This is a genomic window from Limnoglobus sp. (assembly GCF_059499385.1).
Genome location: NZ_JCABYM010000009.1, coordinates 1 through 56,766, shown reverse-complemented (window position 1 = coordinate 56,766; position 56,766 = coordinate 1). Strand labels below are relative to the sequence as shown.

The following is a 56,766-nucleotide window of genomic DNA, read 5'->3' as shown; positions in this document are numbered from 1 at the left end:
TGCTCCGCTTGTACGTCACGCCCGCGGCCCAGATTTCCTGGCGGTCGATCGGGGCGAGGTACGTCAGCCCGGCGGCCGGCTCGGGGGGGATGGCCGGATCGACGAGGCCGCGGGCGGCGTCGCACGGGTTCGGCAGCGCGAGTAGGTCGGCTAGCGAGCGGACGGTCGGATGCCGGGATACGCTGAGGGGGTAGGCCGTGTCGTTCTCGATCATGACGACCGTGACCGCGCCGCTGGGCCGTCGCACTTTGCCGAACCGCATCACGCACCTCGGGAGAAGTTAGGGTTGCACGAAGTTTACGAGCCGCGGCAGGTCGCGTTCAGGGTCGGCGGCGGCCGCGACGACGAGGTCCGCCAGCTCCGGCGTGTAGGGCACGGCCTCGCCGGGCGACGGCGCGACCGGCACGAGCCGCCGGACGATCTCGGCGATCAACTGCGGCACGCCGTCGCCGGTGGCCGCGGAGACGCGCGATACATCGGCGGCGTCGAACGCGAGCGGACGGTCGGCCTTGTTCACGACGACGAGCGCGTTCTGGGTTTCCGTCGGCCAGACCGGGTTCGGGTCGGTCGCGTCGAGCAACCAGACGACGAGGTCGGCGTTCTGAAGGAACCGCCGGGCCAACACGATGCCTTCCGATTCGAGCGATTCGGTTGCGCGGCGGAGGCCGGCGGTGTCCGCGAGTTCGACCGGCCAGCCGTCGAGGGCGACGAACGTGGTGACGACATCCCGCGTCGTCCCGGCGGTCGGCGACACGACGCTCCGCTGGTAGCCGGCGACGGCGTTGACGAGCGAACTTTTGCCGACGTTCGGCGGCCCGGCGATGACGACCTTCCACGGCTCGACGAGATGGCGGCCGACCGAGGCGAGGGCCGCGAGGCGGGGCAGGGTGGCCGGGGCGGAGCGGACGGCGTTCGCGAACGCGCCGTTGAGTTGATCGAGCAGGATCGCGGCGGTGCGGGTGGTTCTTGCCTGTTGCAGGATTCCCCACGGACGTTCGTCCGTGGGCTTTCGCCCACACCCTTGTTGCTGAAACTGGTTGAGAAGCCAGTTCACAACCTGGGGGCCGCCGTGGGAGTGAATCTCGATGACCAGTTCGGGATCGACCAGGTGGACCGCAATGACGACCTCGTCGCCGATGGTTCCGAACCACGTCCGATGAAGTTCCGGCAATTCCGGCAGTTTTCCGCCCGCCGGTCGGAAGAGCGACCGCACGACTTCCCACGCCCGCGGGCCGGCGACTTCGAGCGTCGCGATGGCCCCGGTTCCGGGCGGCGTCAGGACGGCGACGGTGGTACTCACGGGAGGGCCTGGGCTGTCCGGCGGATGCCGTCGAGCGTGAGGTGCGGGTCGGTAAGCACGTTCCCCACGTCGGCGAACTCGTAGTTCGCCAGCGCGCCGAGTGCGCCGCCGGTCATCATTATCCACGGCGGGTTGTCGGTCTCGGCCGTGTACTCGCGGACCAGGAAGTCGGCCGCCCCCATCACCGCGGCCATGACGCCGACAAGCATCGCGTCGCGGGTGTTCTTCCCCGGTGGATCGACGTTCGGAACGGCCGTCACGTCGATCATCGGCAATTTCGCCGTGTGCCGGTGGAGGGCGTCGAACATCAGCCGCGGGCCGGGCAGGATCGCGCCGCCGACGAACCGGTGGCCCTCGAGCAGGAGGTCAATGGTTACGGCCGTGCCCACGTCGATGAGGACGCCTGGGGTGTTCGAGTCGCCGCCGAGGTACGGCCAGAACCCGACCGCGTTCAGCAACCGGTCGATGCCGACGCCGGCCGGCTCGTCCACCTCGACGGTCAGCGGAATCTGCGAGTAACTGTCGATGACGAGGACCGTGCCGCGGGTCTTCGCCCACTCGACGAACCGGTCGCGGCGGGCGGGGTGGACGCCGGCCACGGCCCAGCGGGCGTCGGCGATCCCGATGAAGTCGAGCGCCTTCGCCCACGCGGCCGGGTCGTCCGGCGGGAGCGATTGAATGCGGTTGTGGTGGCCCCATTTGATCCGCGTGTTGCCGATGTCCACGACGATGTCCGGCGTCATGACAACGTCTCGCCGGTGCGGATCGCCTTCTCCGTCGAGAACTCGATCGGCTTGCGGCGGGCCGCTTCCTCCGCCTCGGCCCGCTTCAACTCGGTGATCGTCTGCGCGACGCGGCCGACGAGGTGCGCCAACCCCTGGCCCGTGACGGACGAGATCAGCAACACCTCATGGTTCAATTCGGCCGCCAGTTTCTCGCGCACCTTGTCCGCGTCGGTCAACTCGGCCTTACTCACGCACACGACCTCCGGCTTCTCCGCGAGTGGGATGCTGTACAGGCTCAGCTCCTTGCGGATGGTACGGTAGTTTTGCACCGGGTCGCTGCCGTCGGTCGGGAACGGCTCGACGAGGTGGACCAGCACCCGCGTCCGCTCGACGTGTCGCAGGAACTCGTGGCCCAACCCGACGCCCTGCGCCGCTCCTTCGATCAGCCCCGGCAGGTCGGCGAGGACGAACCCGTGGTCGCCGCTGACGTTCACGATGCCGAGGTTGGGCGTCTTCGTCGTGAACGGGTAGTCGGCGATCTCCGGCGTCGCCCGGCTCAGCCGCGAGAGGAGAGTGGACTTGCCCGCGTTCGGGAACCCGATCAGCCCGGCGTCGGCGATGACCTTGAGTTCGAGCGAAATCCAGCGTTCCTCGCCGTCGTCGCCGGGGCCGAACTGCCGCGGCGTCCGGTTGGTCGCGGTGGCGTAATACTTATTCCCACGGCCGCCCTTGCCGCCTTGCCCGACCGTTACCTCGTCGCCTACGTTCACGAGGTCTTTCAGAATGTTGCCGCGGTCGCGGTCGCGGACGAGCGTGCCGGGCGGCACGGGGATGACGAGGTCGGCCGCGTCCTTGCCGGCGCACAGGGACGTGCCGCCGGGTTCGCCGGGCTTGGCCTTCCAGTGCTTCTTGGTGGTGAGCGGGGCGAGGTTGTCGGCGTTCGCGACGGCCCGGACGATGACCGACCCGCCGTCCCCGCCGTCCCCGCCGTCCGGCCCGCCGCGGGGCACGTACTTCTCCCGCCGGAACGAGACCATGCCCCGCCCGCCGTCCCCGCCCCGTACATACAACTCGACGCGATCGACGAACATGGTTCCCTCTACATCCGCTCCACGGTGCGGATGCCCAACAGGTTCAGCACGAGCTTGATCGTGCGGGCCACGAGATCGACCAGCACCAGCCGGCTATCCCGCAGCTCCGGCGTCTCGGCCTTTAGCACCGGGCACGCCTCGAAGAACGTGCTGTAGCTCTTGGCCAAGTCCCACAGGTACGCGGTCAGGTAGTGCGGCAGGTACTCCGTCGCCGCGGCGTCGATGGCCTCCGGCAATTTGAGCAACTGCACGACGAGGGCGCGTTCCTGCGGCGTCGTGATGACCACGGCCGGGAGCTTCGCCCGGAACGCGACCTCATCGACCTCGCCCTTGCGGAAAATGCTCCGGCATCGGGCGTACGCGTACTGCATGTACGTGGCCGTGTTGCCCGACATGGCCAGCATCTTGTCGAAATCGAACTTGTAGTCGCTGGTTCGGCTCTGGCTCAAGTCCGCGTACTTGACGGCCCCGATGCCCACGGCCTGCGCGATACTCTGTTTTTCTTCATCCGAGTACGATTCCCAATCGGGGACGTCGTGACCCTGGGCCGCGCGACGCCAGTGCGTCAATTCAAACAGGTGTCCGCCGAGTTCCGTCGCCCGGTCGAGGAGGCCGCTCAGTTCCGGAACCCCGCCGTCCCGCGTCTTCAGCGGCTTCCCGTCCTTGCCTAGGACGGAGCCGAAACTGACGTGGTTGAACGCAACCTCGTCGTAGCCCCATCGCGTTGCGGCAGTGAACAAGTTTTTGAAGTGTTGCCCTTGGCGGAAGTCCACGACGTAGAGAATCGTGTCGGGCTTCCACGTCTCGACCCGGTGCTTGATCGTTGCGAGGTCCGTCGTCGTGTACGTGAACGCCCCGTCTCGCTTCCGGATCAACGCGACGTTGTTTTCGCCGAATCGGATAATGATCGAGCCGCCTTCACCGGTTTCACTGACGCCCTTCGCTTGTAACGCTTCGACGATGCCGGCCAACTGCGGCTGGTAGAAACTCTCCCCGAGCTCGTGGTCGATCGGCAGGATGTCGAGTTGTTCGTAGACCTTGTGAATCTCTTCCATGCAGGCGGGCATGAACTCCTTCCAGAGCTTGAGATTCTCCGGGTCGCCGGCGTGCAACTTCGCCGTCTCCGCGCGATAGGCTTCGGCGACGGGGTTCGGGAACGGCGGTCCCTGACGTTCTTCGTCGTCTTCGTCACCGGACTTGGCCCGCTTCACGCCATTCACGTAGAGGCGGCTCAATTCGGCTACCGGGTTCGCGTCGAACGCGGTTTGATCCCGGAAATTAGTGAACGCATTTGAAATGATGTCTACCGTCCCCGCCACGTTGCGGACGAGGACGTACAGCCGCGCCAGCTCCCGAACCTTGTTCGTGTTGCTTCCCGCGTAGGCGTTCTTGTCGAGAAACGTCCGGTAGCCATAAATCAGCATCCCGAACTGCGTGCCCCAGTCGCCGAGGTGGTTGTCGCTGACGACGGTGTGCCCGCAGAACCGCAGGACGCGGACCAGCGCGTCGCCGATGATCGTGCTCCGCAGGTGGCCGACGTGCAGCGGCTTCGCCACGTTCGGGCCGCTCAGGTCGATCACGAACGTCTTCGGCTTCACCACCGCTTCTACGCCGAGACGGTCATCCTTCGCCATCGCCGCGACGCGGGCCGTCAGGAACGACGGCTTCAGCTTGACGTTGATGAACCCCGGCCCGGCGACGGTCGCGGACTCGATCAGATCGTTCGCAGCAAGTTTCGCGACGATCGCCTTTGCCAGTTCCGGCGGCTTTTGGCCGAGCGCCTTCGCCAGCGCCATCGCGAAGTTCGCCTGGTAGTCGCCGTGGTCCGGGTTCGCTGCCGGCTTCACCATCGCCAGGTAGTCGGCCACCTTCGCGCGGTCCGGGGACAGGTCCGCGAGGAACGGCTCGAACAGGTCGCGGATCGCGGTCAGCAAACTCATCAGTGTCCCCGAAAAACGACTGTCGGCCGGCCGACCTCTCCCGCGAGAAATCGACAGGCCGACAGAGAAAGATTCTACGAACCCGAACGAGGTTCGGGTCATTCACCCGGCGGCTTACGCCGCTCGGCTCGCCAATCAATCGCCTTCGCGCTGCCAGTCCACTTGCTTGGCGTCGGCCCAGACCTCTTCCAGCCGGTAGTAGTCGCGGGTGTCCGCGTCGAACACATGAACCATCACGTCGCCGTAGTCCTGGACGACCCACTTGCTGGCCTCGTACCCGTTGATGCCGGCCCGCGTGTCCCCGACCGACCGCATCGCGGCGTCCACTTCCTCGACGATCGTGTGGACCTGCCTACGGCTGTTGCCGGTGGCGAGGACGAAGTAGTCGAACTCCGTGGTCACCTCGCGGAGGTCGTACACGGCGACCTTGTCGCCCTTGTTCTCACTGGCAATCTTGGCGGCAAGACAGGCCCGCTGGAGGCCGGTCGGAAGGGTAGGGGAGGTGGCCGGCACGACGGTCGTGCCGAACGAGGTGGGCACCGAGAAAGCGACGCTGTTCAAGTGGCCTCCTGGGGTGGTAAGAACCTTCCCAAGGGCCGTCGGTGCTCTGGCAAATCAAAGGTGTGATTCGCCGTGTGCGTGGGACTGACCCTCGGGGAAACAGTTAGGATACGAGCCAGGCGGTGCGGGGCAACAACTCCCTCCCGCCTACCCGAATCATCGAGTCCGCTACTGCAAAAATCAACAGTCATTTCCAATTTTCCCAGAGTTCCGGCGTTTTCCCGACCGGCGGTAACGGAGGGACACCACCCGGCCGCACGGGTTCGCGGTTGGTATCCTGATCGGAACGAATCCCTTCCCCCGGTGGACGGCCCATGAACCGCGTCCTGATCGGCCCCGCGCCGCTCCGCGAAATCCCGCACGCCTACGTGCCGATCCTGGAGGCGGCCGGGTTGCAACCGGTCTTCGGCCCGCCGACGCCGAAGTTCACGGAGGCCCAGGTCGCGGATCTGCTGCCAGGGTGCGTGGCGTCACTGGCTGGGTCGGAGCCGTACACGCCGGCGGTGATCGCGGCGGCGGCGAAGCAGGGGCTGAAAGTCATCGCCCGCGCCGGCGTGGGATACGACGAGGTGAACGTCCCCGCGGCCACCGAGAACGGCGTCGCCGTGACCATTGCGGCCGGGTCGAACCAACTCGCGGTGGCCGAACACACGTTCATGCTCATCCTGGCGCTCGCCCGCCGGCTGTTGCCGCAGCACGCGGACACGAAGGCCGGGAAGTGGCCGCGGAAGGCGAACGAGCCGATCCGCGGGCGGACGCTCGGCGTCGTCGGCGTCGGGCGGATCGGCCGCGAGGTCGTGCGGCTCGGCCACGCCTTCGGGATGAACGTGATCGCCAGCGAGATCGTGCCGGACCACGCGTACCTGGCAAAGTACGGGGCGAAGCTCGTGAGCACGGACGAGGTGTTCGCGCAAGCGGACTACGTGACGCTGCACACGCCGTTCACGCCGCTGACGGCCCATCTCGTGAACGCGCGGACGCTGGGGCTGATGAAGCCGACAGCCTATTTGGTTAACACGTCCCGCGGTCCCGTGGTGGACGAGATGGCGCTTCTCGCGGCGCTGACGGCGAAGCGGATCGCGGGGGCCTCGCTCGACGTGTTCGAGCACGAGCCTGCGAAGGTGAACCCGCTGTTCGGGCTGGACAACGTCGTGCTGACGGCCCACACGGCCGGCGTGGACACGCGGAGCATTCAGGACATGGCGACGTATGCGGCTCAGGCCATCGTGAAGCTGCTTGCGAAGGAGTGGCCGGAGGACTGGGTGATGAACCCGGAGGTGAAGAAGCGGTTCGTGTAGGCGGGTATGTCTTTAATATAGCCGCCGGCTTGCCGGCGGGGCTTTGGGGGTCGCAAAACCCCGCCGGCAAGCCGGCGGCTATATGAAAACAGGTCAAATCAGCCCGTGGTGGCCCAGATAGCGCTCCGCGTCGAGTGCGGCCATGCACCCGGTTCCGGCGGCGGAGATCGCCTGCCGGTAGTAGTCGTCGGCCACGTCGCCGGCCGCGAACACGCCCTCGACGCTCGTGTACGTCCGGGCCACCGTCGTCCACTTCAAGTATCCGGACTCCGTCAGCTCGACCTGCCCGTCCAGGAACGACACGTTCGGCGTGTGGCCGATGGCACAGAACATCCCGGACACGTCGAGCTGCTCCTTCGCGCCGGTCTTGTTGTTCTTGATCTTCAACCCCGTCACGCCGGCCTTGTCCTCGCCGAGGACTTCCTCGACGACCGTGTTCCAGCGGATGTCGATCTTCGGGTGCGCGACCGTCCGCTCGGCCATGATCTTGCTCGCCCGGAACACGTCCCGGCGGACGAGCATGTGGACCTTGCTGCCGAACTTCGTCAGGTACATCGCCTCCTCGCACGCGGAGTCGCCGGCCCCGATCACGGCGATCGGCTTGTTCCGGAACCGCGGCAGGAACCCGTCGCACACGGCACACGCCGACACGCCCCGATTCTTGAACCGGTCCTCGCTCGGCAGGCCGAGGTAGTTCGCCCGCGCCCCGGTCGCCACGATCAGCGTGTGCGCCTCGACCGTCTCGCCGTCGTGCGTCGTGATCGCGAACGGCTTCTTCTTCAGGTCCACCTTCACCACGTCCTTCGACTCGATCCGCGTGCCGAAATTGACCGCCTGCTGCCGCATGAGGGCCATCAACTCCGGGCCGTTGATGCCGTGCGTCGGCTGCGGCTTGTTGTCCGCCACCCACATCGGGAAGTCCACGTCGTCCGGCTTGAGGGCCGTGCGGAGGTACTCGCGGGTGTCGCCGGCCGGCCAGCTCGGGAAGTTCTCGACTTCCGTGGTCAGCGCCAACTGCCCGAGCGGGAGCGTGCCGTTCTGCCGGTTCTTGTCGTCGTAGGGGTTGCCCTGGAACACGAGCGGCTTGATCTGGGCGCGGGCGGCGTAGATGGCGGCGGTCCAGGCGGCCGGGCCGGAGCCGACGATGACGACGTTCTCGGGCATTAGCTTCGCTCCTGACTCGGTTTCGGTTCGACGGGCTACCACGGCGGGTGCGGCTCGTTATATTCTAGTCATCCGTTTACGAGTACCGGGGACCGCGCGTCCATGTTTCGGCTGACCAACCTCCGCGAAATCCTCCGGTACGTGCCCCGGTTCCGCGACCGCGCGTTCGTCATCGCCATCGACGGCGCGGTCGTCGAGGACGACAACTTTCCGAACCTGCTACTCGACATCGCCCTGTTGCGGAGCCTGTCGATCCGCGTCGCGCTCGTCCACGGGGCGGCCCACCAGGTCAAGCGGTTCGCCGCGCAGGTGAGCGTCAGCCCGTCCGACATCGACGGGACCGGCGTGACGGACGCCGAGACACTGAACGTCGCCATCAGCGCCGCCAACCGGGTGACGCACGAGATTCTCGAAGGGCTGTCCGCCAACGACCTCCGCGGGGCGTGCCCGAACGCCATCGTCGCGCACCCGGCCGGCATCCTCGGCGGCGTGGACCGGAAGTTCACCGGCCGCGTCGAGCGGGTGGACGTGGACCTGCTCGCCACGCTCATGGAGAAGGACGTTATCCCCGTCATCCCCCCCATCGGGTGCGACGGCGTCGGGCACTCGTACCGGCTGAACTCGGACGCCGTCGCCGTCGAGATCGCCAAGAGCCTGCGGGCGGTGAAGCTCATCTACCTCACGACCGAGGGCGGCATCAAGGGGGCGGGCGGGCACGTCATCCGGCAGATGACCATCGAGGAGGCGGACGGGTTCCTGAAGAAGAACAAGGGCGACCTGCCCGGCGAGGCCGTGACGAAGCTGACGCACGCGATCCGGGCCGGGAAGGAGGGCATCGAGCGCATCCACATCATCGACGGCCGCGAGGAGGAGGGGCTACTCAGCGAGGTGTTCTCGAACGAGGGGATCGGCACGCTGGTCTACACGAACGAGTACCAGTCGATCCGCCCGGCCCAGAAGAAGGACATCCGGGCCGTGTTCAACCTGATCCGCCAGGGCATCCAGGCGGAGGAACTGATGAAGCGGACGCGGGCGGAGATCGAGCGGACCATCGGCGATTACTCCGTCTTCGAGGTGGACAAGAACCTCGTCGGGTGTGCCGCCCTGCACACGTACCCGGAGCACAACAAGGCGGAGCTGGCGTCCGTGTACGTGGACAACCGGTACGAGAACAAGGGGATCGGCGGGAAGTTGATCGCCTACGTCGAGAACACCGCCCGCGGCCGCGGGTTCGAGCACCTTTTCTGCCTTTCGACTCAAGCCATCAACTACTTCATCCAGAAGGGCGGGTTCTCCCTCGGCACCCCGGACGACCTACCGCCGTCGCGGCGGGAGTCCTACGACCGGAGCAACCGCCGGTCACAAGTCCTCATCAAGAAACTTCAACCGGCCGGGTGACATTCCGGCCGCCGCCGACCGGTCGTGCCGACGGCGCGCGACGCGCCGCAAACGGCGGGCAGTTCTCCCTCATTTCTCGACCGTCCGGCGGCGTTCGGGGCCGCCTTCCGTGCCGATAGCTCCTCCACCCCCGCGTCGATGGACGGAGGATCGCCATGGCCACCTTTCTCGTACTGCCGCCCCGCGAGTTGCTCGAACACGCCGTCACGGAGTTCGCCGACCGCCTCCTGCCGGGTCTCCCGAAGCCGCTCGGCCTCGCCGACGTGCTGCTGGCCCACGTCGTCGCCGGGCTGCCGCGGAACGAGCAGGCGTTCGTGATCTACCGCGAGGAACTCCCGGACGACGGCGACACCGTCCGCCTCCTCCAGGACGCCTTCGGCGCGGAACCCGGCGACCGGGTGCTGGAAATCGGCCCGCCACGGAACCTTGCCCAGGCGGCGGTGCGGGAAGCGTTCGTGGGCGAATCGGTGTCCGCATTCCCGGCGGCGCGATAAAATGCCCGAATTGCATTACCCGCCGTCCCAAGCTCGCACGACATGAACACCACCGACTCGACCCCGGACGACTCCCACTGGTCCTCCCTGGCCCACGAACTCGGCCTCGACGAGACGCCGACCCCGCCGCGGCACGACCCGGCCGCGGACGACGCCTCGCCCCCGGACATCCAGCTGACCGGCCTCCCGGACGCCCACGACGACGAGGACACGCTGGTCGAACCCGCGTTGAGCGCGGAACCGTTCGTCGAAAGTGAAGAAGCCGCTTCGGACGAGCAGACCGAGGACGGCGGGAAGCGTCGCCGCCGCCGCCGCCGCCGCCGGCGGAAGGGCGGGGCGGGGGAGCCGGCCGCCGCAGACGGCACGGCCGCCGAGGGCGAGGAACCGGGCGAGGAAGGGTTTGCCGAGGAGGAGGAACCGGCGGCGGAGGCCCCGGCCAACGCCGTGATGCGGGACGTGGTGGCGAACTGGAACGTGCCGAGCTGGGACGACCTCATCGCCGGCCTGTACCGCCCCGGCGGCTGACCCGCGGTGACGGGTCTTCTCTGCTCGTTCCGAGGCCGCCATGACCGACGCCACCATCGAACCCGCCGGGCCGGACGATTTGCCGAAGATCGTCGCCATGTTCAACCAGATTTTCCGCCCGTCGCGGACCGTCGATTCCTTCGAGCGGCGGTTCCTCGGCCGCCAGAACGTGCTGCAACTGATCGCCCGGCAGGGCGACGAGTTGGTCGGTTTCTTCCTCGGCTACGAATTGAAGCCGGACACGTACTTCGCCTGGTTCTACGGCGTGCTGCCGAGCGTGCGGCGGATGGGTGTCGGGGCGCAGTTGATCGAAGCGGCCCAGAGGTACGCGGCCGAGAAGGGGTACGAGTCGATCCGGCTGGAGTGTTACAACCAGCAGCGGCCGATGCTGCACCTCGCCATCGAGCTGGGGTACGACATCGTCGGCATCCGGTGGGACGCGGACCGGAGTGGGAACCTCGTCATCTTCGAGAAACTGTTAAAGGCCGCGTAGGGTGGGTCATGGTTTGGCGAACGGCACGGCGTCAGCGTGCCGGTGTAGCTCGCCGCGGCTCCCACCGGCACGCTGACGCCGTGCCGTTCGCCTCCCTTGCTCCCGCAGAGCCGGGAAAGGGGACAAAACCGGTGGGCCTCGAAGACTCGACCCACCCTACAAATCACTTCCGTACTACAAATCACTTCCGGACCGCCGCCAAGTCCAGGAAGTTCTTCAGCAGCTTCGGCCCCTCCACCGTGAGGAAACTCTCCGGGTGGAACTGGACGCCGTGCAGCGGCCAGTGCTTGTGCCGGACGCCCATGATCTCCCCTTCGGCCGTCCACGCGGACACCTCGAAGTCCGGGTTCGTCCACGTCTCCCGCCTGATGACCAGCGAGTGATACCGGGTCGCGTCGAACGGGTTTGACAGCCCGGCGAACACGCCGCGGCCGTCGTGGTGGATCGGGGACACCTTGCCGTGCATGATCCGGCTGTTGCGGATCACCTCGCCCCCGAAGTTGTGGCCGATGCACTGGTGGCCGAGGCAGACGCCGAGCAGCGGCACGCGGGGGGCGAACGCCGTCATGATCGCGTTCGACACGCCCGCCTCCTTAGGCGTACACGGGCCGGGGGAGATGATGACGTGCGTGGGGGCCAGCGCCTCCGCCTCGGCGAGCGTGATCCGGTCGTTGCGGACGACCGTCATCGGCAGCGTTGGGTCGATTTCCCCGAACCGCTGGACGAGGTTGTACGTGAACGAGTCGTAGTTGTCGATGAGCAGGATCATGGGTCGAACGGGTCTCGCGGGGGTGGGGTCGTTATACGGCTACCGCCGCTGGAACGGGTGGAGGACGTTCGCCATCTCCTCGACGGCCTCGACGATCCGCGGGCCGGCGCGGGAAATCTTGTCCGCGTTCACGCCGTGGACCCGCTTCGCCTTCACCGCCTCCAGGCCCGGCGGGAGCGCCGGTGGCGTCGTCTTCCCGTCGTGCCCGAGGCTCGGGTAGAAGACCACGTCCGGGTTCCGCTTCAGCAGTTCCTCGATGCTGACCTGCGGGTAGTGCGCGTCCAGGTCCGCGAACACGTTCTTCCCGCCCGCGGCCTCGATCGCCCCGGAGATGAACGACTTCGACCCGACCGTGATGAGCGGGCTGTCCGAGACGATGTAGAAGACCGTCGGCCGGCCGCGGGTCCGGAACCGGTCCGCGACCCGCGCCAGCCGTTGCTTCATCGTGTCCGTGACCTGCCGCGCCCGCGGCCGGCGGTCCGTGATCTCGCCGAGCTGTTCGATGTGCTTGTAGATGTCCTCCAACTTCTCGGCGTCGAACGCGGCCGTCTTGATGCCGAGTTGCTCCAGCCCCTCGATGACCGGCCGGTGGACGGGGCCGGACGTGACGACGAGGTCCGGCTTCAACGACGCGATGGTTTCCAGGCTGAACGAGTCGGCGGTGTACTGCCCGACCTTCGTTTTCGTCGCGGCCTCCGGCGGGTGGGTGCAGAACTCCGTCACCCCGACGACGTTGTCCCCGACGCGGAGGTCGTAGAGGATTTCCGTCCGCTCCGGGCTGAGGGACACGATCCGCTCCGGCGGCCGCGGGAGCGAGACGGTCCGTCCCAGGAAGTCCGTGAACTCGACGGCCTTGCCCGACACGGGGGCCGGCCCGCCGCCGCACCCCCCGCACCCAGGCAGGGACAACAGAAATGTGAGACAGATACCGGTTCTCACACGGCCCCCTTCGCTGGAACGATCAGTAACTGGTCCCCGTCCGGGACGACCCGCACCGGGAAATCGTACACCCGCGACAACAGGTCCGGCGTGAACACGTCCCGCGGCCGGCCGTCCCCGACGACCCGACCGCTAGACAGTACGACCGCACGGTCGCACCAGTTCGCCGCCTGGCCGAGGTCGTGCAGCACGACCCCGACGGCCAACCCCAACTCGCGGGCGAGCCGCCGGCAGAGGTCCAGCGTCGCGACCTGGTGCTTCAGGTCCAGGTGCGAGGTCGGCTCGTCGAGGAGGAGTACCTTCGGCTCCTGGGCCAGCGCCCGCGCGATCAGCACCCGCTGCGACTCGCCGGCCGACAGCTCCGTCACCACCCGCGCGGCGAGGGCCGTCAGGTCGGCGTCCGCCAGACACCGGGCGACGACTTCGCGGTCTTCTGCCGTGTACGGCCGCAGCCAGCCCCGCCGCGCGGCCCGGCCGAGGGTGACGGCCTCTTCCACCGTCGCCGGCCACGCCGACACTTCGACCTGCGGCGACCGAGCGATCCGGGCCGCGACCCAGCCGGCGGAGCGGGTCGCGAGGTCCGCCCCCTCGAACCGGACGCGGCCCGCCGACGGCGGGAGTTGCCCGGCGAGAACCTTCAAGAGCGTACTCTTCCCGGACCCATTTGGGCCGACGACGGCACACGCCTCGCCCGGTCGGACGGCGAGCGTGATGTCGTGCAGCACCGGCCGGCCGGGGAACCCGGCCGAGACGGCCTCGGCGGTCAGCAGCGGCGTCACGGCTTCGGGGTCTTCACCATGATGAGGAGGAAGAACGGCCCGCCGACGAGGGCCGTCAGGATGCCGACCGGCATCTCGGTCGGGGCGCGGAGGGTGCGGGCGGCCACGTCCGCGGTTAGCAGCAGCAGACCGCCGACCAGGGCGGACGCCGGGACGAGGGCGGCGTGCCGCGGGCCGACGAGCCGGCGGGCGACGTGCGGGGCGATCAGCCCGACGAACCCGATGATCCCGCCCGCCGCGACCGCCCCGGCCGTCGCCAGGCTCGCGGCCGCCACGACCGCGCCGGTCGCCGTCCGGACCGGCAGGCCGAGGCCGCGGGCGGTTTCTTCCCCGAGCGTCAGGGCGTCAAGCGGCCGCGACAGCACGACCAACAACGCGACGCCGAGGGCGCAGTACGGCAGGGCGCTCGTCACCCCGCCCCAGCCCCGGCCGGCGATGCTGCCCATCAGCCACGCCAGCACCTGCATCGTGCTCTGGTCGTTGAACGAGAGCAGCATCCACACGACGGCGGACAGGAAGCTGCTCACCGCCGCCCCGGCGAGCAGCAACTGCACGACCGACCCGCGGCCGCCGACCGTCGCGAACAGGTAGACGCATCCGGTCGCCAGCAGCGCGCCGACGAACGCCCCGGCCGGCACGCCGGACTGGCCGAGGAACGTCTGCGCCGGGCTGAAGATGATGACGACCGTGGCCCCGACGGCCGCGCCGGACGCGGACCCGATGACGAACGGGTCGGCTAGCGGGTTGCGGAAAAGCCCCTGGTATGCCGCGCCGCTGGCCGCCAGCCCGGCCCCCACGACGACCGCGAGCACGGCCCGCGGCAGCCGCAGGTCGCGGACGATGAGCGCGGTCGTCGGATCGACCTCGCCGGGCGACACGAGGCTTCGCCACACGTCGCCGAGTGGAATGCGGACGGCCCCGACGGCGACCGACGCGATGGCCGCGACCGCGACGACGGCGGCGAGCAGCACCAGCCGCGCGGGTCGGGTGGGCATGACAGAAAAAAGCCCACGGACGGCAACCGTCCGTGGGCTTTCGGCGTCGGGGGACAAGTTACTTGCTTTCCTCGGTCGGCGGCTTCGGGTCGGGGACCGTCCCCGGCGGGGTGAACGCGACCGTCGCCGGGGGCGGCGGCGGGACCATCGGCAACGAGGTCGCGCCGTTCGCCGGGGCGGCCGCCGGCGGCGGGACCGTGACCGGCGGGCCGAGCGGCGCGTCCGACTCTTCGTCTTCCAAGTAGACCTCGTCCAGTTCCACCTCATCGACGTGGCGGCGCATCAGCAGGTAGATCATCGTCATCGCGCACCAGAAGAAGCTGTAGCTGAACCCGAGCATCAGCATGAAGAGCAGGATGAGCCAGAACGTCGTCACCCCGGCCGCGGCGTAGTTGTACCACGCGTAGGAACTCATGTACCGGTCGGCCTCGGCCGGGTACTTGTTGACGAGGACGTACCCCTTCCGGTTGCCGGGCAGCGCGGCCTCCCGCTGTTCCTTCTCGATCGGGCTGCCGCGGAGGAGCAGCTCCTTCCACTGGAACGATTCCGGGGCGTAGGTGAACAGGTATTCCGGCCGCTGGTTGGCGTACTCGTTGAACGGCGTCTGCGAGAGCGACCACTTGCCGAGGTACACGCTCAGGGAGCCGATGAACAACACGACGAGGGTGACGGCCGCCCCGTAGGTGATGGCCACCAGGCAGTACCAGAGGTACTGCCACGGGGCCTGCATGACGTAGTTGTACGCCCGGCTCAGGGCGTCGAACGTGTCGCTGCCTTCCACGCTGAGCGTCGTGTACATGAGCGGATAGCCGATCAGCCCGACGAGCAGCACGGCCATGACGAACCCGCCGAGCAGGCCGAGCGGGATCAGGATGACGTACAACACGTCGCCCACGAACGGCAGCAGCGTCGGCAACCCGAGCAGCGCCAGCACGATCACGGCGAACGCGATCAGCCCGAGCGGGACGACCGGGGAGAGCAGGTAGGACAGGTAGCGGGTCGAGACGAACTGCACGGCCTGGCCGAGGCTGATGCGGTCCTTCCCGCTCAGTTGCACGGCCGCGATGCGGGTGATGACGCCGGCAAAGAACGCCCAGCAGAGCAGGCTCCAGAGGATGCACAGGAGCAGGTAGATTCGGGTGAGCGGGCTGACGTTCGCGTCGAACACCTTCACGATCGGGATGAGCAGCTTGATGAGCGGTTCGAACAGCGTCGGGACGGACGACGAGACGAATTGCGAGAGCACGTCCTGCCGCTCGACGGCCGTGCCGCCGGTGAGGGTGGACACGAGGGTGAACGGGTTCGGGCCGCGGTACTCGTACCACGGCATGGTGCGGAGGCGGCCGCCCTCGCCGGCGAGGGCGTTCAGTTGCTCCCACTGGGCCAGGTCGCGGGCGAACTTCTTCTCGCCTTCCCGCTTGAAGTCGTCCGGCCCGTACTCCTTGTCGCCGACCTTGTACCCCTTGAACTCCTTCTGGAGGTAGTCCTGGCTGGTGTACTCGGCGGCGTTCGGGTCCGGGGCGTTGCGGTTGAACGCCAGCGACAGGACGTACCACCCGAGGGACACCGCGAGGATGCCGGCGGCGGCCACGAGCAGTTTGCGGGGGTCGAGTGCGACCTGGAAGCAGCGGAAGATTTCCGTCCACTGGTACCGGTGACGTGTCGTTGGCGATGTGGACTCGTCGCGCCCGTCGGCCATGCTCGCTCCCCTCGCGTCTGATGAGACGATACCCGGCCGCCCGCGGCTGCCGTAACCCTGTGGGTGGTATCGTAGTCAGAGCTTGGGACGCGGCAATCACGTTCCGCCACAACCGGAACCGGATCGCCCCGCCGGCGGCCGGGTGGCCCTCCAGCGAGGTCGATCCGTGGGGAACGCTTGCGTCCGTCCTTCGTCGGTTAGAAGAAGAACCCGACGCCGAAGTTGAACACGGACACGAACCGGTACGCCTTGATGTTGTACGCCGGGTCGAGCGCCCCGACGTTGAACGCGATCGGCTCCTTCATGTACCGGGTGCCGAAGTACGACTGGTACGACCACCCGGCCTGGAGCTGGACGCCCTCGATCGGGTACCACATGAGGTTGAGGTCGGCGTTCACGTTCGGGACGAGTTCGTACTCGACCCGCTTCCGCTTCGCCTGCGTGCTCTCGTCGCCGAGCTTGTACTTCACCCGCTCTTTGGCGAGGTTCATGAGGCCGGCGGCGGACACGTCGAGGCCGACGGCGAACCGCTTGCCGATGTACACCTCGTGCCCGCACCCGAGGGCCGGGCCGTACATCCGCTGCGACAGCGTGTTCGTGTAGATGGCCACGTCCGTCGGGAACGAGTTGCCGTCGATGTCGGCCGACACGGTCCGCCAGTAGAACCGCTCGAAGAACCAGGCGTACCGTAGCCCGCCGAACCCGTACACGCGGCTGTACTCGGTCTCGAACAGCGGGACGCGGGCGGCGAGGTCGCCGTACGTGAACTGCTGCTCGAACTGGATGTCCATGACGGCGGCGGCGTTCCAGATGCCGAAGAAGTTGCCGGTCGGGTTGTTCAGGTCGAGGTCGAACGGCGTCTTGATGTCCGGCCCGGCGAAGTCCGGCGAGAAGTTGAACACCGGGGCCGTCAGGAACGAGTCGGCCAGGTCGGCCCGGTTCTGGAAGAACGGGGTGGCCGGGCCGGACGCGCCGGCCGAGTACTTGTGCCGGGCCAGTTGGCCGAACCGCCCGTACACGGACAGGCCGGTGTCGAACTTGTACCCGAGGCTGAACTGGTAGCCCGGCATCCAGCTCCGGCGGCCGAACTGGTCGGTCGTCAGGGCCGGCGTGCCGCTGCCGATCAGCGTGCCGGGCACGCCGGTCAGCAGGCCGCTGGAGTCGATCAGGCCGCGGACGGCCACGGTCTGGTCGCCGATGCCCATCGAGGTCGTGCCGACCAGGAACTGTAACGCCCCGAAGAACCCGTTCTCGTCCGGCTTCCCCGTCGGGATCGGCGCGATGACTTCGGGCCGACCCGGAATCGAGTACGACTCGGCGTACTGGGCCTGCGATACTTTCGGTGCGGCGAGCAGAGCGGCCGCCACCAAGAGACCCCCACGCAAGCTGTGGCGCATATGACCCATCCCCCTATCGACCCGTCGGCGACCTGTCCGAGGCAAGGCTCCCCAACCCTGCCCCTCAAACCGTCCCGAACCGGGCGCGGATGCCGTTCCCCAACGGCGTTCAGTGTGTAGCCAGTCGCAGGTCGGGCGGACAATAACGGGTCGAAAGGCTCGGTCAAGAGCAGAACCGGGCGGGAACCGGGGCCGGGCGGGAATTTTTCCGAGAATATTGTCGCTCACGGCCGACGCGGTGCGGCGTTAGGTAGAAAAGGGGAGTTGGGTTATGCCGGTCTTGCCACGCCGTGCGGGGGCGGGCCGGCGGGCGGGCGATCCGAATCGGAATTTGGATTGACCGAACTCCGGCTAGGCGGGAACATAGACACTGTGTCAGAGCAGGGATCGCGCTCGCCAGCCACGTTCAACGGGACCACCACGCGTAACTGAGGTTACCCATGTTTCGACTCGCGATTCGCGGCCTCTTCGTGACGACGGGCCTGATGGTCGTGACCTCGGCCGTGTTGCCGGTCTTCACCGGCGGGCTGTCGGCCCAGGTGCCGAACAGCAGCCAGTTCCCCGGCCAGCTCCGCAACCGGACGGACATCTTCCGGCCAGTGTTCCCGCGCGGGCAACTGGACCCGAACACCCCGCCGGGGTTCCGCTCCTTGGTCCGGCCGCCGCTCCGGCCGAACGGCAACCAAAACGTACCGTTCTCCGGGACGGGGCAACAGAACCAAGGCAACCAGGGCGGCGGGCAGCAGGGCCTCGGCGGCGGCGGGCTGGGTGGCGGCGGCCTCGGCGGCGGCGGGTTGGGTGGCGGAGGCCTGGGCGGTGGCGGGCTGGGCGGCGGTGGGTTCCAAGGCGGCGGCGGGTTCGGCGGCGGTGGCGGCATCGGCACCCAAAGCTTCTCCGGCGGCGGGGCGACGTTGCAACAGGGCCAGCGGTTCAGCTTCGGCGGCCTCGGCGTGTACCAACAACAAACCTTCACGACCGGCCCGTCGGTGTTCAGCGGCGGTGGGTTCGGCGGCGGCGGCGGCGGCGGCTTCCAGGGCTTCGGCGGCGGCGGGTTCGGCGGCCAGGGCGGGTTCGGCGGCGGCGGGTTCGGCGGCCAAGGCGGGTTCGGCGGCGGCGGGTTCGGCGGCCAGGGCGGGTTCGGCGGCGGCGGGTTCGGCGGCCAGGGCGGGTTCGGCGGCGGGTTCGGTGGCGGTGGCTTCGGCGGCGGTCAGTTCGGCGGTCAATTCGGCGGCGGGTTCGGCGGCGGGAAGATCGGTTTCGGCGCGACGAACGGCCTCTAATCGAGCCTGGACAACGATCCATTCCAGCCCGTACCGAGTGGTACGGGCTGTTTCTTTTCTGGAACCCTCTCGATGCGGCTACTCGGCCTCTGCCTCGGGCTTGCGTTCGTGGGACAGCTTCGGGCCGCGGAGTTGGACCAACGAACGCTCGACGCGACGGTCACGTCCGCCCTCGCCAAGTGGAACGTGCCTGGGGCGGTGGTCGCCGTCGTCCACGGCGATCGCGCGTTCTGCGGCGGGTACGGGGTGAAGAAGGTCGGCTCGCCGGGGCCGCCGACCGCCGACACGCTCGTCCCGCTGGCGTCCTGCACGAAAGCCGTCACTACCACGCTGTTGGCGATGCTGGCCGACGAGGCGAAGCTGGCCTGGGACGACCCGGTCCGCAAGCACCTGCCGACGTTCCACGTCGCGGACCCGCGGGTCGATGCGCTGATCTCGCTCCGCGACCTGCTCTCGCACCGGTCCGGCGTCCGTGGGCACGACCTCATCTGGTATCACGCCACGTGGGATCAGAAGGAAATCCTCGGGCGCATCGACAAGCTGCCGGTGGACCGGCCGTTCCGCGGTAGCTACGAATACTCGACCCTCATGTTCATGGCCGCCGGCCGGGCCGCCGAGGTCCGCGGGGGGAGGCCGTGGGCCGAGCAGGTGCGGGATCGGATCACCGGCCCGCTCGGGATGAAGGGCGTGCTGTTCACGACGGCCGACCCGGCGTTTGCGGGCGCGGACAAGATGACCGGCTACCGGCCGGGCAAGGGGGGGAAGTTGATCGCGATGCCGGTGTACGAGACGAGGGAACCGAACCCGGCCGGGTCGATTCACCTCACGGCCCGCGACTTGATCCCGTGGCTGCGGTTCCACCTGGCGCACGGCGTCCACTCCGGGAAGCGGCTCGTATCCGCCGAGGCCCTCGCGGAGACGAGGCGGCCGCTGAACCCGTTGCCGATGGACGCGAACCTCCGGCGGCTGAACCCGGACACGGTGCAAATGAGCTACGCGATGGGGTGGGTCGTGTACGACTACCGCGGGCAGCTCGTCGTCGCGCACGGCGGGATGATCGACGGGTTCCGCGTGCAGGTGGCGCTCGTCCCGACGGCGAAGCTCGGCGTCGCGATCGTGAACAACCTTCACGACACGAAGATGAACCAGGCCGTGACGAACGACCTCGCGGACATCGCCCTCGACCTGCCGCGTAAGGACTGGAACGCGATCCTGTTGGACGCCGTTAGGAAGGATTCGGACGAGAAGGCGGCGCAAGCCGCCGCGGTCCGCGCGGCCCGGCGGGCGAACGTGCCGCCGTCCGTGCCGCTGAAGGAGTTCGCCGGCAACTACGCCGAGCCGGCTTACGGCGAGGCCGAGGTGAGGTTGGAGGACGGCAAACTCGTCTGGCGGTGGAGTTCGTTCGCGGTGCAACTCGACCACTGGGAGGCGGACACGTTCCGATTCACGAGCGGGCTGCTCGAAGACCGGTTGCTCCCGTTCCGCGTCGGGAAGGCCGGCCCGGACGCATTTCAATTCGAGGGGCAAGTCTTCGAGAGGAAGTAACTCACTCGGTCACGAGGCTGAAGAAGATTTCTTCCAGGTCGTCCTGTCCGTACTTTGCCCGCAGCTCGTCGAGCGTGCCGCAGGCGGCGATCTTCCCCTTCGCCATGATCGCGACGCGGTCGCACAGCTTCGTCACCTCGGTCATGATGTGCGTCGAGAACAGGATCGTCTTCCCCTGCCCGCGGAGGGCGGCGATGCTCTGGATCACGTTCCGCTGCACCAGCACGTCCAGGCCGTTCGTCGGCTCGTCGAAGATCAGCACCGGCGGGTCGTGGATCAGCGCCCGCGCGATCGACACCTTCTGCTTCATCCCCGTGCTCATCTTGCCGCCGAGGACGTTCGCGAAGTCGTGCATCTGGAGGGTGGAGAAGACGAAATCCAATCGGGAGGCCAATTTTTCCCCGGCGAGGCCGTAGAGGCGGCCGTAGTACTCGACCATCTCGCGGGCGGTCATCCGGTCGTACACGCCGGTGTTCGCGGACAGGAACCCCACGTGCTCGCGGACGCGGTGGCCCTCCCGCTCCACGTCGAACCCGGCGACGGTCGCGAACCCGGCCGTCGGCTTGAGGACGGTGCAGAGCATCCGCAGCGTGGTCGTCTTGCCGGCCCCGTTCGGGCCGAGCAGGCCGAACACCTCGCCGGGTTGGACCTTGAACCACAGGTCGTCCACGGCGACGGTCGCGCCGCCGCGGCCGGGGAACTGCTTCGTCAGCCCTTCGACTTCGATCATGAAGTGACGTTCCGGTTAGCGGCCGGGGAGGACGGTGACGGGCGGCGGCGGGTCGCCGCCGGCGGTCTTCCACTTCGCGTAGTTGGCCCACGTCGCCGGGTCGAGCGGGAAGGGGGGGTACTCCTCGCGGAGGATTGTCAGCACGCCATTCGGGTCGCCGCCGCCGCGGACCTCGCGGGCGATCTCCATCTCGTCACGGGCGCAGAGGAACAACTCGCCGGACTCCAGGTCAAGGAAGAACGCCACGTCGCCGAGCAGCTTCCCCTTCAGCCGCGGTTTCGTCGGCAGGTCCACAGCCGACGGGTCGCTCTCAGGGACGCCCTCGGCCACGTCCGCCCGTAGGTCGTCCACGTAGGCGATGTGGTCCCCCGTCGGCCGCTCGACGAACAGCCGGCGGAGTTGGAAGTAATACTGGAACGTGTTGTAGGCGTCGTAAGCGACCCACAGGCCGATGACGACTGAGAGCGTACTCGGTTGCCGCTTGAACCCTTGCTGGATGAAGAGGTACTCGCGGATCACGATGGACAACACGAACGCGGTTTGCAGGAGCGCGTCCAGCAGCACGCACTCCGGCGACGGCCGGACCCGCTTCCATAGCCCGACGAGGATTTCCCCCGTCCCGATGAGGATCGGGCCGAGGAGCATCGGGTGGAACTTACCGATCAAGTTGTAGTTCAGGTACGCGATGCCGAGGAAGAAGACGCCGTTGAAAAGGGTGTGCCCGGCGCTGGCCCGGACCTGGTCGCACACCCGGCGGTAGATGGAAACCCGCGCCAGCGTGCGGCGCATCTCGTCGATGTCGAGCGGCTCGGCCATGTCTGCCCCCGGAGAACGATTGCGGTCATTCTCCGGGTCAGGCCACGATCGGCAATGACCGCGAGGGCGGCTCGGCCTTCGGCGGTTCGGTTTTCGGCTCGATCAGTTGGTAGAAGACGTTCCGCTGCCGCGGCTCCCACCCGGCCTCGCGGATCGACCGCTTGATCTCCTCCAGCGTCAGGTAGTGGACCGTCCCGGCGCTCGCGACGACGTTCTCCTCGATCATCAGCGACCCCATGTCGTTCGCCCCGTAGAAGAGCGCGACCTGGCCGATCTTGCCGCCCTGCGTCACCCACGACGACTGGATGTTCGGGATGTTGTCGAGGTAGAGCCGGCTGATCGCCTGCACGCGAAGGTACTCGAACGACCCGACCGGCGGGAAGTCGGCCATCTTGTGGCCGGGCTGCATCGTCCAGCAGATGAACGCGGTGAACCCGCCGGTCTCGTCCTGCTGCCGGCGGAGGCGGTCCAGGTGTTCGACCCGTTCTTCCATCGTCTCGATGTGGCCGAACATCATGGTACAGGTCGATTTCCCGCCGAGTTTGTGCCACTCGGCGTTGACCGCGAGCCACTCGTCGGCGAGGGCCTTCCCCTTCGTCAGTTCCTTCCGCACGCGGTCCACGAGGATTTCGCCGCCGCCGCCGGGGATGCTGCCGAGGCCGGCGGCCTTCAGCCGTTCGAGCACGGTGCGGAGCGGGAGCTTGTTGATCTTGTGGAAGTGCCAGATTTCCGGCGGGCTGAACGCGTGCAGGTTCACCGTCGGGAAGTTCGCCCGCAGGTCGCGGAGCATTTCCTCGTACCACTCGAGCTTCAGCGACGGGTGCATCCCGCCTTGAAGTAAAATCTGATCGCCGCCGAGGGCGACCGTCTCGCGGACCTTCGCGTGCAGCTCCTCGCGGGGCATGACGTAGGCGTCGGCGTCGTGTGACTTCCGGTAGAACGCGCAGAAGTCGCACACGGCGGCGCAGACGTTCGTGTAGTTGATGTTCCGGTCGATGTTGAACGTGCGGTACGGCTCCGGGTGTAGCCGCGTCGTGACGGCGTGCGCGGCCCGGCCGAGCTTCGCCAGGTCGCGGCAGTCCCGCATGAGCGTGACGCCCTCGTCGAACGAGATGCGGCGGCCGTCAGCGGCTTTCGACAAGATCGCGTCGATGGTCGTGGACACGGTCCTTCCCCCGTGGGGCCGCCCCGAGGTCGGCGGCGAGGTCGTGGTAGCGGGTCATCCCGGCCAGCTCCCGCGGGCCGAGGTCGTACCGGATGATGTTCGTCAGGTAGCGGCGGCAGAACCCGGCGTCGAGGCCGAGGGCCGGCGCTTCGCGGGCGGCGATTTCCCCGGCCCGCTTCTGGCCCAGCTGCTTCGCCTTATGAAACGCCCGTTCCGCGTCGCCGAGGCGGACTCCCTCGCGGACCGCCCATACCGCGTAGACCATCGGGAGTCCGGTCCAGTCGTGCCACTCCTGGCCGAGGTCGTGGGCGAACTCGAACCCCGGCAGGCACGCCTTCATCGCCCGGTCGCCGATGAGCAAGACCGCGTCCGTCGGCACGGCGTCGGCCGGCTCGTCGATCTTCAGCTGGCGGTAGCTCGGCTTCAGCCCGTGTTGGCGTTCGAGCAGGATGCGCGTGAGCGTCGCACTCGTCCGGCTGCCCTCGTCCAGCGACACGGAGCGGATCGCGGCCCACGGCACGCGGCTGAACAGCGTCACGCTGAGGACCGGCCCGTGCGACGCGATGCCGATGTTCGGGACGAACGAGTAGTTCTCGGCCCGGAAGTATTCGACGACGGGGATGAGGCCGACATCCAGCGTCCCGGCGGCAATCTGGTCCGCGAGGCGGCTCGGCAAGTCGAGCGAGAGCGTGAGGTCGGCCGAGAACTCGGTCAGCCCTTCGACGAGCGGCTTCGAGTTCAGGTAGTTCACGGCCCCCACGCGGATCGGTCGCATATGGCCCTCGGGACGGCTGGATAGATCGGAGCAAGTATACAACTTCGCCCGACTGAAGAACCGCAGGAGCTTGTCGGAGGTAACAACGAAGGGGGGGCCACCCCCGATTGCCGGCCGGCCGCGAATCGTGCAATTCGCGGTGGGAGTCACCGCCGCCGGGCAAGGTGACGATCGGGTGGGAAGCTCTGCCTGTGCTTGATATCATGTTGAATATGGCAAAGATGCTGCTCGTGGACGACAACCTTGACGCGGCGGAAACCCTCGCGATCCTACTCCGGACGGCGGGTCACACGGCGAGCTGCGTGCCGAACGGTCGGGAGGCACTCGCCGCCGTGTTGGCCGATATGCCGGACGTGATTTTGCTGGACCTTCTCATGCCCGAAATGGACGGCCCGTCGTTTCTGGAAGTGATTCGTTCTTACCTCCGCATTCAGTCCCTGCCGGTCGTCGTCCTCACGGCCCTTGCCGACAGTCCGATGATCGACCGGGCCAGGGCGTTGAAGGTGAATACGGTTCTGGTCAAGGGCAAGGCGACGCCCGAGGACATTCAGAAGGCGCTCGAAGAGGCCCTCGTCCGCTATCCCGGCTGAGAAGACCCCCCGGCCCGAAAGCCCAACTCCGAGGGCGGGCGAAAAAAAGCCCGGCCGTTCGGCCGGGCTTTCTCCGATCGACGCCGCAATTACGGGCAACCCGGTATGCACACCGGGACGTACCGCTTGACGCACTTCGTGATCGTGTACGGCTCCATCTCGCACGTCGTCACCGGGACCATCCGGCACATCTGTACGCACTCCATCCGGCAGGTCGTGCGGCACACCTGCTTCACCCTCGTCTCCGGCACGCACTTCGTCACATAGCAGCGGACGACCTTCTGGTGCGTCTCCGGGACCATGCGGCAGGTGGTGTACGGGATGTACCTCACCTTCTCCTCCGGCACGCACTCCATCTTGCACCGGGTTTCGCACCGGACGTGGTCCTCGCGGATCTGCCGCGGCACGGTGTAGCACACCGTCCGGTAGCACGTCTCCGGCACGGTGTAGCACCGGCGGCGGGTTTCGCACCGGACGTGGTCCTGGCGAACCATCCGGCAGGTCGTGTACGGGATTTCCACGCACTTCGTTTCCGGCACGGTGTAGCACCGGCGGCGGGTGACCATCCGGGTATGCGTCTCCGGGATCGTCCGGCAGGTCGTGTACGGGACCTGGCAGACGTGTTCCTGGGGGATGCGGTAGCAGCGGTGCTTCGTGACGTAGCTCGTGTGCTGCTGCGTCACCATCCGGCACGTCCGGTACGGGACCTGGCAGACGTGCTCCTGCGGAACCCGGTAGCAGTGCTGCTTCGTGACCATCCGCGTGTGCTGTTCCGGGACCATTTTGCAGGTCGTGTAGCACCGCGGCTGCATGACCGTGTAGTGGACCAGCTTCTTCACCGGAACCTGGACCGTCGTGCAGACCGGCTTGCGGACGTAGTGCGTCTCTTTGATCGTCTTGCACTCCGTCGTCGGCACGCAGACCGTCCGGCAGACGGTGCGGCCGGGGCACTGGACCTGCTGCTGGACGACCGGTCCGGGGCAGTACTTGCTCGTGCAGGTGCAGGGGTCGAACACACACGTCCCCGGCAGGCGGACGCACTTCGTCACGACCGGGCCGGGGATGAACTCCTGGACCGTTTCTTTCCGCGTGCCGTGGACCGTGACGACCCGCTCTGTAGTGACCGGCTCGCAGACGTAGCTGGTGTGCGTCTGCGTGACGTAGTCGCACTCCTCGCGGCACATCGTCACCGGGTGGTAGCTCGTGTGCTGCTCGTACACCGGCTTCATGACGCAATACGTGACGGGGACCTGGTAGTTCTGCACCTCCGTGCGGTACGTGGTGTACCGGTGCTCGCGGTAGTGCGTCTCGTAAACCGGGTGCTGCGTGCAATAGGTGACGGGGACCTGATACGCTTCCACATGCGTTTGGTACGTCGTGTACCGGTGTTCGCGGTAGTGCGTCTCGTGGACCTTCCGGTACGTCGTGTAGCACTCCGGAACCTGGTAGCACTCCACGACCGGGCGGTTCACCGTGTACGTGTGGGTGCGGACGTGCTGCTCGTAGACCGGGTGGTACGTGCAGTACGGAATTTGAACCTGGTACTCCTGCACGACGGGGCGGTTCACGACGTAAGGAACCTGTTTCGTGTACTGCTCGTGGACGGTCTTGTACGTGCAGTACGGGATCGACACCTGATAGTACCGCGGGACCATCTTGTTGACGGTGTACCGCTGCTCCTGGACGTGGTTCTCGTAGATCGGGCGGTTGACCGTGTAGCACTCGACGCGATCGACCGGCTCGACCACCGTGCGGTTCACCGTGTACGGGACGCATTCCGTGTGCGTCTCGTAGACCGGCCGGCTGACGGTGTACGTCTCCGGCTTCATGACCGTCCGGGACACGGCCCGGTAGCGGACCTCGGTTTGCTGCTCGACGACCGGCTGGTAATGCACCTGCGACGTGATGACCGGCGCGCACTGGGCGGCCGTCACGCACGGCCGGGGGTACCGGCAGAGGCCGCAGTGGGCGGCCGTCGCCGTCCCGAAGCTGCCGAGCAACGAGACGGCCGCGAAAAATCCTAGGATCGCGAATCTCTTCATTCCTCACCCCGGTGTCCGTCGTGGAGAAAGTGGCCGACGAGGCGGTTTCCAACTCATTAACAGTCTGCCCTCCGCCGGGCGGAACACCAACGGCGGGCGGTTCCTTCCCCGCCGATTCCCCACCTCCCCCGACCGCGAAACTGACACCACCGACGAACCACGCACGTCGGGCCGCAACGCTACCGCCGGCGCAACCGCTCCATCTTCGCATCCGCCGCGGCTTCGGTACGATGACGGCATGAGCACCCCGCCCGACCGTGACGAATGCATCGAGCAGGCGTACTTCTTCCGGCTGTTCCGCGACCGGCTGATCGAGGGCGTGGCGGCGCAGGACATCCTGGCGCGGGCGCACGAGGAGCTGCTGACGACGACGAAGCTGCCGATGGCCGTGCAGTTCCTCGCGGCCGAGATTCGGCACGCCGGCGTCCTCGGTCCCGGCTTCGTGCGGCTGGGCCACTACTTCACCCCGTTCCAGGCGTTCCTCGTTCGCATGGCCGAGGACGAGAAGAGAAAGTTCCCGATGGTGACGGCGCTCCTCGTGCTCGAACGGGAGGCGAACTACAAGGCGAAGCACCTGACGCCGCAGGGCCTTTTCGTCTTCCAGTTCGAGACGATCGCCCGGAACAAGCTGGGGTACGACGAGGGCCTGAAGGCGTCGTCGGCCGACCCGTACTTCGACCAGAACTGGAGTGATTACATCGGCCTCGTCCGGCGCAGCGCGGGGGCGATCGACCTCAGCGACCTGGTGTACGTGCGGTCCGAGTTGTACGTGAGCGACCAGCGGCGGGCGAAGCCGGATTACGAGCCGCCGGTGCAACCCATCTTCGGCGAGAAGGAAGGGAAGATCGCGAAGGCCAGCCGCGGCCGCGACCCGCTGTTCCTGTTCGCCGCGCTTCAGCGGCAGCTCGATTATCCGGACGTACCGAAGCCGAAGAAGCGGGACGACCTGGAATCGGAAGTCGTGAAGTTGCAGGCGAAGGTGCGGGAGATGGAAGCCCGGCTGCGGATACTGGAAGCCGAACAGCGGGGGACGTTCGACCCCACGCAGTTCGGCAAGCCGGACATGTTCCGCGACATCAAGGACGACGACGAGCCGAAAAAGTAGGGTGGGCATCGCCCACCGTCCGCGGAGACGGTCGCCGGCATCGGTGGGCGATGCCCACCCTACCCGGCCGTCGGCCGCGGCCGGCAGCCGCGGAAGCTCTGGAGCACGTCGTGCAGGTCCTCGGTGATGCTCACCTCGTCGTCGAGGAAGTCCTTCACCCAGGTAAAGTTCATCCGCTGGGCCAGCGCCACGAGCGGTAACAAATCGCCGAGCCGCACCCGGACGTTCGGCTCCGGCAGTTCCATTTCCTCGTCGAGCAAGTCGTCCGGCCCCGGATACACGCGCAATTGTGCCGCCATGTTTGACCCTCCTGTGCAGACGGGCTTGTTCTCGCGAACCGGCCCCTTGCGAGAGCGGGCAGCTCTCCCCCGTTGCGGCAACCCCGACCCCCATCGAGTTTGCCACCTTTACGGCATCGACTTCGCCGATTCCCGGCCTTCAGTAGTTTTTCCATCATGCCGGGCGGGTCGGCGGAAGCTAGGTAAAATGTTCCGCGTGGGGAACCGATCCGACGGGGAAGCCGACCATGGCCGGGGCGTTCGCGGTACTCGGGGCCGGGGCGTGGGGCACGGCCGTGGCCGTGCATCTGGCGAAGCTGGGCAACGCCGTCCGCCTGTGGGCCGCCCGCGCGGAATCGGCGGCGCGGCTGGTCGAGACGCGCGAGAACACGCGGCTGCTCCCAGGCGTGCGAATCCCCGATGAAGTGCGAATCACTGCCGACCCACGGGCGGCGGCCGAGGGGTCAGACACGTGGATCGTCGCCGTGCCGACGGCGTTCCTCCGCGTGAACGTCGGCCGATTCGTGTCCTTCGTGACACCAGCCGTGCGGTGCGTGAGTCTAACGAAGGGGATCGAGAACGGCTCCTTCCTCCGGCCGACGGAGATCGTCGCCGAGATTCTCGGCCCGCGGACGGTCGCCGCGTTGAGTGGGCCGAGTCACGCGGAGGAGATGGCTCTCGGCCTACCCACGTCCGTCGTCGTCGCCAGTTCCGACCTCGATTTCGCGACGGAGGTTCAGTCCGCGTTCGGCACGCCGCGGTTCCGGGTGTACACGAACCGCGACCTCGTCGGCGTGGAACTCGGCGGCGCGCTCAAGAACGTCCTCGGCATCGCGGCCGGCATTTGCGACGGGTTGCAGTTCGGCGACAACGCGAAGGCGGCGCTCTTGACCCGTAGCATCGTCGAGATGACGCGGTTCGGCGTGGCCCACGGCGCGGACGCGGCGACGTTCGCCGGCCTCGCCGGCGTCGGCGACCTCATCACGACCTGCTTCAGCAAGCACGGCCGCAACCGGCGGGTCGGGGAGCGGCTCGGCCGCGGCGAGAAACTCGCCGACATCCTCGCCGGGCCGCAGGTCGCGGAGGGCGTCTACACGGCCCGGAGCGTGAACGAGCGGCGGCTCGCGATGGACCTCGACACGCCGATCATGTCGGCCGTGTACGCCGTGCTGTACGAAGACAAGCCGCCGCTCGTGGCAGTCGAAGAACTAATGACCCGGCAGATGCGGGAGGAAGGCTGATGCTCGCGACGGCATTCAAGGAGTGGGCGGTGATCTGCCGGGCGCTCGCGACCGGGCGGCAGTCGCTCATCGTCCGTAAGGGCGGCATCTCCGAGGCGGGCGGTGTGTTCGCGCCGGAACACTCGCGGTTTTGGCTCTACCCGACGCACTTCCACGAGCAGCAACAGAAGGGCGTGAAGCCGTCGGCCATGCAGCTTCTGGACGAAGCCGAGCGCGAGAAGGCCCCGGCCGGGACGCTGCACTTCACGGCGTTCGTCGAGATCACAGAGGTCTTCTTCGTGGACAAGCTCGATGTCGCGCTGTCGCTCGACGACCTGCACGTCTGGTCGCCGGAGACGATCGCACAGCGGTTCCACTACCGCACGCCGGGGCTGTACGTGTTGCCGGTTCGCGCGTGGAGGACGCCGCGGATCGAGGTTCCCGAACATCCCGCCTACGCGGGGTGCAAGACGTGGGTGGAACTCGACCGCACACTGACCGAAGTTGGGGAAGCGGTGTTGAGCGACGCGGAGCATCAAAAGAACGTGAACGCGATTCGCGAGCGAATCATCGGACGGCCGTGAGCAGGGCGTTGAACAAGTCATGTTCCTGCCGCTCGAATACGCACCGCAGGTCGAGCAAGAGCTTCCCGTCCTGCACGCGGCCCATCACGGCCGGGGTGCCGGCGCGGAGCCGGCGGGCGAGTTCGGCGTCGCTCGCGGCCGTCGTCGAGAGCGCGATCACCACCGTTGGCAACGCCTGATCCGGCAGCGAGCCGCCGCCGACGTACGCCACGTCGTCCAGCACTTCGACCTTGTATTCCGGGATGGCCCGCAATCGGTCTGCGAACTGCTCGGCTCGTGTTCGCAGGTCCGCGACGGGCGTGGACAGCATCCGCAGCGTTGGCACTTCCTGCTTCGCCTTTGCCGGATCGCGGTACAACCGGAACGTCGCCTCCAGCGCCGCGAGCGTCATCTTGTCGAGCCGGAACGCCCGCATCAGCGGGTCTTTCTCGATCCGCTCGATCCACGTCTTCTTCCCGGCTATGATCCCAGCCTGCGGCCCGCCGAGCAGCTTATCGCCGCTGAACAGCACGAGGTCCGCGCCGGCCCGGATGCCCTCGCTCACCTTCGGCTCGCCCTCAAGGTCGAGAACCGCGCCACTGCCGGCGTCGTCGATCACCGGCAGGTTGTGCTTCCGGCCGATCGCGACGAGTTCCTCGATCGTCGCCGCCTTCGTGAACCCGCGGACGCGGTAGTTGCTCGTGTGGACCCGCATGATCGCGCCGGTGTTCGGGCCGACGGCCTTCTCGTAGTCGGCGGCGCGGGTGATGTTCGTCGTGCCGACCTCGCGGAGCGTCGCGCCGCTGACGGCCATGATGTCCGGGATGCGGAAGCTACCGCCGATCTCGATCAGTTGGCCTCGCGAGACGATCACTTCCTTCCCGGCCGCGAGCGTTCGCAGGACGATGACCGTCGCGGCGGCGCAGTTGTTCACGACCGTCGCCGCCTCCGCCCCGGTGATGCGGCGGATGCCGTCGCGTACCGGGTTCTGCCGGGATGACCGCTTCCCCGTGCCGAGGTCGAGTTCCAGATTCAGATAGCCGCGGGCCGCCTCGTATGCCGCCGTGGCCGCGGATTCGTGCATCGGCGAGCGGCCGAGGTTCGTGTGCAGCACGATCCCGGTCGCGTTGATGACGGGTCGGAGCTTAGGCTGAAAGTCGGCGGCGAGTCGGGTCGAGGCGCGGTTCAGAATGGCGGTGGCGTCGGCGTCGCCGTCGGGCTGCTCCCCGGCCCCGATGCGAGAACGGAGCGAATCGAGTTCCGCCCGCAGGGCGTCGGCGACGGCGTCGTGTGGGAAACGGCCGCGAAGCGATTCCGCTTCCGGCCGTTCGAGGAGTTTCGAGATGGAGGGCAGACCCTGGTACGGGTTGGTCATCGCGCGTTGACGGGTTGAGGCTCGCGCCTCTCGCCCGATGCCGCGTACCGGGAATCGATGTAGGCCGCGATCTTCCGTCCTTTGTATCCGTTCTGGATCATTTTTACGACCGACGCCCGGATGGCCGTCTTCAACGGCGGCGGGCACCGGTCGTAGGACGCGGTGACGGCCGCGATGTCGTCCGACGAGTACCCCTGATCGACGAGGGCCGTCCCCACGTCGCGGGCGTCGGCCTCTTCCGGCGTGCCGCCGGACTCGATGACGCGGACGATCTCGTCCGGTGAAAAGCCCCGCTCGATCATGTCCTTCTTGAGGACGGCGTTCTGCTCCGCGGCGCGGGCCTTCCGCCAGTTGTCCATGACGACGTGAACGATGGCGCACAGGATGCCGCCGCCGAACACGATGATGATGAACAGGTCGCCGGTATTCATGATCTGACCCCATCGACAGGGAGGGCTTCTCGGACTCTTCGTTTGACGGACGGGCGGATTTGAGCGCGGACGGACGATTTTCTACTTTTCGTCCCGCGGCGCGAACCGGCGGAGAAACCGGACGGACGCGGCCACGTCGTTCAGTCGATTGTCGCCGACCGTCCGCTCGACGGTCAAGTACCCGCGGTAGTCGATCGACTCCAGCGTCGCCACGTAGGCCATCCACTCGATGTCACCGGCCCCGACCGCGACCTCTTCCGGCCCGCTGCCGACGGACGACCGCCGGGCGTCGCGGGCGTGGGTGTGGGCGATGACCCCGGCGAGCGCCACGGCGGACGCGAGCGGGTCGTGGCCGTTCACCAGGAAGTTCGCCGGGTCGAAGTTCACGGCCAAGCTGCCGGTGTCGAACGTCTTCAGGTACTCCCGCAACTTCGGCCCGTCATCCAGCCCGGCTTCGAGGCAGACCAGGCAGCCAACGCGGTCGCCGAAACGGGTGAGCGCCGTCAGCGATTCGCGGAGCGTGAGGGCCGCCGGTGAGAGCGGGTCAGTCGGCAGCTTGGGGCAGGGCACGACGATCTTCTTCGCCCCGAGGTCGTAGGCGAGTTGCATCGTCTTTTGAAGCGTGTCGATGCGGCGGTCCAACTCGTCGGCCACGTCCAGGCCGCGGCGGATCGGGCAGCCGATCGCGCTGAGTTCGAGGTTGAACGACTTCAGCAGGTTGCGGAACTCGCGGCGGCCGGTGTCGCTCAAGTTGTGCGCGGACAGCGGGCCGACGCCATCGGCCTGCACGCCCTCGACGCCCCACTTCGCGGCCTGTTCGACGGCCGAGCGGAGCGGCAGGCCGGTCGATTCGACAACGACGCCCAGATTGAACCGCGTCATGGCGCGAGCACCGGGGCGGGGAACAGGAACGAGGTGAACGGCCGGACGACCTTGCGGAACGCCGCGACCGGCAACCCGACCGTGCCCCACTTCGGGCTGCGGCGGCGCATCAGTTCGCGGTAAGTCGAGACTTCGACGGCCCGCATCAGGTACGTCGTGTCGCGGAAGACGAACAGGTCGCGGGTGTCCGTCGGAAGTTGGAACGGCGGACGAATCTCGTAGGCGAACGCCAGCACGCCGCGGTAGTCCGACCCCAACACCGTCGCCCACCGTTCGAGGCCGTCGATGTCTTCGAGCGTGGACCAGTTCTGCCACGTCATGACCGGCTTCTCGGCGGACCCGCCGGGGAACTTGCGGCCCTTCACGTCCACGACTAACTTCGCGTCGTGCGGGCCGACGATGATGAAGTCGAGCGACTTCACGTCCGCGTCGCCGAGCAGCGTCCGCTTCGCCTCGTCCACGGCAATGAACCCGACGCCGCGGGAGCGGAGGAACGCCTCGAACGCCGCCTCGTAGTGGTTGTCGCGCTTCATGCGTCAGCCCTGGAGCAACCGCCGGACGGTCGGAACGAGTTCGGCCATCGGGATCGTCACCTGTTCGGCGTTCGCCAGATTCTTGACGTTCACCGTGCCGGCCGCAACTTCATTCCCACCTGCGATGACGGCGACCTTGTACCCGCGCTTCTCGGCGTACTGGAACTGCTGGCCGAGCTTCTTCGCGTCCGGGTACACTTCCGTCGCGATGCCGGCGGCCCGTAGTTCTCGCGCCAATTTCTGGTATACGTCGAGCAAGCCCGCGTCGAACTGGAGAATCAAAACCTGCGCCGGCGAACTGTTGCCCGTCATCCACGGGTGCTTAAGTTCCTCCATCGCGGCAAGGAGCCGGTCCACGCCGAGGGAGCCGCCGACGCCGGGCAGCACCTGCTTCGTGTACAGGCTCGCGAGGTTGTCGTACCGCCCGCCAGAGCAGACGGACCCGATGGCCGGCAGGTCGAGCAGGAACGTCTCGAAGATGACGCCGGTGTAGTAGTCGAGGCCGCGGGCGATGCTCAGGTCGATTTTGATGCGGCCGTATGGCACGCCGACCGCTTTCGCGATGACCAGCAACTCCCGCAGCCGGCGGATGCCCTCGGTGGCGTTCTTGTTCTCGACTCCAGAGAACAACTCGTCGAGCTGCGCGAGTACCTGCTCGTTAGTCCCTTCCGTGGTCGCAAGGGTAAGGACTTGAGATGCCTGGGATTGGGTGACCCCGGCCTCCTTGACCATTTCTTCAATCACCTTCTCGCACCCGACCTTCGCCAGCTTATCGAGTGAGCGGAGCAGGGCGGCCGTCTTGTCGGACAGGTTCAGCGTTTCGAGCAGGCCGTTGAGGATGAGACGGCTGTTCACGCGAATCTCGACCCGTGGCAGGTCGAGCGCCGCGAACAGTTCGCTGACGACAAGGATGGTCTCGATGTCGCTGGCGCTCGAGGTCGTGCCGATGGTGTCGAAGTCGCACTGCCAGAACTCGCGGTAGCGGCCCTGGCCGGGCCGCTCGCCCCGCCACACCGGGCCGAGCGCGTACCGCTTGAACGGCGTGCCGAGGTCGTTGATGTTCTTCGCCGCGAAGCGGGCGAACGGGACCGTCAGGTCGAACCGCAGGCCCATCTCCTCCTTCTCTTGCTTCGCCCCGCGGACGCGGTAGACGAGCTTGTCCGACTCGTCGCCGCCCTTGCCGAGCAACACGTCCAGCGACTCGCACGCCGGCGTGTCGATCGGCGTGAACCCGAACGACCGGTACACGTCGCGGGCCGTTTGCAGCACCCGCTCGCGGGGGATCATCGCGCTCGGGGCGTAGTCGCGGAAGCCGCTCAGCGTCCGCGGTTCGATCAGCTTCGACACGGTACTCTCACTTGTTTCGGTAGCGGGCGCTCACGCGCTCCATGAACCGCCGCTCCTCGTCGGTCAGGGAGTTCTTACCGGCGCGGGCGATTTTTTCGAGCAACTGGTCCATCCGCTGGTCGTCCTGCAACTTCTGCTCCTGCTCGCGGTGCATCTTCTTCGCCTTGCGGGCGTCGAGCCACCGGCGGACGAAGTTCTTCCGCCGCGGCCGGGGCGGGGGCGGGTCGTCGCGTTCGAGGCTCGTGTAGCCCTGCGAGAAGTCGTACCCGAACGCCCCGCGCTCCGTCTCCATCTCCGTGCGGAGCGTCATGTAGCACGTCATGCCGATGAACAGCGCCAGCCCGCCGAGGATGAACTCGTTCGTGACGATCGTGACGATCAGCAGGATGACCGCGACCCCGTACCCGACGTAGCAGCAGGTGATCGTCGCCTGCCGGTAGTCGGTCCGCGACCAGAGGTAGGCGTGCAGAAGCCGGCCGCAGTCCATCGGGTAGGCCGGGATGAGCATGTTGAACAGGAACAGCCACCAGTTGATCCAGCACAGCCGCCACGCCCAGACGGACCACGCCGGGAGCAAGGCCCGTTCCGCCTGCTCGGTCGGCCCGCCGGCGACGAGGTCGAACTTCTGCTCGTCCAGTTGGATGCCGATCCCGACCTGCTCGGCCGTGCCCGGCTTGTACAGGAAGTGACGGTAGCCGGTCGAGTAGGTTCGGCCGTCGTTCAGGTTGTACGTGTCGGCCGTGTACGGCGTCTTGAACGGGTTGAGGGCCTTCGCCGGCGAGAACCCGCCGGCCAACAGGGCGAGGGAACAAACGCCGACGATCGCGACGTTCACTAGCGGCCCGCAGATCGTCACGATCGCGTTGTGCCGGGGCGTGTGCGGGACCTCGACGTAGGCCAGCCCGCCGAGCGGCCAGAGGAGGATTTCGTTCGAGTCGCCGCCGACCCAGCGGGCGGAGAAGCTGTGGCCGTACTCGTGCAGGAGCACGGACAGGAACACCAGCCCGGTGGTAATCATGAACACGTCGAACCACCAGATCGTCCCCTTCAACTCCGAAATCTGGCGGAAGCAGAGGGCGATGGTGACGAGGAACAGGATGTGGACGCGGACTTGTATGCCGAACGCGCGGTAGAGTGGCAACGCCCACTTCATCGGATCGTGCATCGTGCCACCTTACTCGGAACCCGCGACCGATTGTCGGCCTTCCCCCGGCATCTTATCATCGGCGTTACCCCCCAGCAACGAAGCGAGCCGACCGATGCCCCGCGAATTCGTTCACACCGGCCGCCGCATCCGCGTGGCCGTGGACACGTCCGTCGGCCCGGACGGGCGGCCGATCCGCCGCGACGTGATTCTACATCCGGGGGCGGTCGTAATCCTGCCGGTGCTGAGCCGGGACGAGATTTGCCTCCTCCGCAACCACCGGTTCGTGATGAACGAGACGCTGTGGGAAGTCCCGGCCGGCACGGTCGAGCCGAACGAGCCGTTGGAGGCGTGCGCGCGGCGGGAGTTGCTGGAGGAAACAGGGTACACGGCGGCGAGGTGGACGTACCGCGGCTACCTCTACGCCTCGCCGGGGGTGATGGACGAGAAACTACACCTGTTCATCGCGGAGGGCCTAACGGCGGGGACCGCCCGGCCGGAGGCGGACGAGCAACTCGAACCGGTGACGGTGAAGTTCGAGGACGCGGTGAAGATGTGCCTGAGCGGCGAGATCAAGGACGCGAAGACGATCACGTCGATCCTGCTGTGGGAGAAGCTGCGGGACGTGGTTTTGTAGGGTGGGTCGAGTCTTCGAGGCCCACCGCGAGCGCGAATGTCACACCGGTGGGCCTCGCAAAGCCTCGACACACCCCACTAGAACGGCAGCGTGTTCGGTGCCTGGAACGCCTCCGGCGGCTCGTCCTTCGCGACGATCACCACGCCTGCGTCACTGATCGTGAACCCCCGCGCCCGGTCGAACTCCGTGTCGTACCCCAGCACCGTGTACGGCGGCAGCTTCACGTCCTTGTCGATGATCGCCCGGCGGACGCGGCAGTACCGGCCGATCTCCACGCCTTCGAAGCAGATCGACTCCTCGACCGTCGCGTAGCTGTTCACCCGCACGCCCGGCGACAGGATGCTCCGGCGGACGTGGCCGCCGGACAGGATGCAGCCGGCGCAGATCATGCTGTCGATCGCTTCGCCGCGGCGGGCGTGGCCGATCGACCCCGGCTCGCCGAACACGAACTTCGGCGGCGGCAACTGAGGCGGCAGCGTCCGGATCGGCCACGCCGCGTCGTACAGGTTCAGCACCGGATCGACGGCCACCAGGTCCATGTTCGCCTGGTAGTAGGCGTCGAGCGTGCCCACGTCCCGCCAGTACGGGATGGCCTTGCGGTTCTCGTCCCGGAACCGGTAGGCGTACACGCCGAAGCCCTCCTGGATCATGTCCGGGATGATGTCCTTGCCGAAGTCGTGGCCGCTCTCCTTGCGGGCCGCGTCGGCGCAGAGCCGCTCGAACAACAGGCGGGTGTTGAACACGTAAATCCCCATCGACCCGAGCGCGTGCCGGTGGTCGTCCGGCATCGGAGTCGTGGTCGGCGGCTTCTCGATGAACCGCTCGACCCGCTCCTCCGGCCCGGTCTGGACGACGCCGAAGTGCCGCACGTCCGCCAGCGGGACCGGGATGCACCCGACCGTCAGGTCGGCCCCGCGCTCGCGGTGGAACCGGACCATGTGGCCGTAGTCCATTTTGTAAATGTGGTCGCCGGCCAGGATCAGTGTCTCGTCCGAGCGGTCGCGCTCGAGGCTGTAGATGTTCTGGTAGATCGCGTCGGCCGTGCCCCGGTACCAGTGCTCGTCGATCCGCTGCTGCGGCGGCAACACCTCTATGGACTCGCCGAGTTCGCCGGGCAGGAAGTTCCACCCCTTGCGGATGTGCCGGTTGAGGCTGTGCGACTTGAACTGGGTCAGCACGCGGATGCGGCGGAGGCCGCTGTTCAGGCAGTTCGAGAGCGTGAAGTCGATGATCCGGTACATGCCGCCGATGGGAACGGCCGGCTTCGCCCGGTCGCGGGTCAGGGGTTCGAGGCGCGTGCCTTTCCCGCCGGCGAGGATGACGGTCGAAATATCTCGGAGCATCACGCGGGTTCCGACATGGAGGGGATTGGCCCCGTCATTGTGCCAGAAGCGCCCGGAGAAAACAGGGTTCAAGTTTTGAACGACCGGTAAATCTTCGCCCACGCCGCGGCGGCCGAAGCCGGGGCCGGTTGCTCGCGTGGTTTGGCCGTTCCCTGGCCCAGCTTCGCCGCCAGTTCCGGCGTCGTGAGGACGCGGTACATCGCACTCGCGAGGGCGGCGCGGTCGCCGGGCGGGACGAGCAGCCCGGTCTCGCCGTCAACGATCAAGGCGGCCAGGTCCGGCGTGTTCCATGCCACGACCGGCACGCCCGCGGTCACGGTCTCTAGGGCCGTCGTCTTCCCGCCTTGCCGGTGCGTTATCACGACAACCGCTGCGGTCGCGAGGATCGCGGGAACGTCGGCCCGCACGCCGAGGAAGTGGGTGCGGAAGTCTTCGTACCCGATGGCGTGGGCGAGGTCGTGGACCTTCGCGAAGTCCGGCCCGTCGCCGACGACGGCGAGGTGAATGTCCGGGATCGTGTACTTGATGATGTCGAACGCGGACACGGCCATCCGCTGGTCGGAGGTCGTGTCGAAGCCGCCGCCGTTCACGATCATTCGCGCCGACGCGGGCAGGCCGAGGGCGGTCAGCGGCAGGGCAGGGGAAGGAGTCGGGTCGAGCAGCGGGGCGGAATCGCGGACGACCTTCGCCGCGGTCCGCGTTCGCTCGACGGCGTGCCCGTGCACGGGCCGCAGGTCGCTCGCGACGTGGATCGGGTGCGTCTTCCCGAAATGAGCGCGGAGCAAGTTCGCGAGGGCCGCGGCACGGTTCCCCCAGACGTGCAGCACGTCCGGCACGAAGGCTCGCGCGAGGCGGCGGAGCTTGACCGCGGACGACACGTCGAACAGGCCGCGGAACTTCACCGACTCGACGCGAACGCCATCGGCCGACAGCCGGTCGCCGAACGGCTTCGCGTCGCCGAAGTTCACGACGAGTTGCTCGAACCCGTCGCGGGCGAGGTCCGGGGCGACGAGCGCGAGGTGCTTCGCCGACCCCGTCGGGCCGAGGGTGGACGCGAGGTGGAGGAGGCGCACGCGGTCAGCTCCCGGCCGCCGCCGACTCCGGCAGCACGGCGATGAACGGCAGGTGGCGGTACAGGTCGTTGAAGTCCAGGCCGTACCCGACGACGAACTTGTCCGGGATGCTGAACCCGACGTAGTCCGGCTCGAACGCGACGGACTGGCGGCCGACCTTCCGCAGCAGCACGCACGTCCGCACGGAGGCCGCGCCCTTCGACCTCAAGTAGTCCACGACGCGGCTGATCGTGTTGCCGGTGTCGAGGATGTCGTCGAGGAGGAGGATGTGCCGTCCGGCGAGCGGCGGGAGGAGTTCGTCGCGGACTTCGAGCTGGCCGGGCGACGTGGCCGTGCCGCGGTAGCTGGACGCCTGCATGAGGGCGATGTGGGTCGGGTGGTTCAGCCGGCGGATGAGGTCCGCGAGGAAGACGAGGCAGCCGGTGAGGACGCCGACGACGGTGATGGGGCGGTCGCCGAAGTCGGTGGCGATTTCCGCGCCGAGTTCGTCCACGCGCTCGCGGATGCGGTCGGCCGAGATGAGTACGTCCATCTTCACGTCCCTGGGAGCCGGAGAGTGAGGGGCATTGAAACAGAAATGAGCGCCGGCGGACAGGGGAAGTGGCGACGGCATCCGCCTTCACGCGCGGTGCGTCGGGCGGGCGAGTTGTAGGGTGGTGGGGGGGGGGGGGGGGGCCCCCCGGGGGGGGGGGGGGGGGCGGGGGGGGGGGCCGCCGCGCCCCCCCCCCCCCCCCCGCCGGGGGGGGGGCCCCGGGGGCCCGTTGGTGGGGGGGGGCGGGGGGGGGGCGGGGCGGCGGGGGGGGTGGGGGGGGGGGGGGCCCCCCCCCCCCCCCCCCCACCACCCTACAAGAAGCGGGCGAGACGCCCGCGGTCCCAGGACCGAACGCCTTACCGTGCCGCCTCGCCATAAGCGCGCTTTAGGTTCTCCGGCGTGAAGACCTCCGCGACCGGTCCGCTCGCGATCAGCCGGACGTTCAGCAGCGCCACCGAGTCGAAGTACGTCGGCACGGTGTTCAGGTCGTGATGCACCACGAGGATCGTCTTCCCCTCGGCCCGCAGGCCGCGGAGGATTTCGATCACGGCTTTCTCTGTCACCGCGTCCACGCCCTGGAACGGCTCGTCGAGGACGAACACGTCCGCGTCTTGCACCAGGGCCCGCGCCAGGAACGCCCGCTGCTGCTGGCCGCCGGAGAGTTGGCCGATCTGCCGGTCGCGGAGGGCCGTCAGCCCGACCTGGGCCATCGCCCGCTCCGTGCGATCGCGTTCCGCACGGCCGGGCCGCCTCAGCCATCCGAGGCGGCCGTAGGTTCCCATCCGCACGAGGTCGAAGACGGTCGTGGGGAAGTCCCAATCGACGGAACTTTTTTGCGGGACGTAGGCCAATCGTTGGCGCTGCTCGCGATAAGGTCGGCCATGGATCAGCACCTCACCGGAGACGACGGGGATGAGGCCGAGGACGGCCTTCAGAAGGGTGGTCTTGCCCGCGCCGTTCGGCCCGACGATGCCCATGAGGACGCCGCCGGGGACGGACAGGTCCACGTCCCAGAGCGCGGGCTTCTCGCGATACGCGACGGTGAGGTCGTGGACATCGACCGCGGCGGTCATGGGCTGGCTTTCAGGGCACGCACGATGACGGTCATGTTGTGCCGAATCATGCCGAGGTACGTCTCGCCGGGCGTGCCGGGTTCGCCGAGGGCGTCGGAGTAGAGCGCCGACTCGCCGCCGATCAGTTGAACCTTGTGCCCGTACTTTTGCTGCGTGGCGTCCATCACGGCTTGCAAGCCCTTCGACGGCACGGAGGTTTCACCGAACACGGCCGGGATGCGGTTGTCGGACAAGAACTTCGCCAGGTCGCTCACGTTTTTCGTGCCCGGTTCGCTGACCGTCGAGACGCCTTGCAGCCCGTGGACCTCGAACCCGTACCGGTCGCCGAAGTAGCCGAAGGCGTCGTGCGACGTGACGAGCTTCCGGCCCGCCTTCGGGATCGTGTTCGCCAACTCCTCGAGTTCGCGGTCCGCCTTCAGCATCTCGGCCCGGTAGTCGGCCGCGGCGTTCTCGTACCCGGCGGCGTGGGCCGGGTCGGCCTCCTTGAGCGCGGCCGCGATCGGCGGCAGGCAGTCCGCCCACAGCCGCGGGTCGAACCAGACGTGCGGGTCGTGCGGCCCGTCGCCGCCGTCGCCGGCCCGCAGCTTCTTCTCGTCGAGCGCCGCCGTGACCACGACCGTCATCTGCCCGGCCCGCGGCTGCTCCAACACGTCGCCCATCTTGCCTTCGAGGTGCAGCCCGTGGTGGAAGACGACCTTCGCCCGCGTCAGCTTCTGAATGTCGCCGGGCGACGCGGTGTAACGGTGCGGGTCGATGCCCGGCCCCATGAGGCACTCGACGTGAACGCGGTCGCCGCCGACCTCCTTCACGGCGTCGGCGATGAGGCTGGTCGTGCAAACGACCGAAAGTTTACCGTCGGCCGGGTCCAATTGCGGAGTGCATCCGCACAGGAATAGGGCGAGTAAGGGAATACACAAGTACAAGCGGCACATGGCTGTCTGGTTGAAGATAGTTTCAGCTAACTGTCTAAATTAGTCTAGGCGAACACGAGCCTCTCGTCAATCCCTCCCGCTTTTTCCTTGCAATTGTGGCATCGCCGTGATTAACTTTGCAATGCAAAGTTAATCACGGGTTCGGAGGACATGGAATGACGGACCAATGCGCGGCGGGAGTGGGCGTCAACACCTCGGCGGAGTGGGTGCTGTACTTCGAGGCGAACGCCCGCGCGGTGCGGCCGGTGCCGTGGCACCTCGGTGCGGACATCACGCCGGCGGAACTGGACGCGGTCCGCGACTCGGTGCGGGCGTGGCAACTCGGCGAAACGTCCGACGGCCGCCACCTGCTCGCGGCCGCGGCGAACTACGCGGCCGCCGTCGGCGACCCGGACTTCCTCGCGGCGGTGCGGTTGTTCATCGCGGAGGAGCAGCGGCACGGCGCGGCGCTCGGCCGGTTCCTCGACCTGGCCGGCGTCGAGCGGGCGAAGGCCGACTGGGGCGACACGCTGTTCCGAATGGTGCGATACCTGTGGCCGACGATGGAGGTGTGGGCGACGCCGGTGGTGATGGTCGAGACGCACGCGTTCGTCTTCTACAACGCCGTCCGCCGGGCGACGAAGTCGCGGGTGCTGCGGGCGATCTGCGAGCAGATTCTCGCGGACGAGGTGGCACACATCCGCTTCCAGTGCGAGCGGTTGGCCGTCCTGCACCGTGGCCGGTCGCGGCCGGTGATGTGGGCAACGATGCTCGCGCACCGGTTCCTGTTCGCGGGGATCACGCTGTTGATCTGGGTCGGCCACCGGCGGGCGCTGAAGGCCGGCGGCTACGACTTTCGCGCGTTCTGGCGGTCGGCGTGGTCGAAGATGCGGCGGGCGTGGGAGTTGATGAGGCCCCAAAATATATAGCCGCCGGCTTGCCGGCGGGGTTTTGCGATTCCAAAAAGCCCGCCGGCAAGCCGGCGGCTATATACGTCCGACCTAAGCGTACCGCTTCGCCGCGTCGAGCAGCTCGTTGCACGCGGCCTGGAGGTCGCGGTTGCCCTGCTCCCTGCCCTTCGCGAGGCCGCGCTCGGCGAACGTCGCGGCCCGCTTGCCCTGCTTCGCGCCGAGCATCGTCTCGGCCGCCTTCACGTACATGTTCCCGTCGGCGGGCGTGCGGTCGAGGATCGCGTTGTACTCGGCCTCCACCGCGTCGAAGTCGCCCTTCTTCGCGAGCACGGCAACTTTGCGGAGGGCGTAGTCGTTGAACCGGCGGCCGTCGTTGTTCGCGGCGTCGTACCGCGACCCGTCGTCGGCGACTCTCAACACCTCCGCCGTGTCGCCAGACGCGAGGGCGGCGGTCATGAGGCAGGCGTAGAACGGGTAGCGGTCCGGCTTCGCCGCGTCGGCCGGCTTCGCGGCCCCGGCCTTCGCGAATGCCACGGCCAGCTCGCGGGCGTCCAACTTGATCGCCGCCTTCATCGCGTCTTCCAGTTCGCCGACCGTCAGCTCGTCGGCCACCAGCCCGGACAGGTCGGCCGCGTTCATCGCCGTGAAGTCGCGCTTCGCCGGCTTCGCCACGGCCGGCTCCGGGGCGGGCGTCGGCGCGGCGACGGACACCATCTCGATGCCGAGCTTGTGCCGGAGGCGGTTGAAGTCGTAGATGCTAATGGGTTCGATCGCCTCGCCCCGCTTCTTCCGCGGGGCCGCGCCGAGCAGGCAGCCCTCCAGGAACTTGATGACGCCGAGGACCCGCTTCCGCATGAGCTTGCTGCCGACCGCGTCCATCGGGCTGACGCCGCCGAGCGACCGGAGCGGCTTGTGCAGCCACGGGCCCTCGAAGTAGTTGGTGGCGTAGTCGCCGAGCTTCTTCTCGGCCTCGTTGATGTCCGCCGTCCGCACCGGGTAGGCGAGGGCGTCGAGCGCGATGTCGCCGAACTGGATCGGGCCGATGTTGTAGTTCGGCTCGCCGACCGCCAGGTTCAGCCGTTCGCGGAACTCGGTGACGACCTTCTTCAACGTCTCTTCCGCGGGATACCAGAGGCGGATGACGCCGGCGGTGATGTTGATGTTCGCGACGACCTTCGCCAGCTTCGTGCCGGTTTCCAGAATACTCGGCAACTGCTCCACCACGAGGGCGCTGAAGTACGACCCGTCCTCGGACATCTGCGGCGCGATCAGCCGGCCGCTCTCGACGAGCGCCTGCAACAACCCGGACACCGCCTCCGGGTCGCGGATTTGCATGAACGCCCGGTGCTCGACGAACTCCGCGTCCGCCTCCATCCCCTGGCCGCACTTCAACACCTCGACGAGCGCCGCCGCTTCTTCGGCCCGGAAGTCATCGACTTCGAGTTCGACCGACTTGTTGAGCGCCTCGACGGCCTGCGGTTGCTCGCCGAGCCACGCCCGGACGAGGCCGAGGTTGAACCACGCGGCCGGGTCGTCGGGAACCTGCTGGACGAGCGCCTCGTAAGCCTTCTTCGCCTCGGAGAACTTCGTGACGTTCACGTCGGCCGGCAGCCGCTTCGTAGTCGGCCGGAAGGCGTAAGCCTTCCGCGCCGGTTCCGGCAGCCGCGAGTCGGGGCCGAACATGGCGTCGAACTGGGCGTGCAACTCGGCGTCGCCCTGTTGGATGTTCACCGCCTTCTCGAACACCGCCCGGCAGGCCACGGGGCGGTTGAGAAGCAACTCGATCCGCGCGATCATCTCGCACGTGTCGGCGATCGGCCCGGCCGCCTCCGGCGGATAGGCTTCGAGCGCCTTGCGGAACAACAGCAGCGAGCCGAGGACTTCCCCTTCCGAGTGCCGGAACATGGCGCGGGTGAAATACGCCATCGCGAAGTCGGGCTGGACCGACAATGCCTTCTGCACCGCCTGTTCCGCCTCTTCCGTCTTGCCCTCCATGAACAGCACGTTCGCGTAGTGACACCAGACCTGCGGCGATTGGGCGTGCGACTTCGTCAGCCCTTCCATCGTCCGCAGGGCCGCATCGTGTTGGCCCTGTTGCTGTTGCTGCATGGCGAGCTGGAGCTGGTCGAAGTAGCCGATGCAGCACCACTTGAACTTCTTGCCACTCCCGCAGGGGCAGGCGTCGTAGGGGTTCAGAGCCATTCGCGGTGTCTCGGGGGGAGGCCCGGCCGTGGCGGCGGGCGGTCCGGCTGGGGGTGAAATATCCCGTCAGGATATGGCTTTCGGTCCGGTCGGAAAACGCGGTCGGGAAGTTTGACACCCCGAAATGCTGACCTACTGTTTGGTGAGCCGAAAAAACCACGACCGGTCACAAACCGGGCGTGTCGGCTACGTCCCGGCGGCACGACACCCAACGCCCGCGGACCCACCCCTTTAGGATTCCGGCATCATGGTGACGAACGATCTCGGTGCGTGTGAATGGTTCGTGTGGGATCTTCGGCGCAGCGGGTTGATCGACCGCGGGCAACTCGACCAAATCGTCAGCGACTTCCTGAAGCGGAACCCGCGGGCCGAGGCCCCGGCCCTGGCCGAGTACATGGTCGAACAAGGGACGCTCAGCGCGTTCCAGGCCGAGCGGATTCTCAATGGCAAGACGCAAGGGCTGGTGCTCGGGCCGTACATCCTGCTGGACGCCATCGGCCAGGGGAGCATGGGACAGGTCTACAAGGCCGCGTCCAAGAACGACCATACCGTTTACGCGATCAAGGTGCTGCCGCGGCGGAGCATGTGGAACGTCCGGCTCGCCCGCCGGCAGGTCCGGTCGTTCGGCCAGTTCACGCACCCGGCCGTGCTGCCGTTCGTGGACGTGGGCACGGCCGGCGGGCTGCACTACCTCGTGTGGCCCCTCGCCGAAGGGGAGACGCTCGAAGGGTTGATCCAGCGGGAGGGGAAGCTGTCGGTCCAGCAGACGGCGCTCATCGGCGTGCAGGTGGCCCAGGGGTTGGCCATCGCCCACCAGAACACGCTGTTCCACGGCCTCGTGAAGCCGTCGAACATCATGATCGGGTCGGACAACCAAGCCCGCATCCTCGACTTCGGCATCGGGTCGCTGCTCGTCGAGAACGAGGGCGAGTCGCTCGTGGACACGATGTCCACGGCCAACACGCTGACCAGCGGCCTGGACTGTGCCAGCCCGGAAAGCATCCTGGAGCCGACGAACCGCACCCCGGCGGGCGACCAGTACAGCCTCGGCTGCGTTCTTTACACGTGCCTGGCCGGGCGGCCGCCGTTCGCGGACGGGAGCGCCGTCGAGAAGATGATGGCCCACCAGATGAAGGAACCGGATTCGCTGAAGGAACTCAACCCGGACGTGCCGGACACGGTGATCGAGGTCGTCCACCGGCTCATGGCGAAGAAACCGGAAGACCGGTACGGCGGGCTGGACGAAGTGGTCGAATCCCTGGAGCCGTTCGTCGGCGACCTGGCCGTGACCGCGGCCGAGAACCCGAGCAACGCCGGCCGCGCCGGGCTGTCCGGTTCCCGCCCGCGGCTGAGTTCGCTCGGCGGCGGCACGCCGCAACCGCAGCCCGGCTTCAACGGCCGCGCGTCGGCCCCGGCCCAGACGCCGCCGCCCGCGCCGTCCGCGTTCTCCGCGCCGCCGGCCACCGGGTTCCCGCCGACGCCGGGGTTCCCGCCGGCCGGGCCGGCCAAGACCAACCCGGCCGCCCGCGCCAGCGGGATGGGCTTCCCGGCGGCCCCTCCGGGCGGCCCGCCGAAGAGCAACGCCGCGGCCCGCGCCAGCGCTATGGGCAGCGGGATGGGCTTCCCGGCCGCCCCCCCGGGCCGGTCGAATGCCGCCGCCCGACAGAGCATGGGCGGCGCGGCGAGGCAGAGCATGGGCGGGGCGGCGAAGCCGCTGCCCGCGCCGTCGCCGGTGCGGTCGAGCCAGCCGATGATGCCGAGCCGGGCCGCGTTGAACCTCCCCGGCTTCGATCCGGGCGAAGTCCCCCTGACGCCGGTGCTATCCGAGCCGCCGCCGTTCGCCGACCCGTCCCGCCAGAGCATGCCCGGCGGGTGGGTTCCGCCGGACGACGAGCCGAAGCCGAACGGGGCGTTCGGCACGCTCGGCCTCATCCTGGCCGCCTTGCTGCTGGCCAGTTTGGTGTTTCTCGGTGCGACTGTTATGATGAAGTAACCCGTCATAGAACGGTAGAAACGGCTCCGCGGCCAGGGTGACGGGTGACATATCGCCCCATCCTCGCCGCGGTTGTTGTTTTCCGGCCTGGGACCACGGGCGTCCCGCCCGCCACTCCCAGCCGCGTAAGACAGGTCACCGGTGTCGTGAAGGTGAGCGGGCGGGACGCCCGCGGTCCCAGGGTCGGCTTCCCTTAAACTCCCGTCATCTCCTACAATCCCCTGAACAGTCTTCTTCCCCGGAATGGTGTCCGCGTGACAGCGATGGGCTTGCCGTCGAACTCGAAGCCGGGGCGGAAGCGCGTCGCGGTCCTCGGCTGCACCGGGTCGATCGGCACGAACACGTTAGACGTGGCCCGCCACCTGCCCGACCGGCTCGAAATCGTCGGCCTCTGTGCCCACTCCCGGTGGGACGACCTGGCGACGCAGTGCCACGAGTTCCGGCCCCGGTTCGCGGTCGTGACGTGTCCCGACACGGCGAAGCGAGTGGACCGGTCCCAATTCCCCGCGGACACCCGCCTGCTCTTCGGCAACGACGGCCTGCTCACCCTCGTCACGGACCCGGACATCGACATCGTGGTCGCCGCCATCGTCGGCGCGGCCGGGTTGATGGGGACGTGGGCGGCGCTGGAGACGGGCAAGACCGTCGCGCTGGCGAACAAGGAAACGCTCGTCGTCGGCGGGCCGCTGGTCATGGACCTCGCCGCCCGCCGTGGGGCGAAGCTGCTTCCCGTGGACAGCGAGCACTCCGCGATCTTCCAGGCGCTGACCGGTCATGGCGCGCGTGACGTGGCGAAGGTCGTCCTCACGGCCAGCGGCGGGCCGTTCCGCGGAAAGATCGCGGCCGAACTGGCGAACGTCTCCGTGGAGCAGGCCCTCGACCACCCGACGTGGAAGATGGGGCCGAAGATTACGGTCGATTCCGCCACGATGATGAACAAGGCGCTGGAGATGATCGAGGCCCGGTGGCTGTTCGGCCTGCGGGCCGAGCAGATCGACGTGGTGATCCACCCGCGGTCCGTCGTTCACTCGTTCGTCGAGTTCGTGGACGGCTCCGTGCTGGCGCAGCTCTCCCCGCCGGACATGCGGCTGCCAATCCAGTTGGCGCTGCTCCACCCGGACCGGGTGAGCGGCCCGGCGAGGCGGCTCGACTGGCGAACGCTGTCCGACCTCCGGTTCGAGCAGCCGGACCGCGCGACGTTCCCCGCCCTCGACCTCGGCTTCGAAGTGGCGGCAAAGGGCGGCACGGCCGGGGCGGTGCTGAACGGCGCGAACGAGGCGGCCGTCGCCCGGTTCCTGAACAAGGAAATTGCCTTCCTGGACATCGCCCGGTGCTGCCGGGCGGTCCTCGACTCCCACGATTACGACCCGGCCCCGACGCTCGGCGGACTGATGACCGCCGACCGGTGGGCGCGGCAGGAGGTGGCCCGTTGGACAACCCCGTGAACACCCCGGACACGACCCCGCCGCCGACGGCGAACGGCAAGCCGCACCGCGCCGCCGCGCCGGTCGAGCCGCCGGAGCCGACGCCGTCGTCGTGGCTGCGGGAGAACCTCGTCAACATCGTCATCGGCCTCATCTGCCTGGTGGTCGTCCTCCGCTACCTCGACCCGCTGAGCGTCGTCCTCGCCGCGGCCGGGCTGACGTTCATCATCTTCATCCACGAACTCGGCCACTTCGCGGCCGCGAAGCTGTGTAACGTCCGCGTCGAGGCGTTCAGCATCGGGTTCGGCCCGCCGATCCCGTTCTGCGCGTACAAGTACGGCGAGACGACTTACAAGCTGTGCATGATCCCGCTCGGCGGGTACGTCAAGATGCTCGGGGAAGGGGACAACGCGAGCGACGAGGACGCCGACTCCGACCCACGGTCGTTCAAGAACCAGACGGTGCCGGAGCGGATGCTCATCATCTCCGCCGGCGTCATCATGAACATCCTGCTCGCGTGCGTGCTGTTCGTGATGGTCTACATGAACGGCCTCGAAGAGATGCCCGCCACCGTCGCGCAGATGGAGGCCGGCGGCACGGCGTGGCGGCAGAACATCCACAGCGGGACCGAGATCAAAAAGATCGGTAATCGCGCGAACCCGTGGTTCGACGACATCCGGCCGATCGTGTGGGGGACGGACAAGGGCGACCTGATCGACCTGACGCTCGACTACAAGGGCCAGCGGCGGGAGATCAAGGCGGAGCCGATCCTGGACGAGGGCGCGCCGTTCCCGATGCTCGGCATCACGCCGACGGAATCGCTGACGCTCGTTCACGGGAAGAAGGTCGAGTTCCCGCCGTACCGGGTGGACAGCCCGGCCGCGGCCGCCGGCGGGGCGGACGGGTTTCGCCACGGCGACGTGCTGGTCGGCATGACCGACCCGGACGCGCCGGGAAAGGCCGTCACGCCAATCGAGGCCGGGCCGAACGACCCGGTCGGGGACGTGTTCGTGTACTACCGCCGGCTCGCGCGGCTGGCCGGCGAGCCGATCACGTTCCACGTCCGCCGACAGGGGCAACCGGACGGCGACGTGGTGCCGATTACCGTCGCCCCGGCGTTCCGCCGCGAGACCGGGTTGCGGATGCGAATGGGCGCGATCGTCGCCACCCGCGCGGGGTCGCCCGCGGACATCGCGAAGGTCCAGCCGAAGGACGGCGCGAACCCCGGCGACCGGATCGTCGAGGTCGAGTTCGCGAACGCCGACAAGACGGTGACGGTGCTGGCCGCGGGCGGGAAGTCCGAGCAAGCCTCGTCCGCGTCGCGGCTGGTAAGGCCGCTCGACCCGGTCCGGCTGCCGATCGAGTTGAACAAGTGGGCGGAGCGGACGCCGGGCGAGAAGGCGGTGAAGCTGACCGTCCTCCGCGAGCAACCGGGCGACCACTCGGAGAAGCGGGTGACGGTAGAACTGACGTGGGACGCCGTGGGCCGGTTCGACCAGACGAACGGGATCATGAAGGCGCAGACGCCGCTCGCGGTCAACGGCCTCGGACTGGCGTACCACGTCCAGGCGGTGGTGGACGCCGTCGCCCCGGACTCGCCGGCCGCGGCGGCGGGGATTCAACCGGGCGACGCCATCGAGGCCGTGAGGGTCAAGGCGAAGGAACACAACGGCGAGATCGACCAGGGCCGGTGGGAGAACGTGAAACCGCACCAGTGGGCGTTCGTGGACGACATGCTCCAGCGGATCGCGCCGCACGAGTGCGAGGTCCGGGTGAACCGCGGGGGGCAGAAGGTCGAGGCGACGCTGACGACGCGGGAGGACCGCGACTACCCGCTCGACGACCGCGGCCTCTTGCTGATGCCCGAGTACCGCATCCAGAAGGCGAACGGCGTCGGCGAGGCGCTGGAGATGGGGCTGTACCGGACGCTGCGGATGGTCCAGAGTACGTACATCAACTTGTACGCGATGCTGTTCGGCCGGGTGTCGGCGGTGCAGACGATGAGCGGGCCGATCACGCTCGCCCGCATCTCGTACATCCTGGCCGGGCAGGACATCTGGAAGCTCGTCCTGATGCTCGCGCTGATTAACATCAACCTGGCGGTGGTGAACTTCCTGCCGATCCCGGTCCTGGACGGCGGGCACATGATGTTCCTGGTCTACGAACTGTTCCGCGGCAAGCCGCCGCCGGAGCGAATCCACATCCTGCTCACCTACGTCGGCCTATTCATGGTGCTGTGCTTGATGCTGTTCACCATCGGGCTAGACATCTATCGACTGTTGAAGCTGTGGTTGAGATGGTAATTGGGCTGAAAGCCCCGGCACGGCCGTGCCGGGGCTTTCAGTCTTCGATCACGTCCTCGATGCGGAAGATCGTGGCGACGCGCTCGCCGTTGTTTTTGTTCTCCGCCTTGCACCCCACGTAGAGTATCCGCTTCGCCCCGTCCTGGGTCGAAACCAGGGCTGGCGTCGAAAGCACTTGCAGCGTCTTCTTCGCGTACTCCGCCAGGTCGCGGACCCAGAACGGCTCGCCGGTCGCCGGGTTCAGGCACATCGCGCGGCCGTCGATGGACACGGCGTACAGGGCGAGCGTCGCCCCGCCGTTCGCGTGCGTCGAGACGACCGGTCCGGCCGCGAACGTCGGGCCGACGGACCGCTTCCACCGCGGCTTGCCGGTCGCGCGGTCGAGGGCGTACACGAACCCGTCCTTGCAGGCCGCGTAAACCGTCCGCAGGTCGGCGGCCAACTCCGTGTGGACCGACTTCGGCAGGTCGTACCGCCACACGATTTCGCCCGTCGTCGCCGAGACGCAAACGACCGCCCCCTTCGCGGCCGTCTCGCGAGGCACGGCCCCGCGTTCGTCCTCCGTCGAGAGGTCGTCGAGCAAGTTGCCGGTCCCGAGGCCGTAAAAGACGAACTTGTTCCGGCCCAACGGCGCGCCGAACGACCGCAGATCGACCGGCGTTCGCCACAGCACCTCGCCGGTGTTCACGTCCGCGCACAGCAGCGCGAGCGTGTTGTACCCGCTGCCGAAGAAGACCCGCCGGCCCAGGACCGCCGGCGGCGTATCGACGTGCAACTTCTGCGACAGCCCCGCGACGTGCCACTTCTTCTGTCGCGTCTCCGGGTCGAGACAAATCAACCCGTCGTCCCCGGCGGAGAAGATGAGCCGCTTGTCCGTGTAGGCCGCGCGGCCTTCGGTGTGGCTCTCGGTCTCGTAGTTCCACCGCGGCTGTCCCGTCGCGGCGTCGAGGCAAAACATTCGCCGCCCCGAGTCCGTGTGCAGCCCCTCGCCGACGTAGAGTTTGCCGTCCGCGACCGTCGGCGTGCAGTAGACCGGCTGCAGGTCGCCGCCGTTCGTGAACTTCCAGACCGGCTGCCCCGTCGTCGGGTCGGCGCACCACACGCTTCCCGTGCCGCCGGCGCTCTCCGCGCCGAAGTAGAGGCGGCCGTCCGGCCCGACCACGACGCCGGACATCACCTCGTTCGCGCCGGGGAATGTCATCGCGCGAACATCGACGAGCTTCGGCCCGGTCGCGTCGGTCGGAACTTCGCCTTGCTCGCCCGACGGCCCGGTCCACGCCGCCCCGCGCGGAACGCTGTTCGCGAAGAGGCCGACGCCGAAGGCCAGGACGCCGAAGAGTGCGAAGCTCTCGCCGGAAATGCTGAGCCGCGTCTTCACGTCCGGCCCGTCCGTTCCGCGCGTCAGGATGCGGTAGAGGGAGTAGGCCAGGGCCGCAACGATCCCGACGGCCAGGGCGAAGAACTCCCGCCACGGCACGTCGAGCAGCTTCGCCCGGTCGCCGAGCCACATCGCGACGATGGCGAGGAAAAGTACCAACGCCGCGAGAACGCCGATGAGCACCAGCAACGTCGTCTGGGACGGCGTCGCGGTGACCGCCGGGTCGTCCGCGGCCAACCGCCGGTAGCGGCGGCCGGACCAGAGCAGGCCGACGAGCGTGATGCCGATCACGTACAGCAGGAACGCTTGCGGCGAGAACGCCCACCGGTCCGGGAGCCATTCGCGCACAACGAGGTAGACCGTGGCCAGCGTCGTGTTGATGCTCGCGACCGTCAGGAACGCACGCCACTGCTTCATCGCGACGGCCAGCCGCGCGAACAGGCCGGGGAACAGGGCCGCGACGACGGCCAGCGGCGCGACCAGCACGGTCGTCGGGATCACCGCGAACAGCGCCGGCGATCGGACCGCCAACCCCTTCTTCTCCGGCAGCGGGCCGAGACCGGGTTCCTCCTTCTCGTTCGCGTCCGGCGGGGCCGCCTTGCCGCTCACCGCCTTCTCGACGACGGCCCGTAGCTCGGCCGTCGTACCCTTGAACGTCCGGCGGAAGTACGGCTCGCAGTGGAGGAACGCCCACGTCACCGCCTTCCCGTCGTCGCCGGTCGTGCCGCGGACCTGGAACCACGTCCCTTCGAGGAACCCGAACGTCACGTAAGTCTTCTCCACCTTCGTAACGAACAGCAGCAGCTTCCGACCCGGCGTGAGGCGGTCGAGCATCGCCTTCGGGTGGTCGTCCTTCTTCGCGAAGCTGTCCCCCTTCAGGTTCACCGGAAAGGACGCGAAGTCGCACTTGCCCTTCAGGTTTTCCTCGAACTTAAATACGACGCCGGGCTTCGTCGGGTCCACCTTCTCGACCTCGGCCGCGACGATCATCGTCGCGTCGCCGATCACGTCCTTCAGCGGCGTCAGCTTCTTGATAACAGCCTGAGCGGGGGACAGAAGCGTGAGGGCTATTACGGCAACGAGCGGCCAGCGGAGGGGGTGCGTCACGTCGGACACTCCGGCGGAATCGGTGCGAGCGATTGTACCGGTTGGACGCGGCGCGGGGCAGAAGGTTCAACGAAAGGCGACGACCGCTAGCACGATCACCAGCACGACGGCCGCGGCGACGGCGGCCGGGACGAGCCACGCCGGGCGGGGCGGGGCGGCGGCTGCCCGGGGCTTCGGCCGGTTGATGATGGGGGTCGGTTGCGGTTGCGGCGGAACCCACGTCGGCGCGGGCTGCGGCTTCCGCGGGTTGCTCGGCGTCGCCGACGGTCGGCCGGCTGGCGTGAAGTACGCCTCGTCCGGCGGCGGCAGCGGCACCGCCGCCCACCCGCTCAGCACGTCCGCCACCTCGTCCGGCGTCTGGTAGCGGTCCTCCGGCTTCTTCGCCATCATCGTGAGGACGACCTCGAACAGGTCGGCCGGCACGCCGTCGATCGGCGGCGGGTCCTGGAACTGGTGGTACAGCAGCTTCTGCGCGACGGTCAGGTTCGCGAACGGGGTGTGGCCGGCGAGCAGGAAGTAGAGCGTCACGCCGAGGCTGTAGATGTCCGACCGGATGTCGAGGTCGTCGGCCCGCAGCGCCTGCTCTGGTGAGAGATAGTCCGCCGTGCCGAGGATGACGTTGTCCTTTTGCAGCTTGGTGATTTCGTCGTCTTCCGATTCGGCGAACCGGACCAAGCCGAGGTCGAGGATGCGGACCACGCCGGCGCGGTCGAGCAGCAGGTTGCCCGGCTTGATGTCCCGGTGGATGAGGCCGGCGTCGTGGATGTGCTGCATCCCGGCCGCGGCCTGAAGCACGTAGCTCACCGCCTGGGCCGGGGGCAGCGGGCCGACGTTGTTGACCAACTCTTCGAGGCTGACGCCGTCCACGTAGTCGAGGACGATGTAGTAGTGCCGGCCCTCGGCCTTGTCGAAGTCGTAGGCGCGGACGACGTTCGGGTGGTTGAGCGTGGCCGCGGCCCGGGCCTCCCGCATGAACCGGTTGAGGGCCAGCTTGTCCGTGTTGTCCTTCAGCTTGAGCATCTTCACCGCGACGCGGTGCTTCATCATGGAGTGCTCGCACAGGAACACCTGGCTGCCGCCGCCGACCCCGATGGGCATCAGCACCTTGTACTTGCCGATGAAGAAGTTCTTGTACCGGCCCTTCAGCAGGTGGTTGGCCTGGAACAGCGTGAGGTGGCCGTCCACGACCATCTGCCGGGCGAGGTCCTCGGCCGTCTTGTGCAGCATGTCCCGCGACGCGGCGTACCGGTCGATCACGGCGTCCGCGACGACCTTACTCTTCTTCGCCAACGCCAGGAACTCGGCACCTGTGATGGGTTCGGGCATGACGACCGACTTCAGGTTGAGTCGTGGGGAAGTACCACCGCTATTCTGCCGCCCGCAGCCGCGGTTGCCAATCGGGTCCGGGCTGAAAAGTTGGGGGAGCCGTGAGGGTGGTGCGGGTTGTCCGGGTCGCGGTTGACAACCGGAATCGCCGCGTGGCATAACGCTCTGGGGTTACGGACGGACTCCGAGACTCGCCCCCAGAACAAGGACGGACTCGCGATGTCGGGAACAGCCATCGAGCTTCGCACCCGGATTGAGAACAAGTCGGCCGCGGTCGGCATCATTGGATTGGGGTACGTCGGGCTGCCGCTCGCACGGGCGTTCTGCCGGGCCGGGTATCGCGTCGTCGGGTTCGACATCGACGCGACGAAGGTGGCGAAGTTGAACGCCGGCCGCTCGTACATCAAGCAGATTCCCAACGCGACGATCGCCGAGATGCGGGCGAGCCGGTTCGCCGCAACGGACCAGTTCACGAAGCTGGGCGAGGTGGACGTTGTCATCATCTGCGTGCCGACGCCGCTGACGGAGTCGCGGGAGCCGGACCTCCAGTACGTGGTAAACTCGGCCCACGCCGTCGCCGGACAGCTGCGGCCGGGGCAACTCGTCGTGCTGGAAAGCACCACCTACCCGACGACGACGCGGAACGTGATTTTGCCGATCCTCGAACGGTCCGAGATGACGGTCGGCGAGGACTTCTTCCTCGCGTTCAGCCCGGAGCGGGAGGACCCCGGCAACCAGACGCACTCCGTCAACACGATCCCGAAGGTCGTCGGCGGCATCGAGGCGAACAGCAGCGGGCTGGCGGCGCTGCTCTACGGCAACGTCGTCGAGAAGGTGGTGCAGGTCAGCACGCCGGAGGTCGCGGAGGCGTGCAAGATTTTGGAGAACACGTACCGGGCGATCAACATCGCGCTGGTGAACGAGCTGAAGGTGCTGTACGACCGGATGGGCATCGACGTGTGGGAGGTGATCGACGCGGCGAAGACGAAGCCGTTCGGGTTCCAGGCGTTCTACCCCGGCCCCGGCCTCGGCGGGCACTGCATCCCGATCGACCCGTTCTACCTGACGTGGGTGGCCCGGCAGTACGGCATGAACACGCGGTTCATCGAGCTGGCCGGCGAGGTGAACACCGGGATGCCGGCCTACGTGGTGGGCAAGGTGGCCGACGCACTGAACGACGCCGGGAAGCCGGTGAAGGGGAGCAAGGTCGCGATCCTGGGGATGGCGTACAAGAAGGACATCGACGACCCCCGCGAGTCGCCGGGGTTCGAGCTGATGGACCTGCTGCTGAAGAAGGGCGCGGTCGTGACGTACAACGACCCGCACATCCCCGAGTTGCCGCCGATGCGGCACTACCCGCACCTGCACATGGAGAGCCGCGAGCTGACGGCGGAATACCTCGCGGCGCAGGACTGCGTCGTGATCGCGACGGACCACACGGCCTACGACTACGCGTGGATTCTGAGTGCGGCGAAGCTGGTCGTGGACACGCGGAACGCGACGAAGAACGTCACGACCGGCCGTGAGCGGTTGGTGCGGGCCTGATCTTGGCGAGCGGGGGGCGTAAGCCCCCTGATTCAGTGAGGGATGTTCATGAGAATCAGGGGGCTTACGCCCCCCGCTCGCCTTTCGTCGCCGTCATTCCGGCGTCACGTCCAGGCACACGATCCGCGTGTTGTCCCGCAGGTACAGCCGGCCGTCCACGAGCGTCGGGGCGGCCCAGCAATCGCTCCCCTTCAACACCCGCTCCTTCTTCTCGATCAACTTGAACGAGTCCGGGTTCGCCTCTACCAGGAACACCGTCCCGTCCTGCGTCAGCCCGATCAGGTGCTTGTCCGCCAGGATCACCGTCCCCTTGTTGATCCCGCGGCCGTCCCACACCTCAGTCCCCTCCCGCATGTCGATGCATCGAAGCGTGTTGTCGTCGAAGCCGTACAGGTGGCCGTCCTTGTGAACGCACGTCGAGTGGTGGTTCCGCATCAGCTTCCCCGGCCGCATGTAGACCGGCTTCGCCGTCTCGCCCTCGACGTGCAGCAGGGCGCACCCTTTTCCGTAGCCGGACGAGATGAACACCCAGTCCGCGACGACGACCGGCGTGGCAATGTTCCCACTAAACTGCGTGGCCCACGGGTGGCTGAAGAGCTGCTTGCCGTCCTCGGCACGCAGGCCGAGCAGGGCGTCGCCGGTCATCGCGAGAATCGTCCGCACCCCCCCGAACGTCGCCGCGACCGGTGAACTGTACCCGTTCGGGTTCGACCCGGCCGCCCACTTCTTCTCACCACTGATCCGGTCGAACGCGGCGACCGACCCGTCCTTCCCACCGGGCTGGACGACGACGAGGTCGCCCTCGATCAGCGGCGACGACGCGATCCCCCACTGCGGGACTTCCGCCCGGAACTCCTTGACCAGGTCGTGCCGCCAGAACTCCTGCGGGGCTTGGCCCCCGGGCGGGTTGGCTTCCAGGCAGAAGAACTGGCCCGTGCCGCCGACGACGTAGACGCGGCCGTCGTGGACCGTCGGCGTCGCCCGCGGCCCGGCCGTGTACCCGCCGCGGATGACGGTGTAGTCCGCCGGGGACGTGACCTCCCACACCGGGTTGCCGGTCGTCGCGTCGAGGCACATGACCCGCTCGGTCTTGCTCGTGCCGTCGTAGTCTGTGGTGTAGACCTTCCCGCCGACGACGCTGCACGAGGCGTAACCGCCCTTGCACGGCACGGCCCAGAGTTCCGCGGGGAACCGCTTGTCCCAGTTCGTGCGGAACGCGCCCGCCGGGGCGCGGCCGTCGCGGGTCGGCCCCCGCCACTGCGGCCACCCGACGGCGGCCCCGGCCGGGGTGTCGGCCAGCTTCGCGGCCTTGATCTTCTCGACCTGCCCGGCGTCCGTCGCTTCTTTGTCGAAGGCGTGCGGGAACCGTTTTTGAAAGACGTACACCGCCCCGACACCGACGGCGAGCAGGCCGAAGACGACGACGGCGATCCGCCACTTGGGCCGCGGGTTCGTGGTCATGAGGGTTCCGTGTGAAGTGAGCGATCGGAGAGCTTAGCACGCGAACGGCCCGACTTCCGAAGTCCGGCTTCGACTTCGGAAGTCGATCCCATGCAGCAGGTGGTTGCCGTCGCAACGGCGAGCGTCGCGGCGTAAGCGCGACGTGTCTCAGCGGGTCCG

General features: G+C 67.8%; 51 protein-coding genes (1 of these 51 only partly in view). 17 read left to right on the top strand and 34 right to left on the bottom strand.

Annotated features, from left to right (window positions below):
- From AC5JJ2_RS01150 to rsfS, 6 genes are all read right to left on the bottom strand, one after another.
- Positions 1-262, bottom strand: the 5' end (the start) of a protein-coding gene (locus tag AC5JJ2_RS01150; RefSeq protein ID WP_495856127.1) for a fumarylacetoacetate hydrolase family protein. 596 nt of this gene lie to the left of the window's left edge; 262 of the gene's 858 nt are visible here — the first part of the coding sequence; the start codon lies at positions 260-262; its stop codon lies beyond the left edge, outside the window.
- A gap of 18 nt (positions 263-280) precedes the next feature.
- The gene (locus AC5JJ2_RS01145) at positions 281-1,300 is read right to left on the bottom strand and encodes a GTPase (protein ID WP_495856126.1); all 1,020 of its coding nucleotides are present in this window, start codon (positions 1,298-1,300) and stop codon (positions 281-283) included.
- Positions 1,297-2,043: a type III pantothenate kinase gene (locus tag AC5JJ2_RS01140; protein WP_495856125.1), complete on the bottom strand. Its 747-nt coding sequence runs from the start codon at positions 2,041-2,043 to the stop codon at positions 1,297-1,299. Before AC5JJ2_RS01140 ends, AC5JJ2_RS01145 begins: the two co-directional genes overlap by 4 nt.
- Positions 2,040-3,116, bottom strand: a complete 1,077-nt coding sequence (gene obgE / locus AC5JJ2_RS01135; protein ID WP_495856124.1) for a GTPase ObgE — start codon at positions 3,114-3,116, stop codon at positions 2,040-2,042. Before obgE ends, AC5JJ2_RS01140 begins: the two co-directional genes overlap by 4 nt.
- An 8-nt stretch (positions 3,117-3,124) precedes the next feature.
- A complete protein-coding gene (argS, locus tag AC5JJ2_RS01130; RefSeq protein WP_495856123.1) occupies positions 3,125-5,056 on the bottom strand; it encodes an arginine--tRNA ligase in 1,932 nt (643 codons plus the stop codon).
- 135 nt (positions 5,057-5,191) lie between these two features.
- A complete protein-coding gene (gene rsfS / locus AC5JJ2_RS01125; protein ID WP_495856122.1) occupies positions 5,192-5,596 on the bottom strand; it encodes a ribosome silencing factor in 405 nt (134 codons plus the stop codon).
- Between the two features lie 335 nt (positions 5,597-5,931).
- On the opposite strand from rsfS, the gene AC5JJ2_RS01120 reads away from it, so the two are divergent.
- On the top strand, positions 5,932-6,915 hold the full coding sequence (locus AC5JJ2_RS01120) for a phosphoglycerate dehydrogenase (protein WP_495856121.1): 984 nt from the start codon (positions 5,932-5,934) through the stop codon (positions 6,913-6,915).
- Positions 6,916-7,008: 93 nt separating this feature from the next.
- Here the strand turns inward: AC5JJ2_RS01120 and AC5JJ2_RS01115 are convergent, their stop codons facing one another.
- The gene (locus AC5JJ2_RS01115) at positions 7,009-8,079 is read right to left on the bottom strand and encodes an FAD-dependent oxidoreductase (RefSeq protein ID WP_495856120.1); all 1,071 of its coding nucleotides are present in this window, start codon (positions 8,077-8,079) and stop codon (positions 7,009-7,011) included.
- A gap of 102 nt (positions 8,080-8,181) precedes the next feature.
- Here AC5JJ2_RS01115 and argA point away from each other — a divergent pair, with 102 nt between their 5' ends.
- The 4 genes from argA (at position 8,182) to AC5JJ2_RS01095 (ending at position 10,989) form a co-directional block, all read left to right on the top strand.
- Positions 8,182-9,477 (top strand): amino-acid N-acetyltransferase, encoded by a 1,296-nt coding sequence (gene argA, locus AC5JJ2_RS01110; RefSeq protein ID WP_495856119.1) that lies wholly within the window; start codon positions 8,182-8,184, stop codon positions 9,475-9,477.
- A gap of 155 nt (positions 9,478-9,632) precedes the next feature.
- Positions 9,633-9,971, top strand: a complete 339-nt coding sequence (locus AC5JJ2_RS01105; RefSeq protein ID WP_495856118.1) for a hypothetical protein — start codon at positions 9,633-9,635, stop codon at positions 9,969-9,971.
- A gap of 42 nt (positions 9,972-10,013) precedes the next feature.
- A complete protein-coding gene (locus tag AC5JJ2_RS01100; RefSeq protein ID WP_495856117.1) occupies positions 10,014-10,496 on the top strand; it encodes a hypothetical protein in 483 nt (160 codons plus the stop codon).
- A 40-nt stretch (positions 10,497-10,536) separates the two neighbouring features.
- Entirely contained in the window at positions 10,537-10,989 is a 453-nt protein-coding gene (locus tag AC5JJ2_RS01095; protein ID WP_495856116.1) for a GNAT family N-acetyltransferase, read from the top strand.
- A gap of 181 nt (positions 10,990-11,170) precedes the next feature.
- Here the strand turns inward: AC5JJ2_RS01095 and AC5JJ2_RS01090 are convergent, their stop codons facing one another.
- The 6 genes from AC5JJ2_RS01090 to AC5JJ2_RS01065 form a co-directional block, all read right to left on the bottom strand.
- On the bottom strand, positions 11,171-11,758 hold the full coding sequence (locus AC5JJ2_RS01090) for an anthranilate synthase component II (protein WP_495856115.1): 588 nt from the start codon (positions 11,756-11,758) through the stop codon (positions 11,171-11,173).
- A 39-nt stretch (positions 11,759-11,797) separates the two neighbouring features.
- Positions 11,798-12,622: an ABC transporter substrate-binding protein gene (locus AC5JJ2_RS01085; RefSeq protein ID WP_495856114.1), complete on the bottom strand. Its 825-nt coding sequence runs from the start codon at positions 12,620-12,622 to the stop codon at positions 11,798-11,800.
- A 71-nt stretch (positions 12,623-12,693) separates the two neighbouring features.
- Complete coding sequence (locus tag AC5JJ2_RS01080) at positions 12,694-13,476, bottom strand: ABC transporter ATP-binding protein (protein WP_495856113.1); 783 nt, start codon at positions 13,474-13,476, stop codon at positions 12,694-12,696.
- A complete protein-coding gene (locus tag AC5JJ2_RS01075; RefSeq protein WP_495856112.1) occupies positions 13,473-14,471 on the bottom strand; it encodes a FecCD family ABC transporter permease in 999 nt (332 codons plus the stop codon). The genes AC5JJ2_RS01080 and AC5JJ2_RS01075 overlap by 4 nt, the downstream gene beginning before the upstream one ends.
- A gap of 58 nt (positions 14,472-14,529) precedes the next feature.
- Positions 14,530-16,170 (bottom strand): hypothetical protein, encoded by a 1,641-nt coding sequence (locus AC5JJ2_RS01070; protein WP_495856111.1) that lies wholly within the window; start codon positions 16,168-16,170, stop codon positions 14,530-14,532.
- Between the two features lie 197 nt (positions 16,171-16,367).
- Positions 16,368-17,537, bottom strand: coding sequence for an Lpg1974 family pore-forming outer membrane protein (locus tag AC5JJ2_RS01065; protein WP_495856110.1), 1,170 nt, complete (start codon positions 17,535-17,537; stop codon positions 16,368-16,370).
- A 470-nt stretch (positions 17,538-18,007) separates the two neighbouring features.
- On the opposite strand from AC5JJ2_RS01065, the gene AC5JJ2_RS01060 reads away from it, so the two are divergent.
- A complete protein-coding gene (locus AC5JJ2_RS01060) occupies positions 18,008-18,847 on the top strand; it encodes a hypothetical protein (protein WP_495856109.1) in 840 nt (279 codons plus the stop codon).
- A gap of 72 nt (positions 18,848-18,919) precedes the next feature.
- On the top strand, positions 18,920-20,392 hold the full coding sequence (locus tag AC5JJ2_RS01055; RefSeq protein ID WP_495856108.1) for a serine hydrolase: 1,473 nt from the start codon (positions 18,920-18,922) through the stop codon (positions 20,390-20,392).
- 1 nt (position 20,393) lies between these two features.
- On the opposite strand, the gene AC5JJ2_RS01050 is transcribed toward AC5JJ2_RS01055, so the two are convergent.
- From AC5JJ2_RS01050 to AC5JJ2_RS01035, 4 genes are read right to left on the bottom strand one after another with little or no spacing between them, the layout of a single operon-like run.
- Positions 20,394-21,122 (bottom strand): ABC transporter ATP-binding protein, encoded by a 729-nt coding sequence (locus AC5JJ2_RS01050; protein WP_495856107.1) that lies wholly within the window; start codon positions 21,120-21,122, stop codon positions 20,394-20,396.
- 15 nt (positions 21,123-21,137) lie between these two features.
- Complete coding sequence (locus AC5JJ2_RS01045) at positions 21,138-21,938, bottom strand: hypothetical protein (RefSeq protein ID WP_495856106.1); 801 nt, start codon at positions 21,936-21,938, stop codon at positions 21,138-21,140.
- 37 nt (positions 21,939-21,975) lie between these two features.
- Positions 21,976-23,103: a cyclic dehypoxanthinyl futalosine synthase gene (gene mqnC / locus AC5JJ2_RS01040; protein ID WP_495856105.1), complete on the bottom strand. Its 1,128-nt coding sequence runs from the start codon at positions 23,101-23,103 to the stop codon at positions 21,976-21,978.
- Positions 23,063-23,878, bottom strand: a complete 816-nt coding sequence (locus AC5JJ2_RS01035; RefSeq protein ID WP_495856104.1) for a menaquinone biosynthetic enzyme MqnA/MqnD family protein — start codon at positions 23,876-23,878, stop codon at positions 23,063-23,065. The genes mqnC and AC5JJ2_RS01035 overlap by 41 nt, the downstream gene beginning before the upstream one ends.
- Positions 23,879-24,099: 221 nt before the next feature.
- On the opposite strand from AC5JJ2_RS01035, the gene AC5JJ2_RS01030 reads away from it, so the two are divergent.
- Entirely contained in the window at positions 24,100-24,468 is a 369-nt protein-coding gene (locus tag AC5JJ2_RS01030; protein ID WP_495856103.1) for a response regulator, read from the top strand.
- A gap of 89 nt (positions 24,469-24,557) precedes the next feature.
- Here the strand turns inward: AC5JJ2_RS01030 and AC5JJ2_RS01025 are convergent, their stop codons facing one another.
- Positions 24,558-26,510: a hypothetical protein gene (locus AC5JJ2_RS01025; RefSeq protein ID WP_495856102.1), complete on the bottom strand. Its 1,953-nt coding sequence runs from the start codon at positions 26,508-26,510 to the stop codon at positions 24,558-24,560.
- A gap of 238 nt (positions 26,511-26,748) precedes the next feature.
- Between AC5JJ2_RS01025 and AC5JJ2_RS01020 the strand changes: the two genes are divergently transcribed.
- Positions 26,749-27,615 (top strand): hypothetical protein, encoded by an 867-nt coding sequence (locus tag AC5JJ2_RS01020; protein ID WP_495856101.1) that lies wholly within the window; start codon positions 26,749-26,751, stop codon positions 27,613-27,615.
- Positions 27,616-27,674: 59 nt separating this feature from the next.
- On the opposite strand, the gene AC5JJ2_RS01015 is transcribed toward AC5JJ2_RS01020, so the two are convergent.
- Positions 27,675-27,914, bottom strand: coding sequence for a hypothetical protein (locus AC5JJ2_RS01015; RefSeq protein WP_495856100.1), 240 nt, complete (start codon positions 27,912-27,914; stop codon positions 27,675-27,677).
- A 227-nt stretch (positions 27,915-28,141) separates the two neighbouring features.
- On the opposite strand from AC5JJ2_RS01015, the gene AC5JJ2_RS01010 reads away from it, so the two are divergent.
- Entirely contained in the window at positions 28,142-29,134 is a 993-nt protein-coding gene (locus AC5JJ2_RS01010) for an NAD(P)H-dependent glycerol-3-phosphate dehydrogenase (RefSeq protein WP_495856099.1), read from the top strand.
- Positions 29,134-29,697: a DUF1802 family protein gene (locus AC5JJ2_RS01005; RefSeq protein WP_495856098.1), complete on the top strand. Its 564-nt coding sequence runs from the start codon at positions 29,134-29,136 to the stop codon at positions 29,695-29,697. The genes AC5JJ2_RS01010 and AC5JJ2_RS01005 overlap by 1 nt, the downstream gene beginning before the upstream one ends.
- Here AC5JJ2_RS01005 and selA read toward each other — a convergent pair.
- The 6 genes from selA to AC5JJ2_RS00975 form a co-directional block, all read right to left on the bottom strand.
- Positions 29,681-31,051, bottom strand: coding sequence for an L-seryl-tRNA(Sec) selenium transferase (gene selA / locus AC5JJ2_RS01000; protein ID WP_495856097.1), 1,371 nt, complete (start codon positions 31,049-31,051; stop codon positions 29,681-29,683). The genes AC5JJ2_RS01005 and selA overlap by 17 nt on opposite strands.
- Complete coding sequence (locus AC5JJ2_RS00995; RefSeq protein ID WP_495856096.1) at positions 31,048-31,482, bottom strand: DUF4258 domain-containing protein; 435 nt, start codon at positions 31,480-31,482, stop codon at positions 31,048-31,050. The genes selA and AC5JJ2_RS00995 overlap by 4 nt, the downstream gene beginning before the upstream one ends.
- 81 nt (positions 31,483-31,563) lie before the next feature.
- Positions 31,564-32,364: a sugar phosphate isomerase/epimerase family protein gene (locus tag AC5JJ2_RS00990; RefSeq protein ID WP_495856095.1), complete on the bottom strand. Its 801-nt coding sequence runs from the start codon at positions 32,362-32,364 to the stop codon at positions 31,564-31,566.
- Entirely contained in the window at positions 32,361-32,897 is a 537-nt protein-coding gene (locus tag AC5JJ2_RS00985) for an HYExAFE family protein (protein ID WP_495856094.1), read from the bottom strand. Before AC5JJ2_RS00985 ends, AC5JJ2_RS00990 begins: the two co-directional genes overlap by 4 nt.
- Before the next feature lie 3 nt (positions 32,898-32,900).
- Complete coding sequence (gene hisS / locus AC5JJ2_RS00980; RefSeq protein ID WP_495856196.1) at positions 32,901-34,235, bottom strand: histidine--tRNA ligase; 1,335 nt, start codon at positions 34,233-34,235, stop codon at positions 32,901-32,903.
- 16 nt (positions 34,236-34,251) lie between these two features.
- Entirely contained in the window at positions 34,252-35,409 is a 1,158-nt protein-coding gene (locus AC5JJ2_RS00975; protein ID WP_495856093.1) for a site-2 protease family protein, read from the bottom strand.
- Positions 35,410-35,503: 94 nt separating this feature from the next.
- Between AC5JJ2_RS00975 and AC5JJ2_RS00970 the strand changes: the two genes are divergently transcribed.
- A complete protein-coding gene (locus AC5JJ2_RS00970) occupies positions 35,504-36,025 on the top strand; it encodes an NUDIX hydrolase (protein WP_495856092.1) in 522 nt (173 codons plus the stop codon).
- A gap of 77 nt (positions 36,026-36,102) precedes the next feature.
- Here the strand turns inward: AC5JJ2_RS00970 and glgC are convergent, their stop codons facing one another.
- The 5 genes from glgC to AC5JJ2_RS00945 all read right to left on the bottom strand — a co-directional run bounded on the left by glgC (position 36,103) and on the right by AC5JJ2_RS00945 (position 40,915).
- Entirely contained in the window at positions 36,103-37,368 is a 1,266-nt protein-coding gene (gene glgC, locus AC5JJ2_RS00965; RefSeq protein ID WP_495856091.1) for a glucose-1-phosphate adenylyltransferase, read from the bottom strand.
- Between the two features lie 68 nt (positions 37,369-37,436).
- On the bottom strand, positions 37,437-38,441 hold the full coding sequence (locus AC5JJ2_RS00960; RefSeq protein ID WP_495856090.1) for a glycosyltransferase: 1,005 nt from the start codon (positions 38,439-38,441) through the stop codon (positions 37,437-37,439).
- Between the two features lie 4 nt (positions 38,442-38,445).
- Positions 38,446-38,973, bottom strand: coding sequence for a hypoxanthine phosphoribosyltransferase (gene hpt, locus AC5JJ2_RS00955; RefSeq protein ID WP_495856089.1), 528 nt, complete (start codon positions 38,971-38,973; stop codon positions 38,446-38,448).
- A gap of 356 nt (positions 38,974-39,329) precedes the next feature.
- Positions 39,330-40,046 (bottom strand): metal ABC transporter ATP-binding protein, encoded by a 717-nt coding sequence (locus AC5JJ2_RS00950; RefSeq protein WP_495856088.1) that lies wholly within the window; start codon positions 40,044-40,046, stop codon positions 39,330-39,332.
- Complete coding sequence (locus tag AC5JJ2_RS00945; protein ID WP_495856087.1) at positions 40,043-40,915, bottom strand: metal ABC transporter solute-binding protein, Zn/Mn family; 873 nt, start codon at positions 40,913-40,915, stop codon at positions 40,043-40,045. The genes AC5JJ2_RS00950 and AC5JJ2_RS00945 overlap by 4 nt, the downstream gene beginning before the upstream one ends.
- A gap of 218 nt (positions 40,916-41,133) precedes the next feature.
- Here AC5JJ2_RS00945 and AC5JJ2_RS00940 point away from each other — a divergent pair, with 218 nt between their 5' ends.
- Positions 41,134-41,886, top strand: a complete 753-nt coding sequence (locus tag AC5JJ2_RS00940) for a ferritin-like domain-containing protein (RefSeq protein ID WP_495856086.1) — start codon at positions 41,134-41,136, stop codon at positions 41,884-41,886.
- Positions 41,887-41,958: 72 nt separating this feature from the next.
- On the opposite strand, the gene AC5JJ2_RS00935 is transcribed toward AC5JJ2_RS00940, so the two are convergent.
- The gene (locus AC5JJ2_RS00935; RefSeq protein ID WP_495856085.1) at positions 41,959-44,070 is read right to left on the bottom strand and encodes a tetratricopeptide repeat protein; all 2,112 of its coding nucleotides are present in this window, start codon (positions 44,068-44,070) and stop codon (positions 41,959-41,961) included.
- A 247-nt stretch (positions 44,071-44,317) separates the two neighbouring features.
- Between AC5JJ2_RS00935 and AC5JJ2_RS00930 the strand changes: the two genes are divergently transcribed.
- The 3 genes from AC5JJ2_RS00930 (at position 44,318) to AC5JJ2_RS00920 (ending at position 49,790) form a co-directional block, all read left to right on the top strand.
- On the top strand, positions 44,318-46,063 hold the full coding sequence (locus AC5JJ2_RS00930; RefSeq protein WP_495856084.1) for a serine/threonine protein kinase: 1,746 nt from the start codon (positions 44,318-44,320) through the stop codon (positions 46,061-46,063).
- Between the two features lie 263 nt (positions 46,064-46,326).
- Positions 46,327-47,508: a 1-deoxy-D-xylulose-5-phosphate reductoisomerase gene (locus tag AC5JJ2_RS00925; protein WP_495856083.1), complete on the top strand. Its 1,182-nt coding sequence runs from the start codon at positions 46,327-46,329 to the stop codon at positions 47,506-47,508.
- The gene (locus tag AC5JJ2_RS00920; protein WP_495856082.1) at positions 47,493-49,790 is read left to right on the top strand and encodes a site-2 protease family protein; all 2,298 of its coding nucleotides are present in this window, start codon (positions 47,493-47,495) and stop codon (positions 49,788-49,790) included. Before AC5JJ2_RS00925 ends, AC5JJ2_RS00920 begins: the two co-directional genes overlap by 16 nt.
- A 37-nt stretch (positions 49,791-49,827) precedes the next feature.
- On the opposite strand, the gene AC5JJ2_RS00915 is transcribed toward AC5JJ2_RS00920, so the two are convergent.
- Both AC5JJ2_RS00915 and AC5JJ2_RS00910 read right to left on the bottom strand, forming a co-directional pair.
- Positions 49,828-52,275 carry an outer membrane protein assembly factor BamB family protein gene (locus AC5JJ2_RS00915; RefSeq protein WP_495856081.1) on the bottom strand — a complete coding sequence of 816 codons (2,448 nt, stop codon included), beginning with the start codon at positions 52,273-52,275 and terminating at the stop codon, positions 49,828-49,830.
- Positions 52,276-52,341: 66 nt separating this feature from the next.
- The gene (locus AC5JJ2_RS00910) at positions 52,342-53,601 is read right to left on the bottom strand and encodes a serine/threonine protein kinase (protein WP_495856080.1); all 1,260 of its coding nucleotides are present in this window, start codon (positions 53,599-53,601) and stop codon (positions 52,342-52,344) included.
- 219 nt (positions 53,602-53,820) lie between these two features.
- Here AC5JJ2_RS00910 and AC5JJ2_RS00905 point away from each other — a divergent pair, with 219 nt between their 5' ends.
- On the top strand, positions 53,821-55,146 hold the full coding sequence (locus tag AC5JJ2_RS00905; RefSeq protein ID WP_495856079.1) for a nucleotide sugar dehydrogenase: 1,326 nt from the start codon (positions 53,821-53,823) through the stop codon (positions 55,144-55,146).
- Positions 55,147-55,239: 93 nt separating this feature from the next.
- Here the strand turns inward: AC5JJ2_RS00905 and AC5JJ2_RS00900 are convergent, their stop codons facing one another.
- Complete coding sequence (locus AC5JJ2_RS00900; RefSeq protein WP_495856078.1) at positions 55,240-56,607, bottom strand: PQQ-binding-like beta-propeller repeat protein; 1,368 nt, start codon at positions 56,605-56,607, stop codon at positions 55,240-55,242.
- Positions 56,608-56,766 lie beyond the last annotated feature (159 nt).

Bases quoted from the DNA above. Each gene is read 5' to 3' on its own strand.
- AC5JJ2_RS01140 (WP_495856125.1), bottom strand. From the start codon at position 2,043: ATGACGCCGGACATCGTCGTGGACATCGGCAACACGCGGATCAAATGG.
- obgE (WP_495856124.1), bottom strand. From the start codon at position 3,116: ATGTTCGTCGATCGCGTCGAGTTGTATGTACGGGGCGGGGACGGCGGG.
- argS (WP_495856123.1), bottom strand. From the start codon at position 5,056: ATGAGTTTGCTGACCGCGATCCGCGACCTGTTCGAGCCGTTCCTCGCG.
- AC5JJ2_RS01120 (WP_495856121.1), top strand. From the start codon at position 5,932: ATGAACCGCGTCCTGATCGGCCCCGCGCCGCTCCGCGAAATCCCGCAC.
- AC5JJ2_RS01115 (WP_495856120.1), bottom strand. From the start codon at position 8,079: ATGCCCGAGAACGTCGTCATCGTCGGCTCCGGCCCGGCCGCCTGGACC.
- argA (WP_495856119.1), top strand. From the start codon at position 8,182: ATGTTTCGGCTGACCAACCTCCGCGAAATCCTCCGGTACGTGCCCCGG.
- AC5JJ2_RS01105 (WP_495856118.1), top strand. From the start codon at position 9,633: ATGGCCACCTTTCTCGTACTGCCGCCCCGCGAGTTGCTCGAACACGCC.
- AC5JJ2_RS01100 (WP_495856117.1), top strand. From the start codon at position 10,014: ATGAACACCACCGACTCGACCCCGGACGACTCCCACTGGTCCTCCCTG.
- AC5JJ2_RS01095 (WP_495856116.1), top strand. From the start codon at position 10,537: ATGACCGACGCCACCATCGAACCCGCCGGGCCGGACGATTTGCCGAAG.
- AC5JJ2_RS01090 (WP_495856115.1), bottom strand. From the start codon at position 11,758: ATGATCCTGCTCATCGACAACTACGACTCGTTCACGTACAACCTCGTC.
- AC5JJ2_RS01075 (WP_495856112.1), bottom strand. From the start codon at position 14,471: ATGCCCACCCGACCCGCGCGGCTGGTGCTGCTCGCCGCCGTCGTCGCG.
- AC5JJ2_RS01070 (WP_495856111.1), bottom strand. From the start codon at position 16,170: ATGGCCGACGGGCGCGACGAGTCCACATCGCCAACGACACGTCACCGG.
- AC5JJ2_RS01060 (WP_495856109.1), top strand. From the start codon at position 18,008: ATGTTTCGACTCGCGATTCGCGGCCTCTTCGTGACGACGGGCCTGATG.
- AC5JJ2_RS01055 (WP_495856108.1), top strand. From the start codon at position 18,920: ATGCGGCTACTCGGCCTCTGCCTCGGGCTTGCGTTCGTGGGACAGCTT.
- AC5JJ2_RS01050 (WP_495856107.1), bottom strand. From the start codon at position 21,122: ATGATCGAAGTCGAAGGGCTGACGAAGCAGTTCCCCGGCCGCGGCGGC.
- AC5JJ2_RS01045 (WP_495856106.1), bottom strand. From the start codon at position 21,938: ATGGCCGAGCCGCTCGACATCGACGAGATGCGCCGCACGCTGGCGCGG.
- AC5JJ2_RS01035 (WP_495856104.1), bottom strand. From the start codon at position 23,878: ATGCGACCGATCCGCGTGGGGGCCGTGAACTACCTGAACTCGAAGCCG.
- AC5JJ2_RS01030 (WP_495856103.1), top strand. From the start codon at position 24,100: ATGCTGCTCGTGGACGACAACCTTGACGCGGCGGAAACCCTCGCGATC.
- AC5JJ2_RS01025 (WP_495856102.1), bottom strand. From the start codon at position 26,510: ATGAAGAGATTCGCGATCCTAGGATTTTTCGCGGCCGTCTCGTTGCTC.
- AC5JJ2_RS01020 (WP_495856101.1), top strand. From the start codon at position 26,749: ATGAGCACCCCGCCCGACCGTGACGAATGCATCGAGCAGGCGTACTTC.
- AC5JJ2_RS01015 (WP_495856100.1), bottom strand. From the start codon at position 27,914: ATGGCGGCACAATTGCGCGTGTATCCGGGGCCGGACGACTTGCTCGAC.
- AC5JJ2_RS01010 (WP_495856099.1), top strand. From the start codon at position 28,142: ATGGCCGGGGCGTTCGCGGTACTCGGGGCCGGGGCGTGGGGCACGGCC.
- AC5JJ2_RS01005 (WP_495856098.1), top strand. From the start codon at position 29,134: ATGCTCGCGACGGCATTCAAGGAGTGGGCGGTGATCTGCCGGGCGCTC.
- selA (WP_495856097.1), bottom strand. From the start codon at position 31,051: ATGACCAACCCGTACCAGGGTCTGCCCTCCATCTCGAAACTCCTCGAA.
- AC5JJ2_RS00995 (WP_495856096.1), bottom strand. From the start codon at position 31,482: ATGAATACCGGCGACCTGTTCATCATCATCGTGTTCGGCGGCGGCATC.
- AC5JJ2_RS00990 (WP_495856095.1), bottom strand. From the start codon at position 32,364: ATGACGCGGTTCAATCTGGGCGTCGTTGTCGAATCGACCGGCCTGCCG.
- AC5JJ2_RS00985 (WP_495856094.1), bottom strand. From the start codon at position 32,897: ATGAAGCGCGACAACCACTACGAGGCGGCGTTCGAGGCGTTCCTCCGC.
- AC5JJ2_RS00975 (WP_495856093.1), bottom strand. From the start codon at position 35,409: ATGCACGATCCGATGAAGTGGGCGTTGCCACTCTACCGCGCGTTCGGC.
- AC5JJ2_RS00970 (WP_495856092.1), top strand. From the start codon at position 35,504: ATGCCCCGCGAATTCGTTCACACCGGCCGCCGCATCCGCGTGGCCGTG.
- glgC (WP_495856091.1), bottom strand. From the start codon at position 37,368: ATGCTCCGAGATATTTCGACCGTCATCCTCGCCGGCGGGAAAGGCACG.
- hpt (WP_495856089.1), bottom strand. From the start codon at position 38,973: ATGGACGTACTCATCTCGGCCGACCGCATCCGCGAGCGCGTGGACGAA.
- AC5JJ2_RS00950 (WP_495856088.1), bottom strand. From the start codon at position 40,046: ATGACCGCCGCGGTCGATGTCCACGACCTCACCGTCGCGTATCGCGAG.
- AC5JJ2_RS00940 (WP_495856086.1), top strand. From the start codon at position 41,134: ATGACGGACCAATGCGCGGCGGGAGTGGGCGTCAACACCTCGGCGGAG.
- AC5JJ2_RS00935 (WP_495856085.1), bottom strand. From the start codon at position 44,070: ATGGCTCTGAACCCCTACGACGCCTGCCCCTGCGGGAGTGGCAAGAAG.
- AC5JJ2_RS00930 (WP_495856084.1), top strand. From the start codon at position 44,318: ATGGTGACGAACGATCTCGGTGCGTGTGAATGGTTCGTGTGGGATCTT.
- AC5JJ2_RS00925 (WP_495856083.1), top strand. From the start codon at position 46,327: ATGGGCTTGCCGTCGAACTCGAAGCCGGGGCGGAAGCGCGTCGCGGTC.
- AC5JJ2_RS00910 (WP_495856080.1), bottom strand. From the start codon at position 53,601: ATGCCCGAACCCATCACAGGTGCCGAGTTCCTGGCGTTGGCGAAGAAG.
- AC5JJ2_RS00905 (WP_495856079.1), top strand. From the start codon at position 53,821: ATGTCGGGAACAGCCATCGAGCTTCGCACCCGGATTGAGAACAAGTCG.
- AC5JJ2_RS00900 (WP_495856078.1), bottom strand. From the start codon at position 56,607: ATGACCACGAACCCGCGGCCCAAGTGGCGGATCGCCGTCGTCGTCTTC.